We start from the raw sequence: 57294 nt of genomic DNA on the forward strand, positions 1-57294 counted from the left end.
ACTGTGTTGGTTCTGAAACCACGAACAATCATTGCTGGTTGTCAGTTTCATAGTGTTTCGGTGGTTATAGCGTGAGGGAAACGCCCGGTTACATTTCGAACCCGGAAGCTAAGCCTTACAGCGCCGATGGTACTGCAGGGGGGACCCTGTGGGAGAGTAGGACGCCGCCGAACAATCATTAGCCTCAACCCCCGGCCCACGGCCGGGGGTTGAGGCATTTCTGCGTTCAGCGTCGCTTGTACTTCTTCAGGAACTTCCACACCACATCGGTCGCGTTGAGCGCGTAGTCGGCATAGTCCCCCGGCCATTCATGGCTCATGCCCTCGATGACGTAGCTGTGCACCCGGCTTCCGTCCGCGCACCGCGACATGATGGCCGTGTATTCGCCCGGCTTGTTCACCCGGTGAGTGGTCACACAGCCCAGCCGTTTCCGCCACGTCGCGATGCCGGCCAGGGAGTAGGGGCTCCACTGATCCTCGGAGCCGATGATCGTGATGACCGGGACCGGCCTGGACGGCACATACCCCGGGTCCTCCGTGAGCGGGCCCGTGTAGCCGCCGCTGACCGGGGCGACGGCGGCGAAGACGCCGGAGCGTTCCACGGCCAGGCGGAACGACATGTCCGCGCCGTTCGAGAAGCCCGTGGCGTAGACCCGGGAGGGGTTGGCGCCCCAGTCGTCGACCAGGCGGCCCACCATCGCGGTGATGAAGCCGACGTCGTCCTCGCTGCCGCAGCAGACCAGGGCGTTGTACGAGCCGTCGAGGCCCTGCGGGTAGGCCACCAGGAAGTTGTGGCTGTCCGCGCGCTTGCTGAAGCCCGTGTAGGCCTCAATGCCCTCCGCGGTGCCCGGGGACCAGTGCATCACCACGACGAGGGGGAGTTTCTTGCCGGGGGTGTAGCCCGGCGGTGTGTGGAGTTTGAAGGTCCGTTCCTTGCCCTGCCAGGTGAGGGAGAGGTCGTGGTCTCCACCGGTCGCCGCAGGAGCGGTGGTTGCCGCCGCCGGGCCCGCGGCCAGGCCGAGCGCGATGAGCGCCGCGCTGATGACGAGGGCTAACCAGCGTCGTATATGGGGGCGTTGTCGTCTTGTGTTGGTCATGAAGGGAAGGGTGCGGGCGGAAAAGGGGCGAGTCCAGACCTTGGGCGGTCACAACCCGGCAGCATTTGGGGTATGATCTATTCCGTTGCCGCGAGGGAAACCTCCAAGGCAACAGGCCCCTATAGCTCAGTCGGCAGAGCGTCTCCATGGTAAGGAGAAGGTCAACGGTTCGATTCCGTTTGGGGGCTCCAGCAAAAGGCCTCGCCCATCAGGGCGAGGCCTTTTTCATGCCACAACTCGGGCCCCTGGCCCGAGCCTTCTCTCAGTCCTTCGGTAGGCCCGGTACCCGCATCGCGAGAATCGCCATGTCGTCCGACGGTGCGTCCGACGCGAAGCGTTCCACCGCGCGCATGATGCGGGCCGCCACCGCGCCCGCCGTGAGGCCCGTGCAGGTCGTCAGTACGTCCGCGAGGCCGTCGTCGCCCAGCATGCGCGTGCCTTCCCGGCGCTCGGTGACCCCGTCCGTGACGCACAACAGAACGTCACCCGGATCGAGCGTCACTGTCTGCTCGTACAGCTCCAGGTCCTCCATGACGCCGAGCAGCGGCTGCGGTTCAGCGGCCGGCTCCACCGTGCCGTCCTGGCGCAGACGCAACGGCAGTGGGTGACCCGCACAGACCACTTTCAGCACCGCGCTGCCGTCCTCCTGCGGCCACAACTCGCCGTAGAGGAGCGTCAGGAAGCGGCTGCGGGCGCCCTCGTCGAGGATCGCGGAGTTCAGTCGCTCGAGGACCGCCGGGCCGCCGAAGCCCTCTCTGGCCAGCAGACGGAGGGCATGGCGGGCCAGGCCCGTGACCGCCGCCGCCTCCGGGCCCGTACCGCAGACATCACCGATGGCGAATCCGTACGCGCCGTCTCGGATCGGAAACAGGTCGTAGAAATCGCCACCCACCTCGTTGCCCTCACCGGCCGCGCGATAGATCACCTCGACCTCGACACCATCGACGTGCGGCAGTTCCGGCGGGAGCAGGCTGCGCTGGAGGGACTGGCTGATGGCGGTGCGCTCCGAGTAAAGCCGCGCGTTGTCGAGCGCCAGGGCGGCCCGGCGACTCAAGTCCTCGGCCAGTTCCAGGATCTCCTGGCGGAAGTGTTCGTCCATCGGCTTGCCCAGCGTCAGCATGCCGATGACGCGATTGCGGGCGACGAGGGGAAGGACGACTGTTTCGCCGCCGACCGCCGAGGCCGTCGCAAGCGTCGCGCCGATGCCGGGAGTGACTGTTGAGGGCTCACTCAGGCCCAGAGTCCGCATAGACGTGCGCAAGGCCTCCTGATGGGCCGCATCCGCCGGGGCCGCCCAGACCCGGGCGCCCGGTGTGGGGATCGGCTCCGGCGGCGGGATCTTCGACAGAAGTGCCTTGAGACCGTCGATGCGGTCCTCGTCCTCGTGCAGCACATACGAGAGGAACGGCTCCGAGGCCTGGTCGGCGATCGTGTACACCGCGCACCAGGTGGCCAGCGTCGGGATCGTCATCTGGGCCATGAGGGCCAGCGTCTGATCGCGGTCCAGGGTGCCCGCCAGGAGGTCCGATGCCTCGACGAGGAAGCTGAGCGAGCCACGGCGCAGACGTTCCAGCTCGCCCAGGCGGGCCGACTCGACGGCGAGCGCGATACGGTCGGCCGCGAACTGGAGACGCAACGCCTCCTCGTTGGAGTAGCGGGAGGCCGCCTCGGCCGCGACACCGAGGGAACCTGTGAGGCGGCCCTCCACCTTCAGCGGGACGGTCACCACCGAACGCATGCCCGTACCAGCCAGCAGGGGAACCGCGCCCACAGCGGCCGTCAGGTCGTCGTGGACGGCCGGCATACGGGCCGAACCGTAGCGGCCGGGGCCCGCGTCCACCGGGACGCGGGCGAAGCGCTGGCGGGCGGAGGGCAGGCCGGTGGAGGCGCGTACCTCCAGCTCCGTTTCGTCGTCGGTCGCGAGGAGGAGGAAGGCCGCGTCGCCGTCGAGCATGTCGCGAGCGCGCTCCACCGTGCGCTGCAGAAGGCCGTCGAGGTCGTCAGGGGCGGGGGAACCGATGAAGATCTCGAAGGGGTCCGCTGCCTGGTTGTCCGCGGCGGTCGTGGCATCGGAGGCGGGTCCACGCAGCGGGGTCTGCAGAACGGCACGCTCGTGGTCGCGTACCAGCAGACAGACCGTGGACGGTTCACCCGCCGTGTCCCGTACGCGCAGATGCGATGCGTAGACGGGGGTCACACGGCCGTCCGCCCCGCGGATGCCGTAGCTGCCCTCCCAACGGGAGAGTTGGAGCGCCTCGGCGATACCCGTACTGGTGCCCGGGGTGTGTGGCCAGGCCGCGAGGTCGGTCAGTGGTTTGCCGGTCACTTGGTCTGCCGCGTGGCCGAAGAGTTCCTCCGCGTCCTCGTTCCAGGCGGAGATGGAACTGGTGCGGTCGATCTGGACGACCGCGACCCGGACCCGTCCGTCGGCGAGCGGGAGCAGGTCGGCCGGCAGCGAGGGGCCCGCCGCGCGTGTGCCTACCGGGCGCTCGGGAAGCTCGAGTTGGAACCAGACCTGTTTGTGCGTGGGCGTGTACTCCACACCCCAGCGGCCGGCCAGGGCGGCGCAGAGCTGGAGGCCGCGGCCGCCCTCGCGGTCGGGGCTGCCCATGCTGACGGCGGTCGTCTGCAGGGGGATCTCGCGCTCGGGGTAGCGGTCGGCGACCTCGATGCGTACGCCGTCGTCGCTACGCAGGCACAGCACCTCCGCGGAGGTGCCCGCGTGGACCACGGCATTCGTGACCAGTTCGCTGGTGAGGACCACGGCGTCGTCGACGATGTCCGCGAAACCCCAGCCCTGGAGCGTGTCGCGGACGAAGGACCTGGCCGTCGCGACCGATCGGCCGACGGGCGCGAAGCTGGCGGCCGCGCGCGCGGTGATCACAGAACTCCTCGTCTCCTTCTCGACGTGCGAGGCTCCCGGGCCGGCCCACCCGCGCCGAGGCAGCGGCTGGTCTCCCATATCCCGGGGATCCTGATGCGGCCCCTCGGGATGCAGTTCGGTGGTCATGGTGCGGCGCCCCTCCGATGCCTGCCCTCTCGTGCTCGTGCCACCGCCCAGGCCGGTCGGACCGGTGCGGCTGGACAGCCGCATGCAAGGTTACTTACCTTCGCCGTCCATGCGGATGCCGGACGCTGGTGTTTCCGCCCAGAGTGTGCGTGGACCATTTGCGAAGCTGCCGAACTGTTATGGCCTGGTTCGGGCATGGTGAAACACTGGGCAAGCTTGAGAGAGGGTCCGGGCAGGCCGAGTGCCTTCGGCCACACCGGGCACGTGCCTGGTGAATCGGGCAGCAGTACGCAGCAGTACCCCTGAGCACGGCAGTGATGGTCGATCCCTGCGGGAGGGACACAGTGGAGTCTGGCGCAGCGACGCAGGGCACGAAGACGCGCGCGAAAGGCGGACAGTCCCCGAGTAACCAGCGCACAGCGCGCAAGGGAACCACCGCGGTGGACACGGCGGCCCTGAACCGGCTGCTGACGGCTCTCATGGCGATGCGGGACGGGAACTTCCGCAGGCGGCTGCCGGTCTCGGGTGACGGCGTGATGTCGGAGATCGCCGCTGCCTTCAACGAGGTGGCCGACCGGAATCTGCACCTCACCGGTGAGCTGGCGCGGGTGCGGCGCATGGTGGGGCGCGAGGGGAAGCTCGCCGAGCGGCTGGAGACGGGGGCCTGTGAGGGGTCCTGGGCCGCCGCGATCGACGCCTCCAACGCGCTCGTCGACGATCTCGTACGTCCCGTCTCCGAGGTCAGCCGGGTACTGTCCGCGGTGGCCGAGGGCGATCTGTCGCCCCGCATGGAGCTGCGGACGCAGGGGTTGGAGGGGACCGGGCATCCGCTGCGCGGGGAGTTCCTGAAGGTCGGGCGCACCGTCAACAACCTGGTCGATCAGTTGTCGACGTTCACCGACGAGGTCACGCGGGTGGCCAGCGAGGTGGGCACGGAGGGCAAGCTGGGCGGGCAGGCCCGGGTACGCGGTATGTCCGGTTCGTGGAAGGATCTCACGGACTCGGTCAACACGATGGCGTACCGGCTGACCGCACAGGTGCGGGACATCGCCTTGGTGACGACGGCGGTCGCGAAGGGTGACCTGTCCCGGAAGGTCACCGTTCACGTGGCCGGTGAGATGCTGGAGTTGAAGAACACCGTCAACACGATGGTGGACCAGCTGTCCTCCTTCTCCTCCGAAGTGACCCGGGTGGCCCGCGAGGTGGGCACCGAGGGCGAGTTGGGCGGTCAGGCGCAGGTGCCCGGGGTGGCCGGCGTCTGGAAGGACCTCACCGACTCGGTGAACCTGATGGCCGGCAACCTGACCGCCCAGGTGCGCGGGATCGCGCAGGTGACGACCGCGGTCGCCAACGGTGACCTGTCGCAGAAGGTGACGGTGTCGGCGCGCGGCGAGGTCGCGCAGCTCGCCGAGACGATCAATCAGATGACCGAGACACTGCGCACGTTCGCGGACGAGGTCACGCGGGTCGCCAACGAGGTCGGCGCCGAGGGCCGGCTCGGTGGGCAGGCGAACGTGCCGGGCGCGGCGGGCACCTGGAAGGATCTCACCGACTCGGTCAATACGGTCTTCAGGAACCTGACCACTCAGGTGCGGGACATCGCGGCCGTCACCACGGCCGTGGCCAACGGTGACCTGTCGCAGAAGGTCACCGTCGATGTGGCCGGCGAGATGCTGGAGTTGAAGAACACCGTCAACGGGATGGTCGACCAGCTGTCCGCTTTCGGCTCCGAGGTCACGCGGGTGGCGCGGGAGATCGGAGTCGAGGGTGAACTGGGCGGCCAGGCACAGGTGACGGGCGCTGCCGGCACCTGGAAGGACCTCACGGACTCCGTCAACACCGCCTTCCGCAACCTCACCGGTCAGGTGCGCAACATCGCCCAGGTGACGACGGCTGTGGCCAACGGTGACCTGTCGCAGAAGGTCACCGTGGACGTCTCCGGTGAGATGCTCCAGTTGAAGAACACCGTGAACACGATGGTGGATCAGCTCTCCTCCTTCGCCGACCAGGTCACGCGCATGGCCCGGGACGTGGGCACCGAGGGTCGGCTCGGCGGTCAGGCCGTGGTGCCGGGTGTCAGCGGTACCTGGAAGGAACTCACCGACTCCGTCAACTTCATGGCGGGCAACCTCACCTCGCAGGTGCGGCAGATCGCCCAGGTGACGACCGCGGTGGCCCGCGGTGACCTGTCGCAGAAGATCGACGTGGACGCGCGCGGGGAGATCCTGGAGCTGAAGAACACCATCAACAACCTGGTGGACCAGCTCTCCGCCTTCGCCGAGCAGGTGACGCGGGTGGCCCGCGAGGTGGGCACCGAGGGCCGGCTCGGCGGTCAGGCGCAGGTGCCCGGCGTGGCAGGCGTGTGGCGTGATCTGACCGACTCCGTGAACGGCATGGCGGGCAATCTCACCACCCAGGTGCGCAACATCGCCCAGGTCGCGACCGCGGTGGCCCGCGGTGACCTGTCGCAGAAGATCGACGTGGACGCGCGCGGGGAGATCCTGGAGCTGAAGAACACCATCAACACGATGGTGGACCAGCTCTCCAACTTCGCGGAGCAGGTGACGCGGGTGGCCCGTGAGGTGGGCACCGAGGGCATCCTGGGCGGTCAGGCCGAGGTCCAGGGTGTCTCGGGCACCTGGAAGGACCTCACGCAGTCCGTGAACTTCATGGCGAACAACCTGACCATCCAGGTGCGCAGCATCGCCGAGGTCACGACCGCGGTCGCCAAGGGAGACCTGTCCAAGAAGATCACCGTCGACGCCAAGGGCGAGATCCTCGAACTGGTCACCACCGTCAACACGATGGTCGACCAGTTGTCGTCCTTCGCGGAGCAGGTGACGCGGGTGGCCCGTGAGGTGGGCACCGAGGGCATCCTGGGTGGACAGGCGCATGTGCCCGGTGTCACCGGCATCTGGAAGGACCTCAGCGACAACGTCAACCTGATGGCCAACAACCTGACCGTGCAGGTGCGCAACATCTCTCAGGTCGCGGCGGCCGTTGCCAACGGTGACCTGACGCGGACGGTGACCATCGAGGCGCGTGGCGAGGTCGCGCAGCTCGCCGACACCTTCAACACCATGGTGAAGACGCTGAGCTCGTTCGCCGACCAGGTCACCAAGGTGGCCCGTGAGGTGGGCACGGACGGCATCCTCGGCGGTCAGGCGCACGTCCCGGGCGTGGCCGGCACGTGGAAGGACCTCACCGAGTCCGTGAACCGGATGGCGTCCAACCTCACCGGCCAGGTGCGCAACATCGCCATGGTGACCACGGCCATCGCGAAGGGCGACCTGACCAAGAAGATCGACATCGATGCGCGCGGCGAGATCCTGGAGTTGAAGAACACCATCAACACGATGGTCGACCAGCTCTCCTCCTTCGCCGAGGAGGTCACCAGGGTGGCCCGTGAGGTGGGCACGGACGGTCAGCTCGGCGGTCAGGCACGGGTCCGGGACGTCGACGGCACCTGGCGCGATCTGACCGAGTCGGTGAACGAGATGGCCGGGAACCTGACCCGGCAGGTGCGCGCGATCGCCCGCGTGGCGACCGCCGTGACCCGCGGCGACCTCAACCTGAAGATCGACGTGGACGCCTCCGGCGAGATCCAGGAACTTCAGGACTACATCAACAAGATGATCGCCAACCTGCGCGACACCACGATCGCCAACAAGGAGCAGGACTGGCTCAAGGGCAACCTGGCCCGCATCTCCGCCCTGATGCAGGGCCGCCGGGACCTGGCGGACGTGGCATCGCTGATCATGAGCGAGCTGACGCCGGTGGTCTCCGCGCAGCACGGCGCGTTCTTCCTCGCCATGCCGCTGGTAGACGGCAAGGACCTGGCAGCCGATGCGGACGACGCTTACGAGCTGCGCATGCTGGGGTCGTACGGCTACTCGATGGGCTCCATGCCGACGTCGTTCAGGCCGGGTGAGGCGCTCATCGGGACGGCCGCCAGGGAGAAGCGCACGATCCTGGTGGAGAACGCGCCGAGCGGCTATCTGAAGATCTCCTCCGGTCTCGGAGAGGCGCCGCCCGCGCAGGTCATCGTCCTTCCGGTGCTCTTCGAGGGCAAGGTGCTCGGCATCATCGAGCTGGCGTCCTTCACGCCGTTCACGCACATCCAGAAGGACTTCCTCAACCAGATCGCCGAGATGATCGCGACGAGCGTCAACACCATCTCCGTCAACACCAAGACCGAGGTGCTGCTGAAGCAGTCGCAGGAGCTGACGGAGCAACTCAGGCTGCGATCGGAGGAGCTGGAGCAGCGGCAGAAGGCACTCCAGGCGTCCAACGCCGAACTGGAGGAGAAGGCCGAGCTGCTGGCCCGGCAGAACCGCGACATCGAGGTCAAGAACACGGAGATCGAGGAGGCACGGCAGGTCCTGGAGGAGCGTGCCGAGCAGCTGGCGGTCTCCATGCGCTACAAGAGCGAGTTCCTGGCCAACATGTCGCACGAGCTGCGTACGCCGCTCAACTCCCTGCTGATCCTGGCGAAGCTGCTCGCCGACAACGCCGAGGGGAATCTCTCGCCGAAGCAGGTCGAGTTCGCCGAGACCATCCACGGCGCCGGCTCCGACCTGCTCCAGCTGATCAACGACATTCTCGACCTGGCGAAGGTCGAGGCGGGCAAGATGGACGTCTCCCCGACGCGCATCGCGCTCGTCCAGCTCGTCGACTACGTGGAGGCGACCTTCAGGCCGCTGACCGCTGAGAAGGGACTGGACTTCTCCGTACGGGTCTCCCCGGAGCTTCCCGCCACGCTGCACACCGACGAACAGCGCCTCCTCCAGGTGTTGCGCAACCTGCTGTCCAACGCGGTGAAGTTCACCGACACCGGCGCCGTCGAGCTGGTCATCCAGCCCGCGGGCAGTGACGTCCCGGTGGCCATCAGGGAGCAGCTGCTGGAGGCCGGCTCGCTGCGGGACCCGGACGCTGAGATGATCGCGTTCTCCGTGGCCGACACGGGCATCGGTATCGCGGCCGGCAAGATGAGGGTGATCTTCGAGGCGTTCAAGCAGGCGGACGGGACCACGAGCCGCAAGTACGGCGGTACGGGTCTTGGGCTGTCCATCTCGAGGGAGATCGCGCGACTGCTCGGGGGCGAGATCCACGCGCAGAGCGAACCCGGACGCGGCTCGACGTTCACCCTGTATCTGCCACTGCACCCGAGCGAGCTGCCGCCGCACGGTTACGCGGAGCTGGCGCCCGCCATGGAGGCCGACGAACTGCTGGCTTCCGAGGAGGAGCTGCCCGCTCTGGGCATCGAGACCCCGTCCGAGGTGAAGTCGTACCAGGAGACCCAGAACGGGCCCGCGGCGCTCTTCCGGCGCCGCCGCAGGGCGGTCACCGCGGGCACGCAAGGGGGCGGCGGCGGGGGGCAGGATCAGTGGGCCGCCGAACGGGAGGTCGCCGAGCAGTCGCGGCAGAAACTCCCGTTCGCCGGGGAGAAGGTGCTGATCGTCGACGACGACATCCGCAACGTTTTCGCGCTCACCAGCGTTCTGGAGCAGCACGGCCTGTCGGTGCTGTACGCCGAGAACGGCCGTGAGGGCATCGAGGTCCTGGAACAGCACGACGACGCGGCGGTCGTCCTGATGGACATCATGATGCCCGAGATGGACGGGTACGCCACGACCACGGCGATCCGGCGGATGCCGCAGTTCGCCGGGCTGCCGATCATCGCGCTGACGGCCAAGGCGATGAAGGGCGACCGGGAGAAGGCCATCGAGTCGGGCGCGTCCGACTATGTGACCAAGCCGGTCGATCCCGATCATCTGTTGTCCGTGATGGAGCAGTGGATGCGTCAGGAATGACGGGAACCCCGAACGTTCACGCGGAGTTGCTGACTGACTGTGCCCAAAACCGTGTAGAAGTGCGGTGCACGGGGAACCTTCTGGTCTCCCGCTGCGTTTCTGCTACGTGCACAGTGACATCGCGGTGACAGGGTGTGGCGACAGGCGGGGTGCGGCTACGATGACCGGCACAAGGACGGGCGGCGTAAGGGAGCCGTCCCCCGGGGTGGCAGCGGGCGGCACCACCCCAAGTCCTGAGGACAGGGGTGGCCCCAAGCCGGGGCGAGGAGGGCGGGCCATGGTGCAGAAGGCCAAGATCCTCCTGGTCGATGACCGGCCGGAGAATCTGCTGGCGCTGGAGGCCATCCTCTCTGCGCTCGATCAGACGCTGGTCAGGGCATCGTCCGGGGAGGAAGCGCTCAAGGCGCTGCTGACGGACGATTTCGCGGTCATTCTGCTGGACGTCCAGATGCCGGGCATGGACGGTTTCGAAACCGCCGCGCACATCAAGCGACGGGAGCGGACGCGCGACATCCCGATCATCTTCCTGACCGCCATCAACCACGGTCCGCACCACACCTTCCGGGGGTACGCGGCGGGCGCGGTGGACTACATCTCCAAGCCGTTCGACCCGTGGGTGCTGCGCGCGAAGGTCTCGGTGTTCGTCGAGCTCTACATGAAGAACTGCCAACTCCGTGAGCAGGCCGCCCTGCTGCGGCTCCAACTGGAGGGCGGAGGCAAGTCCGCGGTCGGCGCGAGCCGGGAGCCCGCGGGCCTCCTCGCCGAACTCTCCGCGCGGCTCGCGGCGGTCGAGGAGCAGGCCGAGGCACTGTCCAAGCAGCTCGACGACGACTCGGCGGACGCGGCGGCGGTGGCGACGGCGGCCCATCTCGAACGCAAACTCACGGGACTGCGCAGGGCGCTGGACGCCCTGGAGCCGGGCACGGGCAGCGGCGCGTCGCCGGTGCCGTCGCAGAACTGACGGGCCGTTCGCGGGTCAGGTCCGCAGAGCGTGCTTCGTTCGGCCCTTCCGCATTCCGTCCTGTCCGCCAAGCGGCGTACCCCTCTTGAGCCCACGTCAATTTCATGCCTCCCCTGGGGCGACACGAACGGGTGAAGCAGTGGCCACGCGTGTCCCCTGTCGTCTCCACCGGTAACCTCACACTCATGGCCCCACGTCCCGCAGCCAAGAAGTCGCCCGCGAAGAAGGCGGCCGCTCCGAAGAAGGCTCCGGCGCGAAAGGCCCCGGCGAAGAAGGCCGCCGCGAAGCAGGCACCCGCCAAGAAGGCGCCTGCCAAGAAGACAGCGGCCAAGAAGCCCGCCCCCGCGCCGGCGCCCAACCCGACCGCGGGCGTGTACAAAGTCGTACGCGCCCTATGGCTCGGCGTCGCGCACGCCGTCGGAGCGATGTTCCGCGGCCTGGGGCGGGGCGCGAAGGGGCTCGACCCGGCGCACCGCAAGGACGGCCTTGCCCTCCTGCTGCTCGCTCTCTCACTGATCGTCGCCGCGGGCACCTGGGCCAATCTGCACGGTCCCGTCGGCGACCTCGTCGAGATCCTGGTGACCGGCGCCTTCGGCCGCCTCGACCTGCTCGTGCCGATCCTGCTCGGCGCGATCGCCGTGCGTCTGATCCTGCACCCGGAGCAGCCAGAGGCCAACGGACGCATCGTCATCGGCCTGTCCGCGCTCGTCATCGGCGTGCTCGGCCAGGTCCACATCGCCTGCGGCGAGCCCGCCCGCAGCGACGGCATGCAGGCGATAAGGGACGCCGGCGGGCTCATCGGCTGGGGCACGGCCACCCCGCTGACCTACACCATGGGCGACGTTCTCGCTGTACCGCTGCTCGTCCTGCTCACGTTCTTCGGCCTGCTCGTGGTCACCGCCACCCCTGTCACCGCCATCCCGCAGCGCCTGCGGCTGCTGGGCGTGAAGCTCGGGATCGTGCACGACACCGTGTACGACATCCGCACCGAGGACGACGAGCGCTACGACGAGCAATGGCGCGAGGCATTGCCCCGCTCCCGGCGGCGCGGCCCCGCTGACGAACCGTACGACCCGGACGCGGCCGAGCAGGAGGCGCTCTCCGGGCGCCGCAGCCGCCCCCGACGTCCCGCTGTGCAGCAGCCCGCCATGGGCCGGCCGATGGACGCGGTCGACGTCGCGGCGGCCGCCGCTGCCGCTCTCGACGGAGCCGTCCTGCACGGCATGCCGCCCTCCCCGATCGTCGCCGACCTCACCCAGGGGGTGAGTGTCGGGGACCGCGAGCCGACGACACCCGTACCGGTCGCCCCTCCCCAGCAGGACAAACCCACGGCCGGGTCCACGGTGCCCGACCTGACCAAGGCGGCACCTCAGGCGCCCCGCGACCTGCCGCCGCGCGCCGAGCAGCTTCAGCTGTCCGGTGACATCACCTACTCCCTGCCCTCGCTCGACCTCCTCACGCGTGGCGGCCCCGGCAAGGCACGCAGCGCCGCCAACGACGCCGTCGTCGCCTCCCTCACGAACGTCTTCACCGAGTTCAAGGTCGACGCCGCCGTCACCGGCTTCACCCGCGGTCCGACGGTCACCCGGTACGAGGTGGAACTCGGCCCTGCCGTGAAGGTCGAGCGGATCACCGCGCTCACCAAGAACATCGCGTACGCCGTCGCCAGCCCCGACGTGCGGATCATCAGCCCGATCCCCGGCAAGTCCGCGGTCGGCATCGAGATCCCGAACACCGACCGTGAGATGGTCAACCTCGGTGACGTGCTGCGCCTCGCCGACTCCGCCGAGGACGACGACCCGATGCTGGTCGCCTTCGGCAAGGACGTCGAGGGCGGCTATGTGATGCACAGCCTGGCCAAGATGCCGCACATGCTCGTCGCCGGTGCGACGGGCTCCGGCAAGTCGTCCTGCATCAACTGCCTGATCACCTCGATCATGATGCGCGCGACCCCGGAGGACGTGCGCCTGGTCCTCGTCGACCCCAAGCGCGTCGAACTGACCGCGTACGAGGGCATCCCGCACCTGATCACGCCGATCATCACCAACCCCAAACGGGCCGCCGAGGCGCTCCAGTGGGTGGTGCGTGAGATGGACCTGCGGTACGACGACCTCGCGGCGTACGGCTTCCGGCACATCGACGACTTCAACGAGGCCATCAGGAACGGCAAGGTCAAGCCGCCCGAGGGCAGCGAGCGTGAACTGCAGCCCTACCCGTACCTGCTGGTGATCGTCGACGAGTTGGCCGACCTGATGATGGTGGCGCCGCGGGACGTCGAGGACGCGATCGTGCGCATCACGCAGCTCGCGCGCGCGGCCGGTATCCACCTGGTGCTCGCCACGCAGCGGCCGTCCGTGGACGTCGTCACCGGTCTGATCAAGGCGAACGTGCCGTCCCGGCTCGCCTTCGCCACCTCCTCGCTGGCCGACTCGCGCGTCATCCTCGACCAGCCCGGCGCCGAGAAGCTGATCGGCAAGGGCGACGGGCTCTTCCTGCCGATGGGCGCGAACAAGCCGACCCGTATGCAGGGCGCGTTCGTGACCGAGGAGGAGGTCGCGGCCGTCGTCCAGCACTGCAAGGACCAGATGGCGCCTGTCTTCCGGGACGACGTGGTCGTGGGCAGTCAGAAGAAGAAGGAGATCGACGAGGACATCGGCGACGACCTCGACCTGCTGTGCCAGGCGGCCGAGCTGGTCGTCTCCACGCAGTTCGGGTCCACCTCGATGCTCCAGCGGAAGCTGCGCGTCGGCTTCGCCAAGGCCGGACGGCTCATGGATCTCATGGAGTCGCGGAACATCGTCGGCCCCAGTGAGGGCTCCAAGGCACGTGACGTTCTCGTGAAACCCGACGAACTGGACGGTGTGCTCGCCCTGATCCGTGGGGAGCCTCAACCGTAGGGACCCGGGCGGTTCCCGGTCCGCACTGCGAGCGGGTCGCCCGGGCGCGATCGTCGACACCGGACGCCGCGCTCGGCCATTCGGTCGTGACCCACTCGTAAGTGCTCCGTGAGCAACCCTTTCCCGCTGCGATACGTCAAGGTGAGCGAGGGGACGGTTATATGTCCCGCCATCAGGATGACCGGCCATTCCGATGGAGTACAAAGTCATACCAGCCGGTTGCCCCACCCTGTCGTCACCCCCCTAGACTGAACTTCCAGCACAGGTGGCTACACGCTCGAAAGGCGCCCCCCGTGTCCATCGGCAACTCTCCTGACGGCAACTTCCCTGAGGACGCGCGTCCGTTCGCGGACGGTCGTGAAGAAGCCTCCACGTCGGATCGCCACTCCATCGGCCGCGCTCTGCAACAGGCGCGCATCGCGGCCGGGCTGACCGTCGACGACGTCAGCAACGCCACTCGGGTCCGCGTCGCCATCGTGCACGCGATCGAACGCGACGACTTCGCGCCCTGCGGCGGCGACGTCTACGCCCGCGGTCACATTCGCGCGCTCGCGCAGGCGGTCCACCTCCACCCCGACCCGCTGCTCGAGCAATACGCGGCCGAACACGGCGGACGGCCCGCTCCGACCCGCGCGGCCCCGCTCTTCGAGGCGGAACGCATCCGTCCCGAGCGACGCAGGCCCAACTGGACCGCGGCCATGGTCGCGGCGATCGTCGTCGTGATCGGCTTCGTGGGTTTCACCATGATCAAGGGGACCGGCGGCGGGCACAACGCGAATCCGCAGGGCGCCAAGGGCTCTGTGCCGACCGTCGGGAAGTCCGCCTCGCCCTCGCCCAAGACCAGCAAGACCGCGGACCACAAGCCCGAGCCGTCCGACAGCGCGATCGCGGCCGCGCCCCGGGACAAGGTCACCGTCCAGGTGAGCGCCACCGACGGTCGCAGCTGGATCTCCGCCAAGGACCACAACGGCCGGACGCTCTTCGACGGGCTGCTCAAGAAGGGCGACTCACAGTCCTTCCAGGACAAGGAGAAGATCCACCTGGTCCTCGGAGACGCGGGCGCCATCCAGCTGTACGTCAACGGTAAGAAGATCCAGGACGACTTCCGGCCAGGCGCGGTCGAGCGTCTGACGTACTCCAAGGGCGACCCGGTGACCGGATGACGGACGCCGGGGCACCCGGAGGGTGCCCGAGCGAAGCTCAGCAGTCCAGGACGCACGGGGTTGGCCGAGATCGGCCAACCCCGTCGACATGGGGTGTCGGCGGGACGAAGTAGTCTTGAGCCCATGCCTGAACGCCGTACCGTCGCACTCGTCACCCTTGGCTGCGCCCGTAACGAGGTGGACTCGGAGGAGCTCGCAGGCCGTTTGGAGGCGGACGGCTGGCAGCTTGTCGAGGACGCCGCGGACGCGGACGTCGCGGTCGTGAACACATGCGGATTCGTCGAAGCCGCCAAGAAGGACTCCGTCGACGCCCTGCTGGAGGCCAACGACCTCAAGGACCACGGGAGAACGCAGGCCGTCGTGGCGGTGGGCTGCATGGCCGAGCGGTACGGCAAGGAACTCGCCGAAGCCCTCCCGGAGGCCGACGGTGTGCTCGGGTTCGATGACTACACGAATATCTCGGACCGGCTCCAGACCATCCTGAACGGCGGCATCCACGCGTCGCACACCCCTCGTGACCGGCGCAAGCTACTGCCGATCAGCCCCGTGGAGCGGCAGTCCGCATCGGACGTGGCTCTCCCCGGGCACGGCGCCCCCGTGGACCTCCCCGAGGGCGTCGCCCCGCAGTCGGGTCCCCGTGCGCCCCTGCGCCGCCGACTGGACGGATCCCCTGTCGCCTCGGTGAAGCTCGCCTCCGGCTGTGACCGGCGGTGCTCCTTCTGCGCCATCCCGTCCTTCCGTGGCTCCTTCATCTCCCGCCGCCCGAGCGACGTGCTGAACGAGACGCGCTGGCTGGCCGAGCAGGGCGTCAAGGAGATCATGCTGGTCTCCGAGAACAACACCTCGTACGGCAAGGACCTGGGCGACATCCGCCTCCTGGAGTCCCTGCTGCCGGAACTCGCCGAGGTGGACGGCCTCGAGCGCGTCCGCGTCAGCTATCTGCAGCCCGCCGAGATGCGGCCCGGGCTCATCGACGTGCTCACCTCCACTCCGAAGGTCGCGCCCTACTTCGACCTGTCCTTCCAGCACTCCGCGCCGGACGTGCTGCGCGCGATGCGGCGCTTCGGTGACACCGACCGCTTCCTGGAACTGCTCGACACCATCAGGAGCAAGGCCCCGCAGGCCGGCGTGCGCTCGAACTTCATCGTGGGCTTCCCCGGCGAGACCGAGGCGGACCTGGCCGAACTGGAGCGCTTCCTGACCGGCGCGCGGCTGGACGCGATCGGGGTCTTCGGGTACTCCGACGAGGACGGCACGGAGGCGGCGACGTACGAGAACAAGCTCGACGAGGACGTCGTCGCCGAGCGGCTGGCCCGTGTCTCCCGGCTGGCCGAAGAACTGGTGTCGCAGCGCGCCGAGGAGCGTGTCGGCGAGACCGTGCACGTGCTCGTGGAATCCGTCGACGAGGAGGAGGGCGCCTACGGCCGTGCCGCGCACCAGGCACCCGAGACGGACGGCCAGGTGCTGTTCACAGAGCGCGAAGGTCTTGTCGTCGGCCGTATGGTCGAGGCGAAGGTGGTCGGTACGGAGGGGGTCGATCTGGTGGCCGAGCCGCTCGCCGGCTCAGTCGGGGGCCCTGAGGAGGCGGGCAGATGACGGGAATCCCGGCATCCGCAGCGGGCGGCTCTTCGGGTGCGCGGGGCACCGCGTCCGGCGCCCAGGCTGCCTCCGGTGTTCCGGCCGCCGAGGCGGTGCAGGGCCCGGGTGCCCCCGGAGCCTCCGGCACCCGGGACGGCGTACGACCGGCGCGGGGCGGCAAACTGACGGCCGCCGCGGTCAACCAGGCCAGCATCTGGAACGTCGCCAACCTCCTGACGATGCTCCGCCTGCTCCTCGTACCGGGCTTTGTCGCGCTGATGCTGGCCGACGGCGGGTACGACCCCGCGTGGCGCTCGCTCGCCTGGGCCGCCTTCGCCATCGCCATGATCACCGACCTGTTCGACGGCCATCTGGCGCGCACGTACAACCTCGTCACGGACTTCGGGAAGATCGCCGACCCCATCGCGGACAAGGCGATCATGGGCGCGGCGCTGATCTGCCTGTCCTCGCTCGGTGACCTGCCGTGGTGGGTGACGGTGGTGATCCTCGGCCGTGAGCTGGGCATCACCCTGCTGCGCTTCCTGGTGATCCGCCACGGCGTGATCCCGGCGAGTCGCGGCGGCAAGCTGAAGACCCTGACGCAGGGCGTGGCAGTCGGCATGTATGTGCTGGCGCTCACGGGATGGCTTGCGAGCCTGAGGTTCTGGGTGATGGCCGTGGCACTCGTCCTGACCATCGTCACCGGACTCGACTATGTGAGACAGGCCATCGTGCTGCGCAGGCGCGGAATCGCCGAGCGCCGGGCCGTGGCCGAGGAGACGGAGCGTTGAACTCCCTGGCCATCGAGGTGCTGCGACTCCTCACGGCGAGGGGCGAGACGCTCGCCGTCGCCGAGTCGCTGACCGGTGGCCTGGTGGCCGCGGAGATCACGGCGGTGGCCGGGGCCTCCCGATCCTTCCGTGGCTCCGTCACTGCCTACGCCACCGATCTCAAGCGGGACGTCCTCGGGGTCGACGGCACCCTGCTGGCCGCGCGCGGTGCGGTGGATCCACAGGTCGCGGCCCAGATGGCGGCCGGCGTACGCAAGGCGCTCGGGGCGGACTGGGGGCTCGCGACAACCGGTGTGGCCGGGCCGAAGACGCAGGACGGGCAGCCGGTCGGTACGGTTTTCGTGGCGGTGGACGGGCCGTTCGAAGAGGTCCCCGGCGAATCCCGTGGCGGGAAAGTGGCCGCCCTGCGGTTGAACGGCGATCGTTCGGAAATCCGTAGGGAGAGTGTACGGAGCGTACTCGCACTGCTTCTGGAGGAGCTTGCGGGCGAACAGACCGGGAATGAGCGGGCACAGGATACTGAAGAGAACGGGGGGACTTGATGCTTGCAGCCCTGAGTGAACACAACAGCGCTCCCCGCACGGCCGCGGCGCAAGGCGGTACGGTGGGGCGTGAAGGATGCGGTTTCGCGGTCCGAGGAGGGAGCCACCGATGATTCTGCTCCGTCGCCTGCTGGGTGACGTGCTGCGTCGGCAGCGCCAGCGCCAGGGCCGTACTCTGCGCGAAGTCTCCTCGTCCGCCCGAGTTTCGCTCGGCTATCTCTCCGAGGTGGAGCGGGGGCAGAAGGAGGCTTCCTCCGAGCTGCTCTCCGCGATCTGCGACGCGCTGGACGTACGGATGTCCGAGCTCATGCGAGAAGTGAGCGACGAACTCGCACTCGCCGAGCTGGCACAGTCGGCTGCGGCCACCGAGCCGGTACCCGCACCGGTGCGTCGCCCGATGCTCAATTCCGTGTCTGTCACCGGTGTCCCACCGGAACGGGTCACGATCAAGGCGCCCGCCGAAGCAGTGGGCGTGGTCGCCGCCTGATCCTCACACGCGTGGACGGGTGAGGCGGCAGTATGTGTCAGAGCCCCGGCCGGGGCTTCTCCGGACAGATCCGGAGAGGTTCGGCTGGGGCTCTTGTACGTCCGGGAGCGTATGCGGGCACGGCTCGCAGGGCATGCGCGTGCTTCGGCGCGCGGATCTGGCCGGCGGCCGGTGGCGGCCGGTGCCGGGCCCAGCGGGCGGGCTCCCCGATTGCCGGGCCCACGCGCGGCGGTCATGGTGGAAGGCAGGGGCTCGGGGCTGTACGAACCCTCGCGGAGGAAGCTGATGTACGTCGTGAAGAGCCCGCTGCCCGACGCGGACCTCAAGATCGTCTCCGAGGCGCTGCAAGGTGCCCTGGTCGATCTGGTGGACCTCTCCCTGGTGGCGAAACAGATCCACTGGAACGTGATCGGGCCGCGCTTCCGTTCCGTCCATCTCCAGCTCGACGAAGTCGTCGACAGCGCACGGCGGCACTCCGACACCGTGGCCGAACGGGCCTCGGCTCTGGGCGTCCCGCCGGACGGGCGGGCCATGACGGTCGCCCAGGGCAGCGGTATCGGCTCCGTGCCTCAGGGCTGGGTCAAGGACACGGACGCGGTCGGCGCCCTGGTGTCGGCGCTGGGCGCGGTGATCGCGCGGATGCGGGAGCGGGTGGACGCGACCGCAGAGCCGGATCCGGTGAGCCAGGACATCTTCATCTCCATCACCGCGGACCTCGAGAAGCACCACTGGATGTTCCAGGCGGCGCACGGGTGAGCGCCGAGCATCGCGAGGGCCTCCCGCACCCGGGCGGGGGACCGGGCGCGCGGGGTGCGCCGGGTGCGACGGTTGTCGGGGGCAGGCGCTGGTTCCGGTGCGCCCGTGTGCCGGTGGTGCGCCCTTCCTGGCCGTGACAGGGCATTCTAGGGTCTGGTTCCTCGGGTGGGAGGTGACGGCCATGGCGGGGCGTGCAGCGCGCTGGGGGGCGGCGCTGGCGCTGGGTGCGCTGTGGTGGTGGGGGGTGCTCCGACTCGCGCTGGCACCCGATGCGGGGGTGCTGGAGGGGGCGGTCGCGGCCGGCGGGTGGGGGCTGAGCCTGCTGCCGGTGCATTGCGTGCCCAAGGCCGGTGCCGTTGGGGCGGCCGGGTCGGGCCGATGGGTACGGTCCCGGCCGCGGTGGCGGGCCGCGGGAGGACGGGGGAGGGGCGCGTAACCAGGGTGAGGGGACTGCTCCTGCAACGGTGTGGTGTGACGGGGAGTCGGGGCGGTGCGCGGGTGATCGGGGAACCCCCCGGGGCCGCCCTGTCGGCCAGTCCGCGCAGCACTGTGCGCCAGTGACGGTGTGAACGACCTGACGGGTGGTCAACCGTATGTAAAGGGAGGGCGCTTGCGTGATTCCGCGGTATCCGGGGTCGGGCCCGACTGGCAGGTCGGACACCAGTAGGTGGGGCGCTCGCGGGAGCCGTCGCCCTGGTCGGCCACCCGGACCGGGGTCCCACAGCGCAGACAGGGGTGAGGCGCGCGGCCGTACACGAAGAGCCTTTGTTCGCGCCGTCCGGTGGTGCTGCGCGCAGGGCTGTCGCGGTTCGCCTCCAGGAGCCTCTTGGCGAGGGCGGGTAGACGGGCGGCGTGCTCGGCGCGGAGGCTGCCGACGGGGAGCCAGGGGGTCGCGCCCAGCAGGAAGCAGAGTTCGCTCTTGTAGACATTGCCGATGCCGGCCAGGTTGCGCTGGTCGAGAAGGGCCTCGCCGAGGGGGCGGGCGGGGTCGCGCAGCAGGTTCTCCAGTGCCCTGCCGGGGTCCCAGTCGGGGCTCAGGAGGTCGGGGCCGAGGTGGCCGACGGCGCGGTGCTCGTCGGCGGTGCGGAGGAGTTCCAGGACGGGCAGGCGGTAACCGACGGCCGTACGGTCGGCGGTGCCGAGGATGGCCCGGATCTGATGGGCGGGGCCGCCGCTCCAGCGCTGCCCCGGCGCATAGACCTTCCACGCGCCGTCCATCATCAGATGGGAGTGCAGCGTGAGCCCGCCCTCGATACGGGTGAGGAGGTGCTTGCCGCGCGGGGTGACGTCCAGGACGGTACGCCCCGTGAGGTCGGCCGTGGCGTATCTGGGCACCCGGAGGTCGGAACGGGTCAGTACCCTGCCCGCGAGCGCCCCCCGTAGACGCTTCGCTGCTTGGTAGACGGTGTCACCTTCGGGCATGGCTCAAGGGTGACATGCCGGGGGACGCCGACCGGTGGTGCGCCGGGCCGCCCGGTTCTGCGCCGCACCACGCCGGGGCGCCGCAGGCTCACGGGCGGATGCGCAGCCCTCGCGGGGTCGCGATGAAGCCCGCGCCTTCCAGGAGTATGCCGAACGGGGACGAGAGGGCGGAGGCGCCATTGACCCGCTCCACCGTGACCGTGCCGAGGGAGCCCGCCCGTGCGGCCGCCGCGAGGGCCTCGGCGGCCGTGCGTAGTCGGGCGTCCTCCGCCGGACCGGTCCCCGGAGCCGAGGGCCAGGCCAGCAGGGTCTTGCCACCGCGCTCCATGTAGAGGGCCAGCTCGCCGTCGACGAGGACCACCAGCGAGCCCGCCTTGCGCCCCGGCTTGTGCCCCGCACCCGTCGGCGGCTCGGGCCAGGGAAGCGCCGAACCGTACGCGTTCGCCGGGTCGGCGGCGGCCAGGACGAGGGCCCGGGGGGAACTGGTGGAACGGGTACGGTTCGGCGGCAGGCCCTGCGCGGAGCGGGTACCGAAATCCGCGGCGGAGAAGCCGGAGCCCGATCGCGGGCCTCCGAAACCCGGGGCCGACAACGGGTCCGGGAGAGACCGGCCCTTGCCGAAGGCGTCGGTGACGCCGGTGGCGAACGGGTCCTCGAGATCGTCGCGGGCGCCGGCGCCCGCCGCGTCGTCCGGGCGGCCGCCGTAGCCGGAGGCGGTGTCCAGGGCGCCGAACGGGCCGGGCCCGGTGCCGGGAGTACCGGCCGGGGCGAGGGGATGTCCGCTGCCCCCGGCGAATTCGTTCGGGTAGCCGTTTCCGGCGCCTGGCCCTGCTGCGCCCGGGTCAGGCAGCGGCTCGCCCCGCTCGCGCGCGTTCGCCACCGCGCGCAGCCGGTCCACCGCGCCGTCCATCGCGAACTGTGCCGCGCCGAGCCCCTCGACCACATAGCCGCGCCGTGCCTGACCGCTCTCCTCGAAGGCGGACAGGATGCGGTACGTCGCCGAGAAGCCACCCTCCACACCCTCCGCGGCCACCGCCCCCCGGGTCACCACGCCGTGCCGATCCAGCAGGGTCCGGGCCAGGGCGTGCGCGCGGACGGTGGGATCGGCCTCGCGCGCGGGAAGCAGTGACCAGCGGCCCGCGACGGTCGGAGGGCCCGTACGGGACTGGGGGCGGGCGGTGGCCGTCAGGGAGCCGTAGCGCCCGCGCGGGACCGTGCGCTTGGCACGGTGGGCGGTGGAGCCCGCGGTGCGACCCGAGCCGAGCAGCGACCGCATCGGTGCGAGCGTGTCGTTCGTCAGTCGCCCCGACCAGGCCAGGTCCCAGATCGCGTCGGCCAGCTGTGGATCCGTGGCGTCCGGGTGCGTCGTGGCACGGACCTGGTCGGCTATCTGGCGGAAGAACAGGCCGTAGCCACCTGAGAGGGCGTCCAGGACCGACTGGTGGAGGGCGGTCAGCTCCAACGGGGGCGGAGCGGGCAGGAGCAGCGGGGCCGTGTCGGCCAGATACAGCGAGACCCAGCCGTCCTTACCGGGCAGCGCACCCGCGCCCGCCCACACCACCTCGCCGGCGGCCGTGAGTTCGTCCAGCATGCCGGGCGTGTAGCGCGAGACGCGGGACGGCAGGACGAGTTTCTCCAGGGCGGACGCGGGCACGGACGCGCCCTGCAACTGCTCGATCGTCCGCACCAGCCCGTCGACGCCTCGCAGTCCGTGCCCGCCGCCGATGTGCTGCCACTGCGGCAGGAACTGCGCCAGCGCGGCCGGAGCCACCGGCTCCAGCTCATGCCGCAGCGCCGCCAGCGACCGGCGCCGCAGCCTGCGCAGCACCGCCGCGTCGCACCACTCCTGGCCGATTCCCGCCGGATGGAACTCCCCCTGCACGATCCGCCCGGCCGCCGAGAGCCGCTGCAGCGCGCCCTCCGTGACGGCCACGCCGAGCCCGAACCGCGCGGCCGCGTTGGCCGAGGTGAAGGGGCCGTGCGTGCGCGCGTACCGCGCGAGGAGGTCGCCGAGCGGGTCCTTGACCGGTTCCGTGAAGGCTTCCGGGACGCCCACCGGCAGTGCCGTACCGAGCGCGTCGCGCAGGCGACCGGCGTCCTCGATGGCCGCCCAGTGGTCGACGCCCGCGATGCGGACCTTGATGGCGCGGCGGGCGGCACCCAGTTCCTGGGCCCAGTGCGGCTCGGTGCCGCGCTCCGTCAACTCCGCGTCGGTGAGCGGTCCCAGCAGTCGCAGGACGTCCGCGACGCCTTCGATGTCCTTGACGCGCCGGTCCTCGGTGAGCCACTGCAGCTCGCGCTCGAGCTCGGTCAGCACCTCGGCGTCGAGCAGCTCGCGCAGCTCCGCCTGACCCAGCAACTCGGCCAGCAGCCGGGAGTCCAGCGACAGTGCGGCGGCGCGCCGCTCGGCGAGCGGCGAGTCCCCCTCGTAGAGGAACTGTGCGACGTACCCGAACAGGAGTGAGCGGGCGAAGGGGGACGGCTCCGGCGTGGTGACCTCGACGAGCCGCACCTTGCGGGACTCGATGTCGCCCATCAGCTCCACGAGTCCGGGGACGTCGAAGACGTCCTGGAGACATTCGCGGACGGCCTCCAGAACGATCGGGAACGAGCCGAACTCGCTGGCGACCTGGAGCAGTTGGGCCGCGCGCTGGCGCTGCTGCCACAGCGGGGTGCGCCTGCCCGGGTTGCGGCGCGGCAGCAGCAGCGCGCGGGCGGCGCACTCGCGGAACCGGGACGCGAACAGTGCCGAGCCACCGACCTGGTCGGTGACGATCTGGTCGACCTCACCCTTGTCGAAGACGACGTCCGCCGCGCCGACGGGCGCCTGCTCGGCGCCGACCGACATGTCCACAGAGGCGCCCGCCGGCGGCTCCTGGTCGAGCAGGTCCAGGCCCATCAGATCGGCATCGGGAAGCCGCAGCACGATGCCGTCGTCGGCGTGCATGACCTGCGCGTCCATGCCGTACCGCTCGGCCAGCCGGGCACCCAGCGCGAGTGCCCACGGAGCGTGGACCTGGGCGCCGAAGGGGGAGTGGACGACGACCCGCCAGTCGCCCAGCTCGTCGCGGAACCGCTCGACGACGATCGTGCGGTCGTCCGGGACGTGACCGCAGGCCTCGCGTTGCTCCTCCAGGTACGACAGCACGTTGTCCGCGGCCCAGGCGTCGAGCCCCGCCGTCAGCATCCGCAGCCGTGCGTCCTCCGTGGACAGCGAGCCCACCTCGCGCAGGAACGCGCCTACCGCACGGCCCAGTTCGAGCGGGCGACCCAGCTGATCGCCCTTCCAGAAGGGCAGTCGGCCGGGAACGCCGGGCGCGGGGGAGACCAGGACGCGGTCGCGCGTGATGTCCTCGATCCGCCAGGAGCTGGTGCCCAGCGTGAACACGTCCCCGACCCGGGACTCGTACACCATCTCCTCGTCCAGCTCGCCGACCCGGCCGCCGCCCTTCTTCGGATCGGACCCGGCCAGGAAGACCCCGAACAGCCCACGGTCCGGGATCGTGCCCCCGGAGGTGACGGCCAGCCGCTGGGCGCCTGGCCGGCCGGTGATCGTGCCCGCGACCCGGTCCCACACCACCCGCGGGCGCAGCTCCGCGAAGGCGTCGGAGGGATAGCGGCCGGCGAGCATGTCCAGCACCGCCGTGAAAGCCGACTCCGGGAGCGAGGCGAAGGGGGCGGCCTGGCGGACCGTGGCGAGGAGGTCGTCGAACTGCCAGGTGTCGAGGGCGGTCATGGCGACGAGCTGCTGTGCGAGCACGTCCAACGGGTTCGCCGGAACCCTCAGCGACTCGATCGCTCCCGTGCGCATCCGCTCGGTGACCACGGCGGACTGCACGAGGTCGCCGCGGTACTTGGGGAAGACCACGCCCGTGGAGACCGCGCCGACCTGGTGCCCGGCGCGGCCCACTCGTTGCAGCCCGGACGCCACGGACGGCGGCGACTCGACCTGGACGACGAGGTCCACCGCACCCATGTCGATGCCCAGCTCCAGGCTGGAGGTGGCGACGACGGCAGGCAGCCGGCCCGCCTTGAGGTCCTCCTCGACGAGGGCACGCTGCTCCTTGGAGACCGAGCCGTGATGGGCGCGGGCGAGTACCGGAGGCGCACCCTGGGCCGCGCCCGAACCGCCCATCAGTTCGGCGGGCGCGTGGTGCTCCGGCAGTGTCTCTCCGGTGGCCCTCTCGTACGCGATCTCGTTGAGCCGGTTGCACAGCCGCTCCGCGAGACGGCGGGAGTTGGCGAACACGATCGTGGAGCGGTGGGCCTGGACCAGATCGGCGATCCGCTCCTCCACATGCGGCCAGATCGACGGGCGTTCCGCACCCTCGGCCGCGTCGGCGACCGGGGAGCCGCCCAGCTCGCCGAGGTCCTCGACGGGAACGACGACGGACAGGTCGAACTCCTTGCCGGACTCGGGCTGGACGATCTCCACTTTGCGGCGCGGGGAGAGGAAGCGCGCCACCTCGTCCACCGGGCGCACGGTGGCGGACAGGCCGATACGGCGCGCGGGCTTGGGCAGCAGTTCGTCGAGCCGCTCCAGGGAGAGCGCCAGATGCGCGCCCCGCTTGGTGCCCGCCACGGCGTGCACCTCGTCCAGGATCACCGTCTCCACGCCCGTCAGTGCGTCGCGCGTGGCCGAGGTCAGCATCAGGAACAGCGACTCCGGCGTGGTGATCAGGATGTCCGGCGGGCGGGTGGCCAGGGCACGGCGCTCGGCGGCCGGGGTGTCGCCGGAGCGGATGCCCACCTTCACCTCTGGCTCCGGCAGGCCGAGCCGCACCGACTCATGGCGGATGCCCGTGAGCGGACTGCGCAGATTCCGTTCCACGTCCACCGCGAGGGCCTTCAGCGGGGACACGTACAACACCCGGCAGCGCTTCTTGGGGTCGGCGGGCGGTGGAGTGGACGCCAGCTGGTCGAGTGCGGCGAGGAACGCGGCCAGCGTCTTGCCGGAACCGGTCGGGGCGACCACGAGCACATCCGAACCCTCGGCGATGGCGCGCCACGCCCCGGCCTGGGCAGCGGTGGGCGCGGAGAACGCCCCCGTGAACCAGCCGCGGGTCGCGGGCGAGAAGCCGTCAAGGGCTCGGTGTGCGGAACTGACCATGGATCCATCCTGCACCCGCCCACTGACAAAGCCCCTGACCTGTGTGAACGTCCTCGCGAGGACGCCGGGGGGAGCGGTCACGGGCCGCCCGGTGGTGACGCAGAATGGGATCCATGGCGGGTTCCGGGGAGCGGGCGCGGCACTGGCGGTACGAGGAACTGCCCGGTGTCGATCTGCTGCGGGCCCGCTACATCCGCAAGACCTTCCTGCGGCACACCCACGAGAACTTCGTGATCGCGGCCATCGCGGACGGCGTCGAGATCTTCCATCACGGTGGTGCCGACCAGTACGCGGGGCCGGGTGCCCTGGCACTGGTCAACCCCGACACCTCGCACACGGGCCGGGCCGGCGGACCCGAGGGCTGGCGGTACGGGGCCGTGTACCCCTCGCCGGAACTGGTGGCCGAGATCGCCGCCGAGACGACCGCCCTGCGCGGAACCCCGGGCTTCACCAGCCCGGTGCTGGAGGACTCGTACGCCGTCGGTCTGGTCCACGAGGTGCTCCGGGCGGCGGACGAGGGCAACGCGCTCGCCGCCGACACCCTGCTGCGGGTCGCCGTGACCCGGCTGCTCCGCCTGAACGGCGGGCCGATGCCCCAGTGCGCCGTGCGCACCGCGGGCGCCCGCGCCGCTGCACGCGCGCGTGCCGTGCTCGAGGAGCGGATGGCCGAGCCGCCGACCCTGGAGCGGCTGGCGGCCGGCCTCGGCACCAGCCCGTTCGCACTGTTGCGCGCGTTCCGCGACACCTACGGCATGCCGCCGCACGCCTGGCTGACCGACGCCCGGGTCCGTCGGGCCCGCCGCCTCCTGGACGCCGGCATCGCACCCGCCCAGGCGGCCGTCGCCGTCGGGTTCACCGACCAGCCGCACCTCAACCGCCACTTCACCCGCATCGTGGGCGTGCCTCCGGGGGCCTACCAGCGGGGAACGCAGGGGCGAGGGCCCGCGCGCCCCGGGCGCAAGAACGTACAAGACCCGCTGAGCGGCCGCTCGTAGCGTTGCGAGCGTGGCAGAACAGACCGCTCTCGCAGACATACGCAGGGACGACAACGGAAAACCGGGCGCCGCGGTCGTCCGGGACGCCCTGGGAGTCGGGGTCGCCGTTGGGCTCTCCGGCTTCGCCTTCGGGGTGACCTCGGCCGGCAGCGGGCTCACGCTCCTGCAGACCTGTGCGCTCAGCCTCCTGGTGTTCACCGGTGCCTCGCAGTTCGCCCTCGTCGGCGCGCTCGCCGCCGGCGGAAACCCGTTCACAGCGGCCGCAGGCGCCTTCTTCCTGGGCGTGCGCAACGCCTTCTACGGACTACGCCTGTCGCAGTTGCTGGCCCTCCCGCGTGCGGTGCGGCCGTTCGCCGCCCAGTGGGTCATCGACGAGACCACGGCAGTCGCGCTCGCCCAGCCGTCGCGGCGCAGCGTCCGCATCGGCTTCACCGTCACCGGGCTCACCCTCTACGTCCTGTGGAATCTGACCACGCTCCTCGGGGCGGTCGGCGCGCAGGCCGTCGACAATACGGACGCGTGGGGCCTGGACGCCGCCGGGCCCGCGGTGTTCCTGGCGCTGCTCGCGCCGAAGCTGAAGACCACCACCGAGCGCGCCGTGGCGGGCGCGGCCGCGGTGCTCGGGCTCGGCCTGCTTCCGGTCCTGCCTGCAGGCGTCCCGGTCCTGGTGGCGGCACTGGCGGCCCCGGCCGCCCTCTTCGCGGAAGGCTGCTGGAAGGCCCACGGCAAGGTGGCTGCCGGGGACGACGCGCCGAACCGGGACCGGAACGACGTGAACGGCGACGCACAGGGGGAAGACCGTTGAACGTCTGGATTGCGATCGGTGTGACCGCCGTCGGCTGCTACGCCGTCAAACTCATCGGCCTGCTGGTCCCCGCCGGAGTCCTGGAGCGTCCGCTCGTGCAGCGACTCGCGACCCTGCTGCCGGTGGCCCTGCTGGCCGCCCTCACGGCACAGCAGACCTTCGCCGACGGCCGCGGTCTCGTACTGGACGCCAGGGCCGCGGGGCTCGCCGCGGCTGCTGTGGCACTGCTGTTGCGCGCCCCGTTCCTGCTGGTCGTCGGCGCGGCCGTCGTGGTGACGGCGGGGGTGCGGGCGATGACGGGCTGAGCGGAGGCTGGCCGCACGCGCGCGTGGCTGTGCGGTCAGCCGAGCACCCGCCCGTACACCGCAGGGGTGCGCAGCACGTCGGCGATCACGGGGCGCGGCACTCCGGGCGGTGCCCGGAGACCGAGCGGTAGCGGTTCGGCGCCACTCTCACGGGCGGGATACTTGAGTCATGCGTTTGACGGTCTTCTGGCAGCGGATGGCGGATCACTTCGGCGAGGGTTACGCCGACACCTTCGCGCGCGATCACGTGATGTCGGAGCTCGGCGGGCGCACGGTGCACCAGGCCCTGGACGCCGGCTGGGCGGCCAAGGACGTGTGGCGCGCGGTGTGCACGGCCATGGACCTGCCGCATGAGAAGCGCTGAAGCGCCCCGGAACGTCGAAGGTGCCTCAGTGCGCCAGTGACGTCGGCGAGATTCTCCGGATGAGGGCTTCCCAGGACGTCCCGAGGCTCACCAGGTGACGGCCGTGCAGACCCGCGCACCGAGCACGGAGGCTCAGCAGCCGCCGATCGCCGCGGGCGAACCGCTGCTTTGCGGTGGCGCTCCAGGGCGCACGGAACAGCGGTCAGGTCGGCGTGGGCAACACGTGTATCGCCAGGCGGAGACACCCGGGGAACCACGCCGTCACCGAAGGACGTCTGAGGAATGAGACGTAAGTGATGCGAGGCGTTGGGTGGGGGCGGAGTGCACCCGGACGGTGGACTGGGCGTGGGTCTTACTCCGACGGAGACGGCTGCTCTCCTGCTGGGCAAGATTCGGCAAGGTATCGACTATGCCCGCGGAAAGAAGCGGCAGTTCCGTCGACGCGCTTCGGTGATCAAGCTGCTGACACTGGCACTGTCTGCGGCCTCCACCATCATCCTGGGCCTGCGCATATGGGCAAACCTGGCCTTCGCGCTGGTGGCCCTCGTGACGGTGACGGGAGCTGTCGAACCATTCTTCAACTGGCGCTCCCGGTGGGTGCTGATGGAAGAAACGCAGTATCGCTTCCAGCGTCTCGCCGATGACCTGGAGTACCTCGTGGCATCGACGCCTGCCGCCGACCTGACGCATGACCATCTTGGCAGCATCTATGGTCGGTATCAGGCTGTTTGGGATGATCTGAGTCGCACGTGGCTGGAGCACCGTCGCGAACCGGCACCGTCGTCGAGTGCCTAGTCGGCACGCCGTACGGAAGCGCACTGTGGGACTCGCGCCAGTCGCAGGCGGCCATGCCTCGGTCGGTGTCACAGGACAGCCGCCGCCCCCTGGGGCTCGAGGGGCGCGCTTGACACGAAAATCGAACATCCATTCTTATGGAGGCTCCGGTGAGGCTCTCGGCGGGGGTTTCCCCACGTTTCCTGGGGAAGTGCCCGAGTTATCCACAGGCCGAACGGGCGTCGGGGCGCATTGTCAGTGGCAGGCGTTAGCGTCTTTGACGTGAAGCGATCGACTCAAGCAAACCGGGTGGAACCCATGGCAGGAACCGACCGCGAGAAGGCCCTGGACGCCGCGCTCGCACAGATTGAACGGCAATTCGGCAAGGGCGCGGTCATGCGCATGGGCGAGCGGTCGAAGGAGCCCATCGAGGTCATCCCGACCGGGTCGACCGCCCTCGACGTGGCTCTCGGTGTCGGCGGCCTGCCGCGCGGCCGCGTGGTGGAGATCTACGGACCGGAGTCCTCCGGTAAGACGACCCTGACCCTGCACGCGGTGGCGAACGCGCAGAAGGCCGGCGGTCAGGTCGCCTTCGTGGACGCCGAGCACGCCCTCGACCCCGAGTACGCGAAGAAGCTCGGCGTCGACATCGACAACCTGATCCTCTCCCAGCCGGACAACGGCGAACAGGCGCTGGAAATCGTGGACATGCTGGTCCGCTCCGGCGCGCTCGATCTCATCGTCATCGACTCCGTCGCCGCGCTCGTCCCGCGCGCGGAGATCGAGGGCGAGATGGGTGACAGCCATGTGGGTCTGCAGGCCCGCCTGATGAGCCAGGCCCTCCGGAAGATCACCAGCGCGCTCAACCAGTCCAAGACCACCGCGATCTTCATCAACCAGCTGCGCGAGAAGATCGGCGTGATGTTCGGCTCTCCGGAGACCACGACGGGTGGTCGGGCGCTGAAGTTCTACGCGTCGGTGCGTATCGACATCCGCCGCATCGAGACCCTGAAGGACGGCACGGAGGCGGTCGGTAACCGCACTCGGTGCAAGGTCGTGAAGAACAAGGTCGCCCCGCCCTTCAAGCAGGCCGAGTTCGACATCCTCTACGGGCAGGGCATCAGCCGTGAGGGCGGCCTGATCGACATGGGCGTCGAGCACGGCTTCGTCCGCAAGGCCGGCGCCTGGTACACGTACGAGGGCGACCAGCTCGGCCAGGGCAAGGAGAACGCGCGCAACTTCCTGAAGGACAACCCCGACCTGGCCAACGAGATCGAGAAGAAGATCAAGGAGAAGCTGGGCGTCGGCGTGCGCCCGGAGGAGCCCGCCACCGAGCCGGGCGCTGACGCGGCGGGTGCCACGCCCGCGGCCGGGGACACTGCCAAGACGGCACCCGCGGCCAAGGCCGGCAAATCCAAGGCGTCGGCGGCCAAGAGTTAGCCCATGACACGACGAACCGACTGGGCCGAGTACGCCCACCCCGTCGCCGCGCAGGGGTCGCGGAGCCCAGGCAACGGGGGGACCGTCGGGGACGGTGACGGAGCGTTCGACACTGTGCGCGGTGACGGGGGTGCGTACGAGGACACTCCGATCGGTGGTGCGCGAGGGGGGCGCCGAAGACGCCAGCGGCGCGGTGCCGAAGAAGCGGCCGGCGGCGCACCGGACGGAGGCTCTCCCTTCTCGTCGAGGGCCGAGGAGGGGGAGTCCTCCGGGGATCCGGCCGAACGGGCACGGACGATCTGTCTGCGCCTGCTCACCGGGACCCCGCGCACGCGCAAGCAGCTCGCGGACGCCCTTCGTAAGCGGGAGATCCCCGAGGACGTGGCGGACGAGGTGCTGTCGCGGTTCGAGGAGGTCGGCCTGATCGACGACGGCGCCTTCGCGGACGCCTGGGTGGAGTCCCGGCACCACGGCCGGGGCTTGGCTCGCCGGGCGCTCGCGCGGGAGCTGCGGACCAAGGGCGTGGACTCCACGCTGATCGACGAAGCGGTGGGGCAGCTCGACGCCGAGCAGGAGGAGGCGACCGCGCGTGAGCTCGTCGCCCGCAAGCTGCGCGCGACGCGAGGACTCGACCGCGACAAACGCCTGCGCCGCCTCGCGGGCATGCTCGCCCGTAAGGGCTACTCCGAGGGGATGGCCCTGCGTGTGGTCCGCCAGGCCCTGGAGGAGGAGGGGGAGGAGACGGAGGGGCTGGAGGACGACAGGTGCTGACCGGTGGTGCTGTACCGGCGCTGGAAGCCCGCGCCCTCCGAAGCCCACCGACCTCGGTCAGCTCGCGCTCGCCGTGGCCTCCGCCTCCGCCTTCGCCGGGCCGCCCAGTGTCGCCTCCGCGGCCTGGTACAGCTCCGCGGGACGGACCCCGCTCAATGCCGTGACCAGATGGCCGTCCGGGCGGATCAGCAGGACCGTGTGCGCCGCCGCGCCCGGATAGTCCTCGGCGACCAGCAGTTCCGCAGGGTGCGGCAGGGCCGTCACCGCCGCAGCCAGCCGGGGCATGATCCCGGCCGACACCCAGTGCTTGCGCTCCCACACGCCCGTGCCCGGGGCGACCAGCACCACCAGCAGCGCACCGTGCCCCAGTCGGTCCCGCAGCCGTACGAAGGAGCCGTCCTCGGCCGTCACCCGCACATTGACGACCTGTGCGCCGGGCTCGGTTTCCAGCGGCGTTGCCGACTCGGTGCGCGGCGGCGTGAGCCGCGAGGCCGCGTACGCCCCCGGCGCGCCCAGCGCGCCGAGCCCCAGATGGCCGTCCGCGAGCAGCGCGTCATGGCCGCGGGCGGACCCCGGCACGTACGAACGCAGGCTCCCGCCGCCGCGCAGCGCCGGAAGGGCCTGGTCGGCGGCGCGCAATCGGGCCGCGACCACCGCGCGGCGCTCCGCCTGGTAGCTGTCGAGCAGAGCCTGGTGCGGGCCGTGGTGCCAGGCCAGAGCCAGCTTCCAGGCGAGGTTGTCGATGTCCCTGAGCCCCTCGTCCAGGTTCTGGGTGCCAAGCGTGCCGAGCAGATGCGCGGCGTCCCCGGCGAGGAACACCCGGCCGGCGCGCCAACGGCGGGCGAGCCGGTGGTGGACGAGGTGGACCCCTGTGTCCAGCAGGTCGTACTCAGGGTCCGAGCCCCCGCTCCAGCCCGCGAGGGTCTCCCGGACGAGGGTCAGCAACACCTCGGGTGTGACCAGGTCCTTGCCCGGTGGCAGCAGCCAGTCCAGGCGCCATACGCCATCGGGCAGGGGGCGCGCCGTGACCTCGCCGACCGAGGGGCCCGATGTCCGCCATGGCGGCATCCGGTGCAGCAACGCTTCGCCGGGCCGGGGCAGTTCGGCGCGCAGGGCGGCCACGGCGTGCCGCTCCACGGCCGTGCGGCCCGGGAAGCGGATGTCGAGCAGCTTGCGCACGGTTGAACGCGATCCGTCGCAGCCGACCAGGTAACTGCCGTGCCACCAGGTGCCCTGGGGGCCACGGGTGTGGGCCGTGACACCGGACGGCTCCTGTTCGAGGGAGTCCAGCCGGCTCTCCACGGCGACGTTGATCAGCGGCTGGTCGGCGATGGCCTGGCGCAGCGCACCCGTGAGGGCGTGCTGGGCGATGTGCAGCGGGGCCGGTCCCGCCACGGCGGCGCCAGGTCCTTCGACCGCGCCCTTGCGGCTCTCGGGCCACTCGGAACCCTCGGGCTCCAGCGCCGCACCGACGGGCTCGAAGGCGACCTCCCGGGTCACCTGCTTGCGCCGCATCGACCGCCAGCCGCTCCAGCGCAGTCCCGCCCCGGCGAGTGGCACCCCGCTCAGCCGCTCCATCAGCGCGGCGGTGTCCTCACGGAGTACGACGGTGCGCGCGGCCCGGTGTTCGTCCTTGCCCGGGCCCTCGTCGAGGACGACGGAGGGTACCTCCTGGCGTGCCAGCGCCAGCGCGAGCGAGAGCCCGACGGGCCCCGCTCCGACGATGATCACCGGTTCCACGGCGCGGCGCCCCCTGCCCTGAGCGATGTCCTGAGGAACACCGACCTCTTGAGGAACACAAGGGAACAGGCAGTTGGAGCGGGGTGCACGATCACACAACGTATGCAACCCATTGCCGCTGCCCGCGTCAAGCGACAGGGGCAGCGGTGATCACACCACTGCCCCGTAGAGCAACAGGACTGAGCAGGCGTCAGACGGAAGCTCCGGAGTCCGCCCCAGCGACCGCCGCCGCGGGCAGTACCGCTCCGGTCGACTTCTTGCCCCGGCGGAGCCGCTTCTCCAGCCAGCTCGCGAACGTCGTCAGGGCGAAGTTGATGGCGATGAAGATGACGGCCACGATCGTGAAGCTGGCGATGGTGTTGGCGCCGTAGTACGAGCTCATCGGCGAGACGGACGCCAGCAGCTCGGGGAAGGTGAGGACCGCGCCACCGAGCGCCGTGTCCTTCACGATCACGACGAGCTGGCTGACGATCGCCGGCAGCATCGCGGTGACCGCCTGCGGCAGCAGGATGAACCGCATCACCTGGTTCTTGCGCAGACCGATCGCCAGCGCGGCCTCCCCCTGCCCCTTCGGCAGGGACAGGATGCCCGCCCGGACGATCTCCGCGAGGACCGAGGCGTTGTAGAGGACCAGGCCCGTGACCACGGCGTACAGCGGACGGTCGTCCGAGCTGACGTTCGTGTATTCGGCGAACAGGGCGAGGCCGAAGATCATGAGGACGAGCACCGGGATGGCCCGGAAGAACTCCACCACGACCGCGGCCGGGAGCCGTATCCAGGCATGCTCCGAGAGCCGTGCGATGCCGAGGACCGCACCGAGCGGCAGCGCGATGAGCATCGCGAGGGCCGCCGCCTCGAGCGTGTTCTGCAGACCCGGCCAGATGTACGTCGACCACGCCTCCGTGCCGCCGAGGTACGGCTTCCACTTGTCCCAGGCGAGCTGGTCCTTGTCGTTGAGGCCGGTGATCACCCACCACAGCACGGCGGCCGCGACGACCAGGAACGCCACCGTGTAGAGGACGTTGCGCCGCTTGGCCCGGGGGCCCTGGGCGTCGTAAAGGACGGAACTCATCGCTTCACCGCCACCTTCTTGCCCACCCAGCCGAGAATCAGGCCGGTCGGCAGCGTCAGACACACGAAGCCGAAGGCGATCACCGCGGAGATCAGCAGGAGCTGGGCCTCGTTCTCGATCATCTTCTTCATCAGCAGGGCCGCCTCGGTGACACCGATCGCCGCCGCCACCGTGGTGTTCTTGGTGAGGGCGATCAGTACGTTGGTCAGCGGGCCCACGACCGAGCGGAACGCTTGGGGCAGCACCACCAGCGTGAGGACCTGGGTGAAGCTCAGACCCAGTGCACGGGCCGCCTCCGCCTGTCCGACGGGCACGGTGTTGATGCCCGCCCGCAGCGCCTCGCACACGAACGCCGAGGTGTAGGCGGTCAGGCCCAGCACGGCGAGCCGGAAGCCGATGACTTTGAAGTCGGTCGCGCCGAGCTGGACGCCGAGGGTGTCCTTGAGGCCCAGCGCGGTGAACAGGATGATCACGGTCAGCGGGGTGTTCCGCACGATGTTCACGTAGGCGGCCCCGAAACCGCGCATCACCGGGACCGGGCCGACCCGCATGGCGGCCAGCACCGTGCCCCAGATCAGGGAGCCGATCGCGGAGAGGACGGTGAGCTGCACCGTCGTCCAGAACGCTCCCAGCAGGTCGTAGTGATCAAGAAAGTCGAACATGAAGTCCCGCGCTTCCGCGTGTCGGACAGGCCCGGTGCGCCGCCCCCCGAGGGACGGCGCACCATGTCAGGCCCGGATTACTTGACGATGTTGCCGATCTTCGGCGCGGGCTCGTTCTTGTAGTTCGCGGGGCCGAGGTTCTTGTCCACAGCCTTCTGCCACGAACCGTCCGAGACCATCTTCTCCAGGGCGGTGTTGATCTTCGCCTTGAGGTCGCTGCCCTTCTTGACGCCGATGCCGTAGTTCTCGTTCGTCATCTTGAAGCCGCCGAGCTTGAACTTGCCCTTGAAGGCGGCCTGCGAGGCGTAACCGGCGAGGATCGAGTCGTCGGTGGTGAGCGCGTCGACCGCACCGCTCTGCAGACCCGACAGACAGGCCGAGTACGTCGGGTACTCCTGGAGGTTGGCCTTCGGGGCGAGCTTGTCGTGGACGTTCTGCGCCGAGGTGGAGCCCGCCACCGAACACAGCTTCTTCGAGTTCAGGTCCTTGGGCGCCTTGATGCCGCTCTCGTCGGCGCGCAGCAGCACGTCCTGGTGGGCGAGCAGGTACGGGCCGGCGAAGTCGACCTTCTTCTCGCGCTCGTCGTTGATCGAGTACGTGGCGGCGATGAAGTCGACGTCACCGCGCTGCAGCATGGTCTCGCGGTCGAGGCTCTTCGACTCCTTCCACTCGATCTGGTCCGCGCTGTAGCCGAGCTCCTTGGCGACGTAGGTGGCGACGTCCACGTCGAAGCCGGTGTATCCCTGCGGCGTCTTCTGACCGAGACCGGGCTGGTCGAACTTGATGCCGATCTTGATCTTCTTGCCGCCGGAGGAACCGCCGTCCTTCTTGTCGTCCTTGCCGCAGGCAGTGGCGGAGACGGCGAGGGCGAGGACGACGGCCGTGGCCGCGGTGACCTTGCGGAGCTTCATGGTGAACATCCTTTGCGTGGTGAAGAGATGCGGACCGAGGTCCGTGAAGCGGACCGCCGGCGGCCCGTGAAGCGGACCGTCGGCGGCCCGTGAAGCGGACCGTCGGCGGCCGGTGACGTGGATCGCCGGTGGCGGTGACGTGGGGCGTCAGTGGTGAAGGATCTTCGACAGGAAGTCCTTCGCCCGGTCGCTGCGCGGGTTGTTGAAGAACTGCTCCGGCGCGGCCTCTTCGACGATGCGGCCGTCGGCCATGAAGACCACCCGGTTGGCGGCCGACCGGGCGAAGCCCATCTCGTGCGTGACGACGACCATCGTCATGCCGTCCTGGGCGAGCTGCTGCATGACCTCCAGGACTTCGTTGATCATCTCGGGGTCCAGGGCCGACGTCGGCTCGTCGAAGAGTATGACCTTGGGGTCCATGGCCAGCGCGCGCGCGATCGCGACGCGCTGCTGCTGGCCGCCGGACAGTTGCGCGGGGTACTTGTCGGCCTGCGCGCCCACCCCGACCCGGTCGAGCAGTTCCCGGGCCCGTTCCTCGGCCTTCTGCTTGTCCTTCCGGCGGACCTTGATCTGTCCCAGCATCACGTTCTCGAGCACCGTCTTGTGCGCGAAGAGGTTGAAGGACTGGAAGACCATGCCGACGTCGGCGCGCAGCCGGGCCAGCTCCTTGCCCTCCTGGGGCAGGGGCTTGCCGTCGATCAGGATCTCGCCCGAATCTATGGTCTCCAGGCGGTTGATGGTGCGGCACAGGGTGGACTTTCCCGACCCCGAGGGGCCGATGACCACGACGACCTCGCCCCGGGCGATGGTCAGGTCGATGTCCTGGAGCACGTGCAACGCGCCGAAGTGCTTGTTGACGCTCTTCAGGGCGACCAGTTCGTCGGTCGCGGCCACCGCGTCCTTGACCATCGATACTTCGGTCATTGCTGACTTGCTCCGTCCTCACTTGGTTGCGGAGGACAGTAGTGAGTCACAGCACAGACGTCATTACATCTGAGGGAGATCTGAGCATCACAATCCGGTAGCGGTCGGACACATGTCGTATTCGGCGTGCGACGAGACGTACCGGCTGGATAACGGAAGACGTTTACAACAGGAATCCTCTTGACGCCGTCCTTGTTCGTCGGCGTCACTGCCTTGGTGCACGCGCGCGTGTGCTCGCGTTCGCATGCAGGACGCCTTTCGGAGCAGAACAACAGCAGGCCGTTGTACGGGCTGGGGGCAACCAGGGTCCGTAGGGCCGGGAATCAGGAGGAGGCCGGCATGAGATTGCTCCTCGTCGAGGACGACAACCACGTGGCGGCCGCCCTGTCCGCGGTGCTGTCCCGGCACGGCTTCGACGTCACGCACGCCCGCAGTGGCGAGGAGGCCTTGCAGGCGCTGGTTCCGGAGGGCGCCGGCTTCGGTGTCGTCCTGCTCGACCTGGGCCTGCCCGACCAGGACGGCTACGAGGTGTGCGGCAAGATCCGCAAGCGCACCAGCACTCCGGTGATCATGGTCACCGCGCGTTCCGACGTCCGCTCCCGTATCCACGGCCTCAACCTCGGCGCCGACGACTACGTGGTCAAGCCGTACGACACCGGGGAACTGCTCGCCCGCATCCACGCCGTCGCCCGGCGCATCCCGCACCAGGACGACACCGGCTCCACCCGGACCGCGCTTCACCTCGGCCCCGTGCGTATCGAACTCCCCACCCGCCAGGTCAGCGTGGACGGCTCGCTGATCCAGCTGACCCGCAAGGAGTTCGACCTGCTCGCGCTGATGGCACAGCGCCCTGGTGTGGTGTTCCGTCGTGAGCAGATCATCAGCGAGGTGTGGCGCACCAGTTGGGAGGGGACCGGGCGCACCCTGGAGGTGCATGTGGCCTCGCTGCGCTCCAAGCTGCGCATGCCGGCGCTGATCGAGACGGTGCGGGGCGTCGGCTACCGGCTCGTCGCCCCGGCCGCTTAGCGGGTACGCGTGCGCGCACGACTGCTTCCGCTGCTCATCGTCCTCATGGCGGCCGTGCTGCTCGCGCTCGGCGTGCCGCTCGCGGTGAGCCTCGCGGCGGCGGAGCAGCAGCGCGTCGTCGTCGACCGCATCGACGACACCGCGCGCTTCGCGGCCCTCGCGCAGTTCGTCACCAACCGGCCCACCGGCTCCCGGGTGGGCGTCACGGACGAGCGCGGCGAGACCCTGCGCAAGGAACTCGCCATGTACTACAGCGTCTACGGCATCCGGGCCGGGGTCTTCTACCGCGACGACATGCCCATGGCCAACGCGCCTGAGAACTGGTACCTGCCCGGGGTGGGAGAGGGCCGTGACGCCTTCAACGAAGCCCTGCTCGGGCGCCGCAGCCACGACCCCGAGCAGGTCTGGCCGTGGCAGGACAGCGGGCTCGTGGTCGCCTCCCCGGTCATCCGTGACGGTGACGTCGTCGCGGTCGTCGTCACCGACTCGCCCACCGGGCAGCTTCGTTCGAGGATCCTCGACGGCTGGCTGCTCATCGGGGCCGGTGAGAGCGCCGCGATGCTGCTCGCCGTGGGGGCGGCGCTGCGGCTGACCGGCTGGGTGCTCAGGCCCGTACGGATCCTGGACGCCACGACCCACGACATCGCGACCGGCAGCCTCAAGTCCCGGGTCGCGGCGGCCGGCGGGCCGCCGGAGCTCCGGCGGCTGGCTCGGTCCTTCAACGAGATGGCGGACAACGTCGAAAGCGTTCTGGAGCAGCAGCGTGCCTTCGTCGCCGACGCCTCCCACCAGTTGCGCAACCCGCTGTCAGCGCTGCTGCTGCGCATAGAGCTGCTCGCCCTGGAACTGCCCGAGGGCAACGAGGAGATCGCCTCGGTCCGCACGGAGGGCAAGCGCCTCGCACAGGTCCTGGACGACCTGCTCGACCTTGCGCTCGCCGAGCACGCCGAGGCGGACCTCCAGATCACCGACATCGGTGCGCTGGCCGCCGAACGCGTCGCGGCCTGGGGCCCGGCCGCCAAGGCCAAGGGCGTACTGCTGACCGGGAGCTGCCCGGCCACCACCGCCTGGGCCGACCCGGTCACGCTGTCCAGCGCGCTGGACGCGGTCATCGACAACGCGGTGAAGTTCACACCCGGGGGACAGCGCGTCGAGGTGCGGGTCGAGGCGAGCGGCGAGACCGCCACGGTGGTGGTCACCGACGGCGGTCCCGGACTCGGCGACGAGGAGCTGGCCCGCGTCGGCGACCGGTTCTGGCGCAGCCCGGCGCACCAGAACATCAAGGGATCGGGGCTCGGCCTGTCGATCTCACGGGCGCTGCTGGCGGCGGGCGGCGGGTCGATCGCGTACGCGCGCCACGAGCCGCACGGGCTGAAGGTGACGGTGACGGTTCCGCGGACGGTGACGTACGTCAGCCGGGACGGCGGGTGACAACGCCCCTGCCGTCCCCGATCCCACTGTCCGCAGCTACGGCTTCACGGACTGGTAGTACCGTCGCGCGCCCACGTGCAGCTCCAGCGGATCCGTGTAGATGGCCGAGCGCAGGTCCACCAATTGGGCCGCGTGGACCTGGGCGCCGATGCGGTCGCGGCTGTCGATCACCGCGCGGGTGAGCTTCTCGGTGAGGTTCGCGTTCATGTCCTCACGGGTCACCAGGATGTTGGCGACGGCCAGGGTCTGCACGGAGGAGTCGCCGCTCTCGGTCAACGGATAGGCGTCGGCGGGCATCACCGCGGCCCGGTAGTAGCGCGAGGCGCCGCCCTGCGCGTGCAGTTTCGCCACCAGATCGCTGCCGATCGGCACCAGCCGGATCCCGAAGCCCTTGGACAGTTCCGTGATCGCGCCGGTGGGTAGTCCGCCCGACCAGAAGAACGCGTCGGCCCGGTGCTGCTTCAGCAGGGCGGGCATGGTCCCGATGCCGTCGGACAGCGGTGTGATGTCCGTCTTCGGATCGAGCCCGGCCGCCGTGAGCACATGGTCGGCGATCAGCCGCACTCCCGAGCCGCCGGGCCCGACGGCGACCGTGCGGCCCTTCAGGTCCGCCACGGACTGCACGGGAGACGAGCGCGGCACCACCAGGTGCACATAGTCGTCGTACAGCCGTGCGCAGCCGCGCAGTCGGTCGGCACCCGGCTTGTTCTCCAGCGTGTACGCCTCCACCGCGTCGGCCGCCGCGATCGTGAAGTCGGCCTTGCCCGTGGCCACCCGCCGCACGTTCTCCTGCGACCCGTCGCTGTTCAGCAGCCGTATGTCCAGCTCCGGCAGGTCCTTGGCGATCGCGTTCCGCAGCAGGACGCCGTATTTCTGGTAGACGCCGGTCGGGGTGCCGGTGCTCAAGGTGACCGTGCCGTGCGGGGGATTCGCGCCGATCGGCAGCAGCCACCACAGCAGCAGCCCGAAGACCGCGCACGCGGCCGCGGAGCCCAGCAGCGCGCGGCGCCTGCCGATACGGGGGAACACCTGGAGCATGCGCGCGATCCTGCCAGCCCGCACACACCGCTGACCAGGGCAGGGGTCACATCGGGAACACGAAAGGGGACCGGCGCCGGTGGCCGGTGGGGCCACCGGACGTGCCTTCTCCCGGCGGCCTTGTGGCCTGACACGTCGCGAAGCCCCCGGGCCGGCTACATCGGATGCCCGGATTCGGGCGGTTGCGGCAGGTCGAGTTCGCGCTCCAGGTCGTCCAGCGCGCGGCGGACCGTGGCGATGCGGTCGCGCAGTGCGGACGGCTGTGGCGCCTCGGGCTGCTGCGCCGTCTCCAGGTCGCGGGCCTCGTCGAGGGAGTTGATGACGACGCCGATCAGAACGTTGACGAGGACGAAGGAGGCGAGCAGGACGTACGAGGCGTAGTACACGATGCTCCAGCGCGAGACCTCCAGGCCCGCGTGGACCGCGTCGCCGATCCCGTCCAGGGTCATCAGCAGGAAGAGGGTGAGGACGGCGCGGCCTATGGAGCCGTAGTGCTCGGGGTCGGCGCGGGCGAAGAAGACCCAGCCGACCATGGCGTACACGTACAGCAGCAGGGCCCCGACCATCAGGAAGCTCAGGGTGCCGGGCAGACTGCGGACCACCGCCACCATCACGATGCGCAACTGGGGCAGGAAACGGGCGGTACGCAGGACACGGGCCAGCCGCAGGAGTCGCAGGACCGTGGTGTTCTCGCGGAACACCGGCAGGAACGCGCTCACCACGACGGCGAGGTCGAACAGGTTCCACGGGTCGCGGAAGAAGTCCGCCGGACGGTCCGCGTGGGCCGCGAGCCGCAGCAGGATCTCCACGGTGAACGCGGCGACGCAGATGTGCTCGGCGAGCCGTAACCAGTGCTGCCAGTCGTCGGCCACACCGCTGTACGTCTCCAGGCCGAGGAGCCCGGCGTTCACCAGAATCAGCGCGAAGACGGTGACGGCGAACCAGCGCGTCCCGGTGAGGGCACGGCATCGCCGCGCCAGTGTCTCGCGGGCGGAGGGCCGCCCGGCGGTCACGTCCGTCATCCTGCTCGTCTGTCCCTCCGTGCCGCACGAGGCCGCCGACCGGGGTGACGGGCGGGCCTGCTGAGCGATCTTGCTTCTGGAGAGACTTCTACAGCACTGTGGATCGTGTGGTCACGGGTGGTGGGCCGTCGGCGGGCGCGGGCGACCGAGCCCGCCGTCCAGGGCTACCCCGCCTGTTCGGCCCGACCGTCGGCGCGTCAGGGGCTGGCGCCGTCGTACCCGTAGCTCAGCGGCTCGCTGCGCGCGCCGAATCGACGCCGGTAGACATACAGCGCCGACACCTGTGCGCCGCCTGCCGGAGCCTCGGCCCGGCAGGGGTAGGTCACCTGCAGCACCGAGGGCCGACCCGCGACCTGCATACGCAGGCCGTCGGCCGGCCCTCCAGCGAGTACCGCCGTTTCCCACGGCGTAGAGACATGGGGGTCCATGTCTGCACTTTAACGGTTGCGCAATACCTTAATTGTTGTGCGCGGCCTCGGAGTTGCTGTGAGCTGCATCACTTGACTCGTCCGTCGGCAGGTGCAGCCCGGGTTCGCCCTCCGCTCCCAGAGGTCGGGGCGCGGGGCTCCGGCGGCCGATGATGCCGCCCAGTCGCGCCGCCAGGGGCTCGGTGTAACGGGCCGTCAGGGGACCGAGGATGACCAGGATCAGGACGTACGCCGTCGCCAGCGGGCCGAGCGAGGGCTCGATGCCCGCCGCCACCGCGAGCCCCGCGATGACGATCGAGAACTCACCGCGCGCCACGAGCGCACCGCCCGCCCGCCAGCGGCCCTTGACGGAGATTCCGGACCGGCGTGCCGCCCAGTACCCCGTCGCGATCTTCGTCAGTGCGGTGACCACGGCCAGCGCGAGCGCGGGCAGCAGTACCGGAGGGATGCTGTTCGGGTCGGTGTGCAGCCCGAAGAAGACGAAGAACATCGCGGCGAACAGGTCCCGCAGCGGGCTGAGCAGTGTGTGCGCGCCCTCGGCGACCTCCCCCGACAGGGCGATGCCGACCAGGAACGCCCCGACCGCCGCGGACACCTGGAGCTGCTGGGCTATGCCGGCGACCAGGATCGTCAGACCCAGCACGACCAGCAGCAGCTTCTCCGGGTCGTCACTGGAGACGAATCGCGAGATGACCCGGCCGTAGCGGACGGCCACGAACAGGACGAGCCCGGCCACCCCCAGCGCGATCGCCAGCGTCAGACTGCCGGCGGCCAGACCCGCGCCCGCGACCAGCGCGGTGATGATCGGGAGGTAGACGGCCATCGCCAGGTCCTCGAGGACGAGGATGCTGAGGATCACCGGTGTCTCACGGTTGCCGACCCGGCCCAGGTCGCCCAGTACCTTGGCGATGACACCCGAGGACGAGATCCAGGTCACGCCCGCGAGGACCACGGCGGCCACCGGGCCCCAGCCGAGCAGCAGCGCGGCGATCGCGCCGGGCAGGGCGTTGAGCGCGCAGTCGACCAGGCCCGACGGGTAGTGCGTCTTGAGGTTGGAGACGAGATCGCTGGCCGTGTACTCCAGGCCGAGCATCAGCAGCAGCAGGATGACGCCGATTTCGGCGCCGGTCGCGACGAACTCCTCGCTCGCGCCGAGCGGGAGCAGCCCGCCCTCACCGAAGGCCAGACCCGCGAGCAGGTACAGCGGGATGGGGGAGAACCGCAGCCGGGCGGCGAACCGGCCGAGCAGGCCGAGGGCGAGGATGATGGAACCGAACTCGATCAGTAGGACAGCAGAGTGCACCCCTTCACTCCTGCCCGAGGATCGCCACGGCGGCGTCCACGCCCTCGCGGGTGCCGATCACGATGAGCCGGTCGCCGCCCGCGAGGCGGAAGTCCGGCGTGGGCGAGGGAATCGCCTCGGCGCGGCGCAGCACCGCCACGATCGACGTCCCGGTCTCGGTCCGCATCCGGGTGTCACCGAGCAGCCGCCCGTTCCAACGGGACGTGGCAGAAACCTCGATGCGCTCGGCGACCAGTCCCAGGTCGGTGGTGTACAGCAGGCTGGCGCTGTGGTGGGACGGCTTGAGGGCGTCGATCAGCGCCCCCGCCTCGGAGCCGGACAGGCGCAGCGACTGGGCGCAGGAGTCGGGGTCGTCGGCTCGGTACACGCTCACGGTGCGTGCGCCGTCCCGGTGAGCCACCACCGACAGATGGCGGTGTTCTCGCGTCACGAGGTCGTACTGGACCCCGATGCCCGGCAGCGGCGTCGTCCGGAGGCGTGGAGCAGACACGTTTCTTCCCTTGCTCATGGTTGTACGGGTGTACATACAAGGCTGCCATGCTGTCATTGCTCGTACGGTGTTCACATGGGTGTCATGACGGATGGACGCGGAGGGCGGACGGCGGGGAAGGTCACCGGGGCGGTGGTGTGGCCGTCGGTCGGTGACGGTCCGTCCGGCGACCTGTGGGCCAAGGGCAGTTGGCGGTCCGGTGGCGGGCCGGGGGCGACAGTGCCGATGGGAGGCGGTCGCTGATGCCGGTGCCGACCCGCGTCCTCCTCGCCGACGACCACGCGCTCGTACGCCGTGGCGTACGTCTCATCCTGGACGCCGAACCGGACCTCGCGGTCGTCGCCGAGGCCGGTGACGGCGCCGAGGCCGTGACACTGAGCCGGACCACGGACGTCGACCTGGCGGTGCTGGACATCGCCATGCCGAGGATGACCGGACTGCAGGCGGCCCGCGAACTCTCCCGCAGACTCCCCGACCTGCGCATCCTCATCCTGACCATGCACGACAACGAGCAGTACTTCTTCGAGGCGCTCAAGGCGGGCGCCTGCGGCTACGTCCTGAAGTCGGTCGCCGACCGTGACCTGGTCGAGGCGTGCCGGGCGGCGGTGCGCGACCAGCCGTTCATCTACCCCGGCGTCGAGCGGGCCCTCGTACGTACCTACCTCGAGCGCCTCCATCGAGGCGACGGCCTGCCCGAGCGGACCATCACCGACCGCGAGGAGGAGATCCTCAAACTGGTCGCCGAGGGCCACACTTCCAAGGAGATCGGCGAACTCCTCTTCATCAGCGTGAAAACGGTCGAGCGGCACCGCGCGAACCTGCTGCAGAAGCTGGGCATGCGCGACCGCCTGGACCTCACGCGCTACGCGATCCGAGCCGGCCTGATCGAGCCCTGACCCTGCCCTGATCCAGCCGCCGGCGGTGGACGGCGCCCCTTTGTCCTCCCGCTCGGGACACGGCTTGTCATCGCCGTCACCGACGCGCAGCTCCGGTTTCCGCACGCCGTGACGTGGGCCGCCTACGGTGGATACATGAGCGAGATCGTCGTCTACGAACTCGACAGGCCGGTGGCAACGCGCCCCTCCCCGGGGTCGCCGAGTGGGGCGGAACGGCGCGTCCGCAAGGTTCACGCGGCCCCCGCGGCCCCCGGCTCGCGCACCATCGCGGGACCGCGCACCCTCTGCGGCAAGGACACCTTCGCCATGGAGGCGGCCCACGGGGAGCCCTCCGCACACCCTGAAGGGCCCTGGTACCCCACGGAGTACGCGTCCCTGGTCTGCCCGGAATGCGATGCCGTGATCGAAACCTGACCGGTGTCAGTGGGCCATGATCGGCCCTGCCGAGGGATAGGGACGTTCCTTGGGCAGCAGCGTCAGAGCGCCCACGGCCGCGACGACCGAGATCACCGCGCAGGTCACGAAGGCGTTGCCGAACCCGCCGAGCGAGGGCATGTCACTCTCCAGGCCGGCGCCCGCGACGGCCGTGACCACCGCGATGCCCAGCGAGGCGCCGAGTTCGTGGGCGGTGTTCACCAGGCCCGAACCGAGTCCCGCGTCCAGGTGGCCCACGCCGTGCATCGCGCTGGTGACGGCGCAGACGAACCCGACACCGAGACCGAAGACGAGCAGGACGAACCCGGGCAGGACCTCCGCCCAGGCGTTTCCGCGGTCGACGCCGGACAGGAGCAGGCCGCCGACCGCGGCGACTCCGAGGCCCGAGGCAGCGGTCACCCGCCAGCCGAACCGGGTCACCGCCCGGGAGGCCAGGTGTGCGCCGATCGTGGTGGCCAGCGCCGCCGGCAGGAACATCAGGCCGGTGCGCAGCGCGCTGTAGCCCAGCACGTGCTGGAGGTAGAGCGAACACAGGAAGAACCCGGAGATCAGTACGCTCTCCATCGCGGAGGACGTCGTTCCGGCGGCCCGGCTGCGCGAGTACCACGCCAAGATCCTCGGCCGCGTCGAAGCCGTCCTCGAGCGCGGTCAGCAGGAGGGGGCTTTCCGCACGGATCTCCCCACGAGCTGGCTGGTCACCACGTTCTACAGCCTGTTGCACGCAGCGGCGCTCGAAGGCGAGCACCGGCACCTGAAGAAGAAGGACATCCCCTGGATCCTCGACCGCACGCTCGCGTCGATCCTCAGAGCGGACACCGCCTGACAGCGTGCGCCCTGGCTCCCGGCCCCCCTTGACCTGCGGGCCACACGCCGTTGACCCGGGCTTGTCCCGCCCCGGCGGTCGCGGACTGTCGGCAACCCTGGAGGACGCGCTGTTCGCGCCCCTTACCCTTGATGCATGACCAGCAGCAGTGGCCGGGCCGGAGCGGTGGACGAAGTGGGCGTTACTCGAAGCTACGAGATCCGCACCTACGGGTGCCAGATGAACGTCCATGACTCCGAGCGATTGTCCGGTCTGCTCGAAGAGGCCGGCTACGTACGCGCGCCCGAGGGTTCCGACGGCGACGCCGACGTCGTCGTCTTCAATACCTGCGCCGTCCGCGAGAACGCCGACAACCGGCTCTACGGCAACCTCGGCCGCCTCGCGCCGAAGAAGACCGCGCGGCCCGGCATGCAGATCGCCGTCGGTGGCTGTCTGGCCCAGAAGGACCGCGACACCATCGTGAAGAAGGCGCCCTGGGTGGACGTCGTCTTCGGTACGCACAACATCGGCAAGCTGCCCGTCCTTCTCGAACGCGCCCGCGTCCAGGACGAGGCGCAGGTCGAGATCGCCGAGTCGCTGGAGGCGTTCCCGTCGACGCTGCCGACGCGCCGCGAGAGTGCCTATGCGGCCTGGGTGTCGATCTCCGTCGGCTGCAACAACACCTGCACCTTCTGCATCGTCCCGGCCCTGCGCGGCAAGGAGAAGGACCGCCGCACCGGCGACATCCTGGCCGAGATCGAGGCCCTGGTCGCCGAGGGCGTCTCCGAGATCACGCTGCTCGGGCAGAATGTCAACGCCTACGGCTCCGACATCGGCGACCGCGAGGCCTTCAGCAAGCTGCTGCGCGCCTGCGGGGCGATCGAGGGCCTGGAGCGCGTCCGGTTCACCTCGCCGCACCCGCGCGACTTCACCGACGACGTCATCGCCGCCATGGCCGAGACGCCGAACGTGATGCCGCAGCTGCACATGCCGCTGCAGTCCGGCTCCGACCCGGTCCTGAAGGCGATGCGCCGCTCGTACCGCCAGGAGCGCTTCCTGGGGATCATCGAGAAGGTGCGGGCCGCCATCCCGCACGCCGCGATCACCACCGACATCATCGTGGGCTTCCCGGGCGAGACCGAGGAGGACTTCGAGCAGACGCTGCACGTCGTCCGCGAGGCACGGTTCGCGCAGGCCTTCACCTTCCAGTACTCCAAGCGGCCCGGCACGCCGGCCGCCACCATGGAGAACCAGATCCCCAAGGAGGTCGTCCAGGCGCGCTACGAGCGTCTCGTCGCCCTCCAGGAGGAGATCTCCTGGGAGGAGAACAAGAAGCAGGTCGGCCGCACCCTGGAACTGATGGTCGCCGAGGGCGAGGGCCGCAAGGACGGCGCCACCCACCGCCTGTCCGGCCGCGCCCCCGACAACCGGCTGGTCCACTTCACCAAGCCGGACGAGGAGGTCCGCCCCGGCGATGTGGTGACCGTCGAGGTCACGTACGCCGCCCCGCACCACCTCCTCGCCGAGGGCCCCGTCCTGAGCGTGCGCCGCACGCGTGCGGGTGACGCCTGGGAGAGGCGCAACGTGGCCGAGGCCGCGAAGCCGGCCGGCGTGATGCTCGGGCTGCCGAAGATCGGCGTGCCCGAGCCGCTGCCGGCGGCCCCGGCCGGCGCCTGCGGTTGTGACTGACAGCCCCGGAGGTGGAGTACGCCGCGTCTGACGTCGGCGCGGGGCGGGGAGGAGTGTGTCATGCCGTACAGCGTGGAGTTCACCGAACGCGCCGCACGCGTGAGGGACAGCCTTCCCGCCGAACGCCGCGAGGTGCTGGAGCGTGGCCTCGCGATCCTCGTCGCCGCCCCGCGCCACAAGCTCTCGCACCCCGTGGGCGCCGACGAGTCGACCCGTGAGATCGCCCTGTCGCGCAATCTGTTCGTCGAGTACGTGATCAGCGACGGCAAGGTCGTCGTGCTCGTGGTCACGGTCATCGATCTCACGGACGTGCTGATCGAGGAGTGACACGCCGCCACCCGGCGGAGTTACGCTGCGCAGCATGCTTGTCGCCGCTGCCGTCTGTCCCTGTCCACCGCTGCTCGTCCCCGAGGTCGCCGCGGGCGCCGCACCCGAACTCGACGGCGCCCGTGCAGCGTGCGCGGAGGCGCTGGGGGTGCTCGCCGACGCGCGCCCCGGCCGGCTGGTGGTCGTGGGCCCCGCGGCGGAGAGCGGGCAGGGCCCGCACCCGGAGGGCACCCGCGGTTCGTTCCGCGGCTTCGGCGTGGACGTCGACGTACGGCTGGGCACGGAGGGGACGGGCCCGGCGGCGTCGGAGCGCGAGCTTCCGCCCTCGCTCGCCGTCGCCTCGTGGCTGCTGGAGCGGGCGGGATGGTCCGACGCCCCCGTCGAGGGGCTCGGTGTCGCGGAATCCCTGCCCCCCGAGCGATGCGTCCGGATCGGAGCGGGCCTCGCCGAGCAGGACGAGCGGGTGGCCCTGCTGGTCATGGGCGACGCCAGCGCGTGCCGGTCGCTCAAGGCGCCGGGCTATCTGGACGAGCGCGCGGCCGACTTCGACGCTGAGGTCGCGCGTGCGCTGGGGGCGGCGGACGTGGCGGCCCTGAAGGCGCTGGACGCGGGCCTGGCCCTAGAGCTGAAGGCGCTTGGCCGGGCACCCTGGCAGATCCTCGCGGGCGCGGCCCGGAACGCTCACCTGACCGGGGCCCTGCTGTACGACGACGCGCCCTACGGGGTGGGCTACCTGGTGGCGGCCTGGTCCTAGCACGTCACTCCGGCGGGCGGCCGGGAGGCTGTCCGCCCCGCGGCTGTCCGCCGATGTGCTCCGTTCTCAGGGGTACGGTCACGAGCCCGGCGGCGGCTGCGTCGTGGTGTCGGGGTGCGCGATGCGTTCCACCGCGTGCTTCGCCTTGTCGGTACCCACGTGGATCTTGTCGCTGTATTTGCCCTTGGTCTTCTCGTCGACCATCTTCGCGGCCTTGTCGATGCCGTGCCCGACCTTCTCCTCGTGCTGTTGCGCGAAGTCCGTGACCTTCTCCCTGGCGGGGCCGAGCTTGGCTTTCAGGTTGTCCAGGAGACCCATGATTCACCTTCCCTGGCAGGGGAGTTGTGTGCGGGCGTTCTCGTCGGCCTCGCTGCCGGCGGCCTCCTCGGCTGACCCCTTCCCGGGGGGTGCGGCGTCCTGCGCGCGCCTCCCGGTCGCGGTCCCGGCTGTGTGCCCGAGTCATCCGCCTCGTCCGCCGTCCGCGCCGCGGCGTCGGCCGTCGACTTCGTGGCCTCCGCCTCCGCCGACTGCGTACCTCCCGTCGTTCTCGACCTCCGGAAAATCCTCACGAAAGCGCCCATATCACCTCCATACGTTACCTGTCCGGGTGAAATCTCGCGTGGCCCGGTGTGTCCACCGGTGTGGCCCGGATCATCCGTCCTCGAACAGATGATCGGAGTCTTGGAGTAGCGATCGCCCCTGCCGAGGGATTCACCCGGCTCGTTCGAGATGCGGTCCGGAGGTTTGGGAGACTGTTGCGGTGAGTAGTGCAGCGCCTGTGCCCCGGGTCATCGCCGTCGTCGGACCCACCGCGGCCGGAAAGTCCGATCTGGGGGTGTTTCTTGCCCAGCGTCTCGGTGGCGAGGTCGTCAACGCCGACTCCATGCAGCTCTACCGGGGGATGGACATCGGCACCGCCAAGCTGACGCCCGAGGAACGCGGCGGTGTGCCGCACCACCTGCTGGACATCTGGGACGTCACGGTCACGGCGTCCGTCGCGGAATACCAGCGCCTCGCCCGCGCCCGTATCGACGCGCTGCTCGCCGAGGGCCGTTGGCCCGTCCTGGTCGGCGGCTCGGGGCTGTACGTGCGCGGTGCCGTCGACAACCTGGAGTTCCCGGGAACCGACCCCGACGTGCGCGCCAGGCTGGAGGAGGAACTCGCGCTGCGCGGCCCGGGAGCGCTGCACGCGCGCCTGGCCGCCGCCGACCCTCGCGCCGCGCAGGCGATCCTGCCCGGCAACGGCCGCCGCATCGTGCGGGCCCTGGAGGTCATCGAGATCACCGGGCGGCCCTTCACGGCCAACCTCCCCGGCCACGACTCCGTCTACGACACGGTTCAGATCGGTGTCGACGTCGCCCGCCCCGAGCTCGACGAGCGCATCGCCCGCCGGGTCGACCGGATGTGGGAGGCCGGGCTCGTGGACGAGGTGCGCGCGTTGGAGGCGCGCGGCCTGCGCGAAGGGCGCACGGCATCGCGTGCGCTCGGGTACCAGCAGGTGCTCACGGCGCTCGCGGGGGAGTGCACGCTGGAGGAGGCGCGTGCCGAGACCGTACGCGCCACCAAGCGCTTCGCGCGCCGTCAGGACTCCTGGTTCCGTCGTGATCCGCGCGTGCACTGGCTCAGTGGAGCCGCGGCTGATCTCGGGGAACTTCCGCACCGCGCACTGACGTTGGTCGAACGGGCGGTTACAGCCTGATCACGTGATGGCATCGGGACGCTCCGGCCGTCATTCGGGCCTGTGACGGCATGCCATCATCGACCTTCGATCGACCAAGTGGAGTCCGAGTTGGGAGGGCGCGCGGCGATGGAGGCCAGCCCTCGCGACACCGCACAAGGCGCGGAGTACGGCATCGCGGAAGACGATGACCAGCTGGACCCCGACGGGTACGGACCGAATCCCGAGGAGGGTCGACTGAGCCCCGACGGCCCCGATGAGCAGCCTCCGGGCGCGGTGAGCGCCGACGGTCCCGACGCGGGTGGGCTGCCGACCGGGCCCGAGGTCGAGGTCGAACTGCGTCCGCAGCGTCGGCTGCGCATCTGGCAGCTCGCCCCCATCGTGGCGCTGGCGGCGATCGGCTCCCTGATGTTCGCCTTCCCGCTGGCCTTCGAGTTCGGCGACAGCGGCGCCGTGGTCGCCATGCTCGGCCTGCTGATCTGCTCCTGCGCGGCCGGATGGGGCATGATGGCCGCGCGGCGCGTCGGTCACACCCTTCCGGGCCTGCCGCAGCCGGGCTCCGGACGGCGGGCGGACTGGCGTGTCGTCCTCGCGTACGCCGTGGTGGTCGTCGCGGTCGTCGTACTGGCCGTGTGGCGCGTGGCCCGGCTGCGCTGAGACCGAGGTCGGCAGAGCACGCCAGGTTTCTCCCGGCGCTGGGGCCCGCGCTCCGGACCGATCCTCCGCAGTGCCGTACCGACCCCGTACGATCGAGTGATGAGCACGCGGATCGCCTTCCTCAAGGGGCACGGCACCGAGAACGACTTCGTGATCGTCCCGGACCCCGAGAACGTCATCGACCTGCCGCCGGCCGCCGTCGCCGCTCTGTGCGACCGCCGTGCGGGCATCGGCGGTGACGGCCTGCTGCACGTCGTGCGCTCGGCCGCGCACCCCGAGGCCCGGGGGATGGCCGCCGAGGCGGAGTGGTTCATGGACTACCGCAACGCGGACGGTTCGATCGCGGAGATGTGCGGCAACGGCACACGGGTGTTCGCGCGCTATCTCCAGCGCGCCGGCCATGTGGCCGAGGGGGACGTCGCGATCGCCACCCGCGGGGGCGTGAAGACCGTGCACATCACCAAGACCGGGTCCGGCGGCGGCTCCGCCGCGGGTGACATCACCGTCGGCATGGGCAAGGCGCTCCTGCCCGCCGGGGAGGTCACGGTGAGTGTGGGCGGGCGCAGCTGGCCCGCGTGCAACGTGAACATGGGCAATCCCCACGCGGTCGCCTTCGTCGACGACTTCGCGGACGCGGGCGACCTGTACACCCCGCCGCCCGTCAGCCCGGCCTCGGCCTACCCGAACGGGGTGAACGTCGAGTTCGTGATCGACCGCGCCCCCCGGCACGTGGCGATGCGCGTCCACGAGCGCGGCTCCGGCGAGACCCGCTCGTGCGGCACGGGAGCGTGTGCGGTGGCCGTCGCCGCGGCCCGCCGCGACGGCGTGGACCCGGCCGTGACGGGTACCCCGGTGACGTACACCGTGGACGTTCCCGGCGGCACCCTGGTGATCACCGAGCGCCCGGACGGCGAGATCGAGATGACCGGCCCGGCGGTGATCGTCGCAGAGGGCGAGATCGACGCGGACTGGCTGGCGTCCGCCACTCGCTGACCAGCGGCGGTTCGTGAACTCGCGCCGTCGAGCGGTTCGTTGGGGGGCGAACAGGCGGCGCGCGGAAGCACGTGGTGGCACGCCGAAGGTGACGCTCCGCAATGCGATGTGGCCGGAAACCGTGGTCGGGTGCTGTGCCGCGCCGCTCCGTATCGAAGCTCGGGCCGCCCCGAGACGCTCCGATCGGTAGCCCGGGGCGCGGAGGAGCGGGTCGATCCGACGGTTGGCGTCTCTGCCCGTGGCCCAAAACCGTAAACATCCAGACGTTCGCTCGAATGGGTGATCCGTTTCACGCTCGGCGAGAGCCGGTCAGGCGGGCGTGATGGGCTCGGTAGCATCAAGCACCGGCCCGGACGGGGGACCGTCGCCATCCCCGCGCCGCGTCTGCCATGGGGCAACCCGTCCGCCGGTCCACGCAGCCGGAGGTGCCCATGAGTGCGGAGGCCACGAACCCTGCCACCCCCGTCCCCGCGACGCCCGGGGCGTACCGCAGGAAGAGCCGCCCCCGAATCGACCTGCGCCGCCTGGGACGGGCCGCACTGCTCGGCTCCGCCACCCGCGACCGGCTGCCCGACGCCATCGGCCACGTCGTCGAGGCGCACCGCGCCCACCACCCCGACGCCGACCTCGAACCCCTCCGCCGCGCGTACCTTTTGGCCGAGTCCTCGCACCGAGGACAGATGCGCAAGAGCGGTGAGCCGTACATCACGCACCCCTTGGCGGTGACCCTGATTCTCGCCGAACTCGGCGCCGAGACCACGACGTTGACGGCGTCGCTGCTGCACGACACCGTCGAGGACACCGACGTGACACTCGCTCAGGTGGGCGAGGAGTTCGGCGAGGAGGTGCGCTATCTCGTCGACGGCGTCACCAAGCTGGAGAAGGTCGACTACGGCGCGGCGGCCGAGCCCGAGACCTTCCGCAAGATGCTGGTCGCCACCGGCAACGACGTCCGGGTGATGTCGATCAAACTCGCCGACCGGCTGCACAACATGCGCACCCTGGGCGTGATGCGCCCGGAGAAGCAGGAACGCATCGCCAAGGTCACCCGGGACGTGCTCATCCCGCTTGCCGAACGCCTCGGCGTCCAGGCGCTCAAGACCGAACTCGAGGACCTCGTCTTCGCGATCCTTCGCCCCGAGGAGTACGAGCACACCAGAAAACTGATCGCCGAGAACGCGGCACACGGCGACGACCCGCTCGCCGAGACCGCCGACGAGGTGCGCGCGGTCCTGCGCGAGGCCGGGATCCCGTCCGAAGTACTGATCAGGCCACGGCACTTCGTGTCCGTCCATCGCATCTCCGGCAAGCGGGGCCGGCTGCGCGGTGCCGACTTCGGACGCCTGCTGGTGCTCGTGAACGAGGACGCCGACTGCTACGGAGTCCTCGGCGAACTGCACACCTGTATGACCCCGGTGGTCTCGGAGTTCAAGGACTTCATCGCCGTCCCCAAGTTCAACCTCTACCAGTCCCTGCACACCGCGGTCGCGCGCGAGAACGGCGAGGTCGCCGAAGTCCTCATCCGCACGCACCAGATGCACAAGGTCGCCGAGGCCGGCGTGGTCGCGCTCGGCAATCCGTACGCTCCCGGGTCCGAGGACCCGTCCGACGGCGAGCGCGTCGACCCCACCCGCCCCGGCTGGCTCTCCCGGCTCCTGGAGTGGCAGGAGGCGGCCCCCGACACCGACACGTTCTGGTCGACGCTGCGCCAGGACCTCGCCCAGGACCGGGAGATCACCGTGTTCCGCCTCGACGGGGGAACGCTGGGGCTCCCGGAGGGCGCGAGCTGTGTGGACGCCGCGTACGCACAGTACGGCGAGGACGCGCACGCGTGCATCGGTGCCCGCGTCAACGGCCGGCTCGCGACGCTGAGCACGGTCTTGCAGGACGGCGACACCGTGCAGCTCCTCATGGGCCAGGACCCGGCCTCCGAGCCCTCCAGGCAGTGGCTGGAACACGCGCACACGCCCGTCGCGCGCATCGCCATCCAGCGCTGGCTGGCGGCACATCCGGCGCTGGGAGACCCGTCCGACGGAGCGCTGGAGCCGGGCGTCGCGCGGGCTCGCGCCGGGGCCCCGGCGGACGCTGCCGCCACGCGCCCCACCATGGATGCGCCCGGCCCGCGAGCCGCCAGTGCCGTCGTCGACCTGCCCGGCGCCTCCGTACGCCTCGCGGGCTGCTGTACCCCCGTGCCGCCCGACGAGGTCACCGGCTTCGCCGTGCGCGGGGGAGTGGTGACCGTCCACCGCGTCGAATGCGCCGGAGTGACGCGCATGAAGAGCATCGGGCGTGCGGAAGTCGGCGTGCGCTGGGGCGACACCACCGAGTGCCGGGTGACGCTCGTCGCCGAGTCCTTCGGGCGCCCGCACCTCCTCGCGGACCTCACCGAGGCCATCGCACTCGAAGGCGTCGCGATCGTCTCCGCCACCGTCGAGCCGCCCAGCCAGCAAGGTGTGCGTCACACGTACACGCTCCAGCTTCCCGACGCGTCCCACTTGCCGACGCTGATGCGGGCGATGCGGAACGTGCCCGGCGTGTACGACGTGAGCAGGGCACAACACCCCGCGGCGGCCGCCCACTGAGGCCGTACGGCCCCTGCCGTCCTGGCTTCCCTACAGGGTCATATCTTTACTGTCATACCGTCATAGGACCTCCCTCCGGGCGATGGTCGCACGGGCCGTGGCCAGGGCTGAATCCGTTCGGGTGGGACCGACGCGCGTCGTCACCGCGCGGCCGGTGCGCGCTGGTAGCCGTGGTCCATGCCGCAGACCCCCCGTTCCGTGATCCCCCGCGCCCGGCGTGCCAGGGTCGCCCTGCTCGCCCCCGCCGTCTCCCTCTGTCTGATCGCCGCGAGCGCCTCCACACCCGCCGTGCCCCTGGGCATCGGCGACCGGCTCTTCCCGACGCTCGGCAACCCCGGGTACGACGTCGGGTCGTACGACCTTTCCTTCACCTATCCCGGCAGCAACGACAAACCGCTCACCGCCGTCACGACCATCCGCGCCCGCGTCACCCAGCGCCTGGAACGCGTCAACCTCGACTTCACCCGCGGCACGGTACGGTCCGTGGACGTCAACGGCGCGCCCGCGGCCTTCACCAGTGCCGGGGAGGACCTGGTGATCACGCCGCGCGCCCCACTCCCCCGGGGCAGCGCGATGCGGATCACCGTGCGGCACACCAGCGACCCCGTGTCCCCGAAGGGCACGGACGGCGGCTGGGTACGGACCGACGACGGACTGGCGATGGCCAACCAGGCCGACGCCGCCCACCGGGTCTTCCCGTGCAACGACCATCCCTCCGACAAGGCGATGTTCACCATCCACGTCACCGCGCCGAACGGCTTCACGGCCGTGGCGAACGGTCTGCCGGCCGGTATCGAGCGCGGCGGCAGGTCCACCACCTGGACCTATCGCACCGTGCACCCCATGGCCACCGAACTCGCCCAGGTCTCCATCGGCCGCAGCGCCCTCATGCGGCGTCAGGGGCCGCACGGCCTGACCGTCCGCGACGTCGTCCCCGCCAGGGACCGGAAGGCCCTCGAACCGTGGCTGAAGAAGACTCCCGGCCAGATCGCCTGGATGGAGAGCAAGGTCGGCCCGTATCCCTTCGAGAGGTACGGGCTGCTGATCGCCCGGGCACGGACCGGATTCGAGATCGAGACTCAGACGCTCTCCCTCTTCGAGAAACATCTGTTCACCGAGCCCATGTACCCCAAGTGGTACGTCGAGTCGGTCATGGTGCACGAGCTGTCCCACCAGTGGTTCGGCGACAGCGTCTCCCCACGCACCTGGTCCGACGTGTGGCTCAACGAGGGACACGCCACCTGGTACGAGAGCCTGTACGCGGAGGAGACCGCGCACCGGCCCATGGAGGCGCGGATGAAGGCGGCGTACGGCGTCTCCGACAGTTGGCGTGCCACGGGCGGCCCTCCCGCCGCACCCAAGGGCCCGAAACCCGGCCAGAAGATCAGCCTCTTTCGCCCGAACGTGTACGACGGCGGAGCGCTCGTCCTGTACGCGCTGCGCCAGGAGATCGGGCGCCCCGCCTTCGAGCGGCTGGAGCGGTCCTGGGTCGACCTGCACCGCGACGGCACGGCGACCACCGCCGACTTCGAGCACCTGGCGTCCGAGACGGCGGGGCGGGATCTGAGCGTGTTCTTCCAGGGCTGGCTCCACGGTGAGAAGACGCCTCCGATGCCGGGGCACCCGGACTGGAAGAGCAACGCCACCCCAGGGCCGCGAGGCGGCGCGTAACTCGGGTGACGAGACGGGCCGTGCCGTGCGACCATCGTCAGGTCGGCGACGCGGCCCCCAGGGTGGGTGACCGGGAATCTCCCGGGGTACCCGAGCGTTGTCGAAGAAGACGGACCTGCGGGTCAGGACGGCTCGCACCCGTCACCGCAAACGGAATCCCCATCGACGTAAGGACCCAATGACCTCCTCTTCTTCCCCTTCCCAGGACACCAAGCGCCTCGCTTACACCAACCCCGAGGGTCTTCGGGCCGATGCCCTGATGGAAGAGGACGTCGCCTGGAGCCACGAGATCGACGGAGAGCGGGACGGCGACCAGTTCGACCGCTCCGAGCGCGCGGCCCTGCGCCGTGTCGCGGGACTCTCCACCGAACTCGAGGACGTCACCGAGGTCGAGTACCGGCAGCTGCGCCTGGAGCGCGTCGTGCTCGTCGGGGTGTGGACCTCGGGGACCGTGCAGGACGCGGACAACTCCCTCGCCGAGCTCGCCGCCCTCGCGGAGACCGCGGGTGCGGTCGTGCTCGACGGCGTGGTCCAGCGTCGTGACAAGCCCGACGCGGCGACCTACATCGGTTCCGGCAAGGCCGCGGAACTTCGGGACATCGTCCTCGAGACCGGCGCCGACACGGTCGTCTGCGACGGTGAGCTGAGCCCCGGCCAGCTGATCCACCTCGAGGACGTCGTCAAGGTCAAGGTCATCGACCGTACGGCCCTGATCCTCGACATCTTCGCCCAGCACGCCAAGTCCCGCGAGGGCAAGGCCCAGGTCGCGCTCGCGCAGATGCAGTACATGCTGCCGAGGCTGCGCGGCTGGGGTCAGTCGCTGTCCCGGCAGATGGGCGGCGGCAGTGGCGGCGGCCTGGCGACCCGTGGTCCCGGTGAGACCAAGATCGAGACGGACCGGCGGCGGATCCGCGAGAAGATGGCGAAGATGCGCCGGGAGATCGCGGAGATGAAGACCGGCCGCGAGATCAAGCGTCAGGAGCGCCGGCGCCACAAGGTGCCGTCGGTCGCCATCGCGGGGTACACCAACGCCGGCAAGTCCTCCCTGCTCAACCGTCTCACCGGCGCGGGCGTCCTGGTCGAGAACGCGCTGTTCGCGACTCTGGACCCCACCGTGCGCCGGGCCGAGACCCCGAGCGGGCGGCTGTACACGCTGGCGGACACCGTCGGCTTCGTCCGGCACCTGCCGCACCACCTGGTCGAGGCGTTCCGCTCCACGATGGAGGAGGTCGGGGACTCCGACCTGATCCTGCACGTGGTGGACGGTTCGCACCCGACGCCCGAGGAGCAGCTGGCCGCCGTGCGCGAGGTGATCAGGGACGTCGGCGCCACCGACGTACCCGAGATCGTCGTGATCAACAAGGCGGACGCGGCCGACCCGCTGGTGCTCCAGCAGCTGCAGCGGCACGAGAAGCGCTCCCTCGTGGTCTCGGCCCGTACCGGTGAGGGCATCGACGAGCTGCTCGCGCTCATCGACGTCGAGCTGCCGCGGCCCTCGGTCGAGGTCGATGCCGTCGTGCCGTACACGCAGGGCCGTCTGGTCGCACGCGCCCATTCCGAGGGCGAGGTGATCTCTGAGGAGCACACCCCGGAGGGCACGCGGCTCAAGGCATGGGTGCACGAGGAACTGGCCGCGGAGCTGGCTCCGTACCTGCCCGCACCCGCACTCTGACCGACCCATGA

At 70.2% G+C, this 57294-nt stretch carries 47 protein-coding genes, 1 tRNA gene, 1 rRNA gene and 1 pseudogene; 34 read left to right on the forward strand and 16 right to left on the reverse strand.

Features of this window, described 5'->3' with window-relative positions; translation table 11 throughout:
- Positions 1-56: 56 nt before the first annotated feature.
- Positions 57-173 (forward strand): 5S ribosomal RNA (gene rrf, locus ACWDEX_RS29495).
- A gap of 53 nt (positions 174-226) precedes the next feature.
- Here the strand turns inward: rrf and ACWDEX_RS29500 are convergent.
- On the reverse strand, positions 227-1096 hold the full coding sequence (locus ACWDEX_RS29500; protein WP_450467392.1) for an alpha/beta hydrolase family esterase: 870 nt from the start codon (positions 1094-1096) through the stop codon (positions 227-229).
- 115 nt (positions 1097-1211) lie between these two features.
- Here ACWDEX_RS29500 and ACWDEX_RS29505 point away from each other — a divergent pair.
- Positions 1212-1287: transfer RNA gene (locus tag ACWDEX_RS29505), tRNA-Thr, on the forward strand.
- A gap of 71 nt (positions 1288-1358) precedes the next feature.
- On the opposite strand, the gene ACWDEX_RS29510 is transcribed toward ACWDEX_RS29505, so the two are convergent.
- A complete protein-coding gene (locus ACWDEX_RS29510; RefSeq protein ID WP_450467394.1) occupies positions 1359-4106 on the reverse strand; it encodes a SpoIIE family protein phosphatase in 2748 nt (915 codons plus the stop codon).
- 344 nt (positions 4107-4450) lie between these two features.
- On the opposite strand from ACWDEX_RS29510, the gene ACWDEX_RS29515 reads away from it, so the two are divergent.
- From ACWDEX_RS29515 to ACWDEX_RS29560, 10 genes are all read left to right on the forward strand, one after another.
- Complete coding sequence (locus ACWDEX_RS29515; RefSeq protein ID WP_450467396.1) at positions 4451-9919, forward strand: HAMP domain-containing protein; 5469 nt, start codon at positions 4451-4453, stop codon at positions 9917-9919.
- A gap of 277 nt (positions 9920-10196) precedes the next feature.
- A complete protein-coding gene (locus ACWDEX_RS29520; protein WP_450467398.1) occupies positions 10197-10880 on the forward strand; it encodes a response regulator in 684 nt (227 codons plus the stop codon).
- 185 nt (positions 10881-11065) lie between these two features.
- A complete protein-coding gene (locus ACWDEX_RS29525) occupies positions 11066-13777 on the forward strand; it encodes a DNA translocase FtsK (RefSeq protein ID WP_450467400.1) in 2712 nt (903 codons plus the stop codon).
- 293 nt (positions 13778-14070) lie between these two features.
- Positions 14071-14940: a helix-turn-helix domain-containing protein gene (locus tag ACWDEX_RS29530; RefSeq protein WP_450467402.1), complete on the forward strand. Its 870-nt coding sequence runs from the start codon at positions 14071-14073 to the stop codon at positions 14938-14940.
- Between the two features lie 123 nt (positions 14941-15063).
- The gene (gene rimO, locus ACWDEX_RS29535) at positions 15064-16536 is read left to right on the forward strand and encodes a 30S ribosomal protein S12 methylthiotransferase RimO (RefSeq protein ID WP_450467404.1); all 1473 of its coding nucleotides are present in this window, start codon (positions 15064-15066) and stop codon (positions 16534-16536) included.
- Positions 16533-17309, forward strand: a complete 777-nt coding sequence (gene pgsA / locus ACWDEX_RS29540; protein ID WP_450467406.1) for a CDP-diacylglycerol--glycerol-3-phosphate 3-phosphatidyltransferase — start codon at positions 16533-16535, stop codon at positions 17307-17309. The genes rimO and pgsA overlap by 4 nt, the downstream gene beginning before the upstream one ends.
- Entirely contained in the window at positions 17306-17851 is a 546-nt protein-coding gene (locus tag ACWDEX_RS29545; protein WP_450467408.1) for a CinA family protein, read from the forward strand. The genes pgsA and ACWDEX_RS29545 overlap by 4 nt, the downstream gene beginning before the upstream one ends.
- 109 nt (positions 17852-17960) lie before the next feature.
- Positions 17961-18338, forward strand: coding sequence for a helix-turn-helix domain-containing protein (locus ACWDEX_RS29550; RefSeq protein WP_450467410.1), 378 nt, complete (start codon positions 17961-17963; stop codon positions 18336-18338).
- Positions 18339-18623: 285 nt separating this feature from the next.
- Positions 18624-19094, forward strand: coding sequence for a Dps family protein (locus ACWDEX_RS29555; protein ID WP_450467412.1), 471 nt, complete (start codon positions 18624-18626; stop codon positions 19092-19094).
- Between the two features lie 181 nt (positions 19095-19275).
- Complete coding sequence (locus ACWDEX_RS29560) at positions 19276-19530, forward strand: hypothetical protein (RefSeq protein ID WP_450467414.1); 255 nt, start codon at positions 19276-19278, stop codon at positions 19528-19530.
- 149 nt (positions 19531-19679) lie between these two features.
- On the opposite strand, the gene ACWDEX_RS29565 is transcribed toward ACWDEX_RS29560, so the two are convergent.
- Complete coding sequence (locus ACWDEX_RS29565) at positions 19680-20516, reverse strand: Fpg/Nei family DNA glycosylase (protein WP_450467416.1); 837 nt, start codon at positions 20514-20516, stop codon at positions 19680-19682.
- 88 nt (positions 20517-20604) lie between these two features.
- Positions 20605-25626, reverse strand: coding sequence for an ATP-dependent helicase (locus ACWDEX_RS29570; RefSeq protein ID WP_450467417.1), 5022 nt, complete (start codon positions 25624-25626; stop codon positions 20605-20607).
- A 113-nt stretch (positions 25627-25739) separates the two neighbouring features.
- Here ACWDEX_RS29570 and ACWDEX_RS29575 point away from each other — a divergent pair, with 113 nt between their 5' ends.
- From ACWDEX_RS29575 to recX, 7 genes are all read left to right on the forward strand, one after another.
- Positions 25740-26621, forward strand: coding sequence for an AraC family transcriptional regulator (locus ACWDEX_RS29575; RefSeq protein WP_450467419.1), 882 nt, complete (start codon positions 25740-25742; stop codon positions 26619-26621).
- 10 nt (positions 26622-26631) lie between these two features.
- Positions 26632-27426 (forward strand): AzlC family ABC transporter permease, encoded by a 795-nt coding sequence (locus ACWDEX_RS29580; protein ID WP_450467420.1) that lies wholly within the window; start codon positions 26632-26634, stop codon positions 27424-27426.
- Positions 27423-27731, forward strand: coding sequence for an AzlD domain-containing protein (locus tag ACWDEX_RS29585; RefSeq protein WP_450467421.1), 309 nt, complete (start codon positions 27423-27425; stop codon positions 27729-27731). Before ACWDEX_RS29580 ends, ACWDEX_RS29585 begins: the two co-directional genes overlap by 4 nt.
- 169 nt (positions 27732-27900) lie before the next feature.
- On the forward strand, positions 27901-28095 hold the full coding sequence (locus ACWDEX_RS29590; protein WP_450467422.1) for a DUF3046 domain-containing protein: 195 nt from the start codon (positions 27901-27903) through the stop codon (positions 28093-28095).
- A gap of 345 nt (positions 28096-28440) precedes the next feature.
- Positions 28441-28890 (forward strand): DUF4231 domain-containing protein, encoded by a 450-nt coding sequence (locus tag ACWDEX_RS29595; RefSeq protein ID WP_450467423.1) that lies wholly within the window; start codon positions 28441-28443, stop codon positions 28888-28890.
- Positions 28891-29187: 297 nt separating this feature from the next.
- The gene (recA, locus tag ACWDEX_RS29600) at positions 29188-30309 is read left to right on the forward strand and encodes a recombinase RecA (RefSeq protein WP_450467424.1); all 1122 of its coding nucleotides are present in this window, start codon (positions 29188-29190) and stop codon (positions 30307-30309) included.
- A 3-nt stretch (positions 30310-30312) separates the two neighbouring features.
- Positions 30313-31080 (forward strand): recombination regulator RecX, encoded by a 768-nt coding sequence (recX, locus tag ACWDEX_RS29605; RefSeq protein WP_450467426.1) that lies wholly within the window; start codon positions 30313-30315, stop codon positions 31078-31080.
- Positions 31081-31137: 57 nt separating this feature from the next.
- Here recX and ACWDEX_RS29610 read toward each other — a convergent pair whose 3' ends face one another.
- From ACWDEX_RS29610 to ACWDEX_RS29630, 5 genes are all read right to left on the reverse strand, one after another.
- Entirely contained in the window at positions 31138-32820 is a 1683-nt protein-coding gene (locus ACWDEX_RS29610) for an FAD-dependent monooxygenase (RefSeq protein WP_450467427.1), read from the reverse strand.
- A gap of 190 nt (positions 32821-33010) precedes the next feature.
- Positions 33011-33892 (reverse strand): amino acid ABC transporter permease, encoded by an 882-nt coding sequence (locus ACWDEX_RS29615; RefSeq protein WP_450467428.1) that lies wholly within the window; start codon positions 33890-33892, stop codon positions 33011-33013.
- On the reverse strand, positions 33889-34554 hold the full coding sequence (locus tag ACWDEX_RS29620) for an amino acid ABC transporter permease (protein WP_450467430.1): 666 nt from the start codon (positions 34552-34554) through the stop codon (positions 33889-33891). The genes ACWDEX_RS29615 and ACWDEX_RS29620 overlap by 4 nt, the downstream gene beginning before the upstream one ends.
- A gap of 77 nt (positions 34555-34631) precedes the next feature.
- A complete protein-coding gene (locus tag ACWDEX_RS29625) occupies positions 34632-35465 on the reverse strand; it encodes a glutamate ABC transporter substrate-binding protein (RefSeq protein WP_450467431.1) in 834 nt (277 codons plus the stop codon).
- Between the two features lie 147 nt (positions 35466-35612).
- Positions 35613-36389 carry an amino acid ABC transporter ATP-binding protein gene (locus ACWDEX_RS29630; RefSeq protein WP_450467433.1) on the reverse strand — a complete coding sequence of 259 codons (777 nt, stop codon included), beginning with the start codon at positions 36387-36389 and terminating at the stop codon, positions 35613-35615.
- 339 nt (positions 36390-36728) lie between these two features.
- On the opposite strand from ACWDEX_RS29630, the gene ACWDEX_RS29635 reads away from it, so the two are divergent.
- Together ACWDEX_RS29635 and ACWDEX_RS29640 are read left to right on the forward strand one after the other, a co-directional pair.
- Complete coding sequence (locus ACWDEX_RS29635; RefSeq protein WP_450467434.1) at positions 36729-37415, forward strand: response regulator transcription factor; 687 nt, start codon at positions 36729-36731, stop codon at positions 37413-37415.
- A gap of 9 nt (positions 37416-37424) precedes the next feature.
- On the forward strand, positions 37425-38846 hold the full coding sequence (locus tag ACWDEX_RS29640; protein ID WP_450467436.1) for an ATP-binding protein: 1422 nt from the start codon (positions 37425-37427) through the stop codon (positions 38844-38846).
- 36 nt (positions 38847-38882) lie between these two features.
- On the opposite strand, the gene ACWDEX_RS29645 is transcribed toward ACWDEX_RS29640, so the two are convergent.
- The 5 genes from ACWDEX_RS29645 to ACWDEX_RS29665 form a co-directional block, all read right to left on the reverse strand.
- Positions 38883-39884 (reverse strand): TAXI family TRAP transporter solute-binding subunit, encoded by a 1002-nt coding sequence (locus ACWDEX_RS29645; protein ID WP_450467437.1) that lies wholly within the window; start codon positions 39882-39884, stop codon positions 38883-38885.
- A gap of 155 nt (positions 39885-40039) precedes the next feature.
- A complete protein-coding gene (locus ACWDEX_RS29650; protein WP_450467438.1) occupies positions 40040-40906 on the reverse strand; it encodes an ion transporter in 867 nt (288 codons plus the stop codon).
- Positions 40907-41103: 197 nt separating this feature from the next.
- On the reverse strand, positions 41104-41334 hold the full coding sequence (locus ACWDEX_RS29655; protein ID WP_450467439.1) for a hypothetical protein: 231 nt from the start codon (positions 41332-41334) through the stop codon (positions 41104-41106).
- A gap of 28 nt (positions 41335-41362) precedes the next feature.
- Positions 41363-42637, reverse strand: coding sequence for a cation:proton antiporter (locus ACWDEX_RS29660; RefSeq protein ID WP_450467440.1), 1275 nt, complete (start codon positions 42635-42637; stop codon positions 41363-41365).
- Between the two features lie 4 nt (positions 42638-42641).
- A complete protein-coding gene (locus ACWDEX_RS29665) occupies positions 42642-43127 on the reverse strand; it encodes a cation:proton antiporter regulatory subunit (protein WP_450467441.1) in 486 nt (161 codons plus the stop codon).
- A gap of 75 nt (positions 43128-43202) precedes the next feature.
- Between ACWDEX_RS29665 and ACWDEX_RS29670 the strand changes: the two genes are divergently transcribed.
- From ACWDEX_RS29670 to ACWDEX_RS29680, 3 genes are all read left to right on the forward strand, one after another.
- A complete protein-coding gene (locus tag ACWDEX_RS29670; RefSeq protein ID WP_450467443.1) occupies positions 43203-43370 on the forward strand; it encodes a hypothetical protein in 168 nt (55 codons plus the stop codon).
- On the forward strand, positions 43370-44023 hold the full coding sequence (locus ACWDEX_RS29675; protein WP_450467444.1) for a response regulator: 654 nt from the start codon (positions 43370-43372) through the stop codon (positions 44021-44023). The genes ACWDEX_RS29670 and ACWDEX_RS29675 overlap by 1 nt, the downstream gene beginning before the upstream one ends.
- A gap of 135 nt (positions 44024-44158) precedes the next feature.
- Positions 44159-44437, forward strand: coding sequence for a hypothetical protein (locus tag ACWDEX_RS29680; RefSeq protein ID WP_450467445.1), 279 nt, complete (start codon positions 44159-44161; stop codon positions 44435-44437).
- Between the two features lie 6 nt (positions 44438-44443).
- Here the strand turns inward: ACWDEX_RS29680 and ACWDEX_RS29685 are convergent, their stop codons facing one another.
- On the reverse strand, positions 44444-45022 hold the full coding sequence (locus ACWDEX_RS29685; RefSeq protein WP_450467446.1) for an MFS transporter: 579 nt from the start codon (positions 45020-45022) through the stop codon (positions 44444-44446).
- Here ACWDEX_RS29685 and ACWDEX_RS29690 point away from each other — a divergent pair.
- From ACWDEX_RS29690 to ACWDEX_RS29705, 4 genes and pseudogenes are all read left to right on the forward strand, one after another.
- Positions 45021-45116 (forward strand): annotated as a pseudogene (locus ACWDEX_RS29690) (hypothetical protein); the annotation flags it as partial. The gene ACWDEX_RS29685 and the pseudogene ACWDEX_RS29690 overlap by 2 nt on opposite strands.
- Positions 45117-45416: 300 nt before the next feature.
- Positions 45417-46949 (forward strand): tRNA (N6-isopentenyl adenosine(37)-C2)-methylthiotransferase MiaB, encoded by a 1533-nt coding sequence (miaB, locus tag ACWDEX_RS29695; RefSeq protein ID WP_450467447.1) that lies wholly within the window; start codon positions 45417-45419, stop codon positions 46947-46949.
- A 60-nt stretch (positions 46950-47009) separates the two neighbouring features.
- Positions 47010-47276 (forward strand): hypothetical protein, encoded by a 267-nt coding sequence (locus ACWDEX_RS29700; RefSeq protein WP_450467448.1) that lies wholly within the window; start codon positions 47010-47012, stop codon positions 47274-47276.
- Positions 47277-47310: 34 nt separating this feature from the next.
- Positions 47311-48030 (forward strand): class III extradiol dioxygenase subunit B-like domain-containing protein, encoded by a 720-nt coding sequence (locus ACWDEX_RS29705; protein ID WP_450467449.1) that lies wholly within the window; start codon positions 47311-47313, stop codon positions 48028-48030.
- A gap of 78 nt (positions 48031-48108) precedes the next feature.
- Here the strand turns inward: ACWDEX_RS29705 and ACWDEX_RS29710 are convergent, their stop codons facing one another.
- A complete protein-coding gene (locus ACWDEX_RS29710) occupies positions 48109-48348 on the reverse strand; it encodes an antitoxin (protein WP_450467450.1) in 240 nt (79 codons plus the stop codon).
- A 442-nt stretch (positions 48349-48790) separates the two neighbouring features.
- Between ACWDEX_RS29710 and miaA the strand changes: the two genes are divergently transcribed.
- From miaA to hflX, 6 genes are all read left to right on the forward strand, one after another.
- On the forward strand, positions 48791-49729 hold the full coding sequence (gene miaA, locus ACWDEX_RS29715; RefSeq protein ID WP_450467452.1) for a tRNA (adenosine(37)-N6)-dimethylallyltransferase MiaA: 939 nt from the start codon (positions 48791-48793) through the stop codon (positions 49727-49729).
- Positions 49730-49837: 108 nt separating this feature from the next.
- Positions 49838-50365 carry a hypothetical protein gene (locus ACWDEX_RS29720; RefSeq protein ID WP_450467494.1) on the forward strand — a complete coding sequence of 176 codons (528 nt, stop codon included), beginning with the start codon at positions 49838-49840 and terminating at the stop codon, positions 50363-50365.
- A gap of 99 nt (positions 50366-50464) precedes the next feature.
- On the forward strand, positions 50465-51358 hold the full coding sequence (gene dapF / locus ACWDEX_RS29725; RefSeq protein ID WP_450467454.1) for a diaminopimelate epimerase: 894 nt from the start codon (positions 50465-50467) through the stop codon (positions 51356-51358).
- Between the two features lie 431 nt (positions 51359-51789).
- Positions 51790-53940: a RelA/SpoT family protein gene (locus ACWDEX_RS29730; protein WP_450467456.1), complete on the forward strand. Its 2151-nt coding sequence runs from the start codon at positions 51790-51792 to the stop codon at positions 53938-53940.
- Positions 53941-54117: 177 nt separating this feature from the next.
- Positions 54118-55611 (forward strand): M1 family metallopeptidase, encoded by a 1494-nt coding sequence (locus tag ACWDEX_RS29735; RefSeq protein WP_450467458.1) that lies wholly within the window; start codon positions 54118-54120, stop codon positions 55609-55611.
- A gap of 178 nt (positions 55612-55789) precedes the next feature.
- Complete coding sequence (hflX, locus tag ACWDEX_RS29740) at positions 55790-57283, forward strand: GTPase HflX (protein WP_450467460.1); 1494 nt, start codon at positions 55790-55792, stop codon at positions 57281-57283.
- The last annotated feature ends 11 nt before the right edge of the window (positions 57284-57294 follow it).

The organism is Streptomyces sp. NPDC001020 (genome assembly GCF_053599115.1).

Bases quoted from the DNA above. Each gene is read 5' to 3' on its own strand.
- ACWDEX_RS29500 (WP_450467392.1), bottom strand. From the start codon at position 1,096: ATGACCAACACAAGACGACAACGCCCCCATATACGACGCTGGTTAGCC.
- ACWDEX_RS29510 (WP_450467394.1), bottom strand. From the start codon at position 4,106: ATGACCACCGAACTGCATCCCGAGGGGCCGCATCAGGATCCCCGGGAT.
- ACWDEX_RS29520 (WP_450467398.1), top strand. From the start codon at position 10,197: ATGGTGCAGAAGGCCAAGATCCTCCTGGTCGATGACCGGCCGGAGAAT.
- ACWDEX_RS29525 (WP_450467400.1), top strand. From the start codon at position 11,066: ATGGCCCCACGTCCCGCAGCCAAGAAGTCGCCCGCGAAGAAGGCGGCC.
- rimO (WP_450467404.1), top strand. From the start codon at position 15,064: ATGCCTGAACGCCGTACCGTCGCACTCGTCACCCTTGGCTGCGCCCGT.
- pgsA (WP_450467406.1), top strand. From the start codon at position 16,533: ATGACGGGAATCCCGGCATCCGCAGCGGGCGGCTCTTCGGGTGCGCGG.
- ACWDEX_RS29550 (WP_450467410.1), top strand. From the start codon at position 17,961: ATGATTCTGCTCCGTCGCCTGCTGGGTGACGTGCTGCGTCGGCAGCGC.
- ACWDEX_RS29555 (WP_450467412.1), top strand. From the start codon at position 18,624: ATGTACGTCGTGAAGAGCCCGCTGCCCGACGCGGACCTCAAGATCGTC.
- ACWDEX_RS29560 (WP_450467414.1), top strand. From the start codon at position 19,276: ATGGCGGGGCGTGCAGCGCGCTGGGGGGCGGCGCTGGCGCTGGGTGCG.
- ACWDEX_RS29565 (WP_450467416.1), bottom strand. From the start codon at position 20,516: ATGCCCGAAGGTGACACCGTCTACCAAGCAGCGAAGCGTCTACGGGGG.
- ACWDEX_RS29570 (WP_450467417.1), bottom strand. From the start codon at position 25,626: ATGGTCAGTTCCGCACACCGAGCCCTTGACGGCTTCTCGCCCGCGACC.
- ACWDEX_RS29575 (WP_450467419.1), top strand. From the start codon at position 25,740: ATGGCGGGTTCCGGGGAGCGGGCGCGGCACTGGCGGTACGAGGAACTG.
- ACWDEX_RS29590 (WP_450467422.1), top strand. From the start codon at position 27,901: ATGCGTTTGACGGTCTTCTGGCAGCGGATGGCGGATCACTTCGGCGAG.
- recA (WP_450467424.1), top strand. From the start codon at position 29,188: ATGGCAGGAACCGACCGCGAGAAGGCCCTGGACGCCGCGCTCGCACAG.
- recX (WP_450467426.1), top strand. From the start codon at position 30,313: ATGACACGACGAACCGACTGGGCCGAGTACGCCCACCCCGTCGCCGCG.
- ACWDEX_RS29615 (WP_450467428.1), bottom strand. From the start codon at position 33,892: ATGAGTTCCGTCCTTTACGACGCCCAGGGCCCCCGGGCCAAGCGGCGC.
- ACWDEX_RS29620 (WP_450467430.1), bottom strand. From the start codon at position 34,554: ATGTTCGACTTTCTTGATCACTACGACCTGCTGGGAGCGTTCTGGACG.
- ACWDEX_RS29625 (WP_450467431.1), bottom strand. From the start codon at position 35,465: ATGAAGCTCCGCAAGGTCACCGCGGCCACGGCCGTCGTCCTCGCCCTC.
- ACWDEX_RS29630 (WP_450467433.1), bottom strand. From the start codon at position 36,389: ATGACCGAAGTATCGATGGTCAAGGACGCGGTGGCCGCGACCGACGAA.
- ACWDEX_RS29635 (WP_450467434.1), top strand. From the start codon at position 36,729: ATGAGATTGCTCCTCGTCGAGGACGACAACCACGTGGCGGCCGCCCTG.
- ACWDEX_RS29645 (WP_450467437.1), bottom strand. From the start codon at position 39,884: ATGCTCCAGGTGTTCCCCCGTATCGGCAGGCGCCGCGCGCTGCTGGGC.
- ACWDEX_RS29650 (WP_450467438.1), bottom strand. From the start codon at position 40,906: ATGACGGACGTGACCGCCGGGCGGCCCTCCGCCCGCGAGACACTGGCG.
- ACWDEX_RS29655 (WP_450467439.1), bottom strand. From the start codon at position 41,334: ATGGACCCCCATGTCTCTACGCCGTGGGAAACGGCGGTACTCGCTGGA.
- ACWDEX_RS29670 (WP_450467443.1), top strand. From the start codon at position 43,203: ATGGGTGTCATGACGGATGGACGCGGAGGGCGGACGGCGGGGAAGGTC.
- ACWDEX_RS29675 (WP_450467444.1), top strand. From the start codon at position 43,370: ATGCCGGTGCCGACCCGCGTCCTCCTCGCCGACGACCACGCGCTCGTA.
- ACWDEX_RS29680 (WP_450467445.1), top strand. From the start codon at position 44,159: ATGAGCGAGATCGTCGTCTACGAACTCGACAGGCCGGTGGCAACGCGC.
- ACWDEX_RS29685 (WP_450467446.1), bottom strand. From the start codon at position 45,022: ATGGAGAGCGTACTGATCTCCGGGTTCTTCCTGTGTTCGCTCTACCTC.
- miaB (WP_450467447.1), top strand. From the start codon at position 45,417: ATGACCAGCAGCAGTGGCCGGGCCGGAGCGGTGGACGAAGTGGGCGTT.
- ACWDEX_RS29700 (WP_450467448.1), top strand. From the start codon at position 47,010: ATGCCGTACAGCGTGGAGTTCACCGAACGCGCCGCACGCGTGAGGGAC.
- ACWDEX_RS29705 (WP_450467449.1), top strand. From the start codon at position 47,311: ATGCTTGTCGCCGCTGCCGTCTGTCCCTGTCCACCGCTGCTCGTCCCC.
- ACWDEX_RS29710 (WP_450467450.1), bottom strand. From the start codon at position 48,348: ATGGGTCTCCTGGACAACCTGAAAGCCAAGCTCGGCCCCGCCAGGGAG.
- ACWDEX_RS29720 (WP_450467494.1), top strand. From the start codon at position 49,838: ATGGAGGCCAGCCCTCGCGACACCGCACAAGGCGCGGAGTACGGCATC.
- dapF (WP_450467454.1), top strand. From the start codon at position 50,465: ATGAGCACGCGGATCGCCTTCCTCAAGGGGCACGGCACCGAGAACGAC.
- ACWDEX_RS29730 (WP_450467456.1), top strand. From the start codon at position 51,790: ATGAGTGCGGAGGCCACGAACCCTGCCACCCCCGTCCCCGCGACGCCC.
- ACWDEX_RS29735 (WP_450467458.1), top strand. From the start codon at position 54,118: ATGCCGCAGACCCCCCGTTCCGTGATCCCCCGCGCCCGGCGTGCCAGG.
- hflX (WP_450467460.1), top strand. From the start codon at position 55,790: ATGACCTCCTCTTCTTCCCCTTCCCAGGACACCAAGCGCCTCGCTTAC.